The sequence below is a fragment of the Pseudomonas sp. LPB0260 genome, assembly GCF_013388395.1.
In genome coordinates, this window is sequence record NZ_CP058247.1 from 575,829 (window position 1) to 622,500 (window position 46,672).

General features: G+C 64.1%; 38 protein-coding genes, 2 rRNA genes and 2 pseudogenes (2 of these 42 only partly in view). 17 read left to right on the forward strand and 25 right to left on the reverse strand.

Annotated elements, in window-relative coordinates; translation table 11 throughout:
• From nirD to cobA, 3 genes are all read left to right on the forward strand, one after another.
• Positions 1-293: the 3' portion of a nitrite reductase small subunit NirD gene (gene nirD / locus LPB260_RS02445; protein ID WP_208707059.1), read on the forward strand. Its footprint begins 34 nt before the window's first position; 293 of the gene's 327 nt are visible here — the last part of the coding sequence; its start codon lies beyond the left edge, outside the window; the stop codon is at positions 291-293.
• Between the two features lie 95 nt (positions 294-388).
• The gene (locus LPB260_RS02450; protein ID WP_208707060.1) at positions 389-3,106 is read left to right on the forward strand and encodes a nitrate reductase; all 2,718 of its coding nucleotides are present in this window, start codon (positions 389-391) and stop codon (positions 3,104-3,106) included.
• A gap of 72 nt (positions 3,107-3,178) precedes the next feature.
• Positions 3,179-3,916: a uroporphyrinogen-III C-methyltransferase gene (gene cobA, locus LPB260_RS02455; RefSeq protein WP_208707061.1), complete on the forward strand. Its 738-nt coding sequence runs from the start codon at positions 3,179-3,181 to the stop codon at positions 3,914-3,916.
• A 105-nt stretch (positions 3,917-4,021) separates the two neighbouring features.
• On the opposite strand, the gene LPB260_RS02460 is transcribed toward cobA, so the two are convergent.
• The 9 genes from LPB260_RS02460 to ppsA form a co-directional block, all read right to left on the reverse strand.
• On the reverse strand, positions 4,022-5,002 hold the full coding sequence (locus LPB260_RS02460; protein ID WP_208707062.1) for an OmpA family protein: 981 nt from the start codon (positions 5,000-5,002) through the stop codon (positions 4,022-4,024).
• A gap of 110 nt (positions 5,003-5,112) precedes the next feature.
• Entirely contained in the window at positions 5,113-5,703 is a 591-nt protein-coding gene (gene sigX / locus LPB260_RS02465) for an RNA polymerase sigma factor SigX (RefSeq protein WP_208707063.1), read from the reverse strand.
• Positions 5,704-5,795: 92 nt separating this feature from the next.
• Complete coding sequence (locus LPB260_RS02470; RefSeq protein WP_208707064.1) at positions 5,796-6,620, reverse strand: mechanosensitive ion channel domain-containing protein; 825 nt, start codon at positions 6,618-6,620, stop codon at positions 5,796-5,798.
• A 1-nt stretch (position 6,621) separates the two neighbouring features.
• A complete protein-coding gene (locus LPB260_RS02475) occupies positions 6,622-6,867 on the reverse strand; it encodes a CrfX protein (RefSeq protein ID WP_208707065.1) in 246 nt (81 codons plus the stop codon).
• Between the two features lie 54 nt (positions 6,868-6,921).
• The gene (locus tag LPB260_RS02480) at positions 6,922-7,917 is read right to left on the reverse strand and encodes a zinc transporter ZntB (RefSeq protein WP_208707066.1); all 996 of its coding nucleotides are present in this window, start codon (positions 7,915-7,917) and stop codon (positions 6,922-6,924) included.
• A 31-nt stretch (positions 7,918-7,948) separates the two neighbouring features.
• The gene (gene rraA / locus LPB260_RS02485; protein ID WP_208707067.1) at positions 7,949-8,437 is read right to left on the reverse strand and encodes a ribonuclease E activity regulator RraA; all 489 of its coding nucleotides are present in this window, start codon (positions 8,435-8,437) and stop codon (positions 7,949-7,951) included.
• Between the two features lie 34 nt (positions 8,438-8,471).
• Positions 8,472-8,771: a Rieske (2Fe-2S) protein gene (locus LPB260_RS02490; RefSeq protein ID WP_208707068.1), complete on the reverse strand. Its 300-nt coding sequence runs from the start codon at positions 8,769-8,771 to the stop codon at positions 8,472-8,474.
• A 52-nt stretch (positions 8,772-8,823) separates the two neighbouring features.
• Positions 8,824-9,843, reverse strand: coding sequence for an alpha/beta fold hydrolase (locus LPB260_RS02495; protein WP_208707069.1), 1,020 nt, complete (start codon positions 9,841-9,843; stop codon positions 8,824-8,826).
• 138 nt (positions 9,844-9,981) lie between these two features.
• The gene (ppsA, locus tag LPB260_RS02500; RefSeq protein WP_208707070.1) at positions 9,982-12,354 is read right to left on the reverse strand and encodes a phosphoenolpyruvate synthase; all 2,373 of its coding nucleotides are present in this window, start codon (positions 12,352-12,354) and stop codon (positions 9,982-9,984) included.
• A 178-nt stretch (positions 12,355-12,532) separates the two neighbouring features.
• Between ppsA and LPB260_RS02505 the strand changes: the two genes are divergently transcribed.
• A complete protein-coding gene (locus LPB260_RS02505; protein ID WP_208707071.1) occupies positions 12,533-13,351 on the forward strand; it encodes a pyruvate, water dikinase regulatory protein in 819 nt (272 codons plus the stop codon).
• 60 nt (positions 13,352-13,411) lie between these two features.
• Here the strand turns inward: LPB260_RS02505 and prpD are convergent, their stop codons facing one another.
• From prpD to LPB260_RS02545, 8 genes are all read right to left on the reverse strand, one after another.
• Complete coding sequence (gene prpD, locus LPB260_RS02510; RefSeq protein ID WP_208707072.1) at positions 13,412-14,896, reverse strand: 2-methylcitrate dehydratase; 1,485 nt, start codon at positions 14,894-14,896, stop codon at positions 13,412-13,414.
• A 111-nt stretch (positions 14,897-15,007) separates the two neighbouring features.
• Positions 15,008-16,207, reverse strand: coding sequence for a 2-methylaconitate cis-trans isomerase PrpF (gene prpF, locus LPB260_RS02515; protein WP_208707073.1), 1,200 nt, complete (start codon positions 16,205-16,207; stop codon positions 15,008-15,010).
• Positions 16,208-16,345: 138 nt separating this feature from the next.
• Positions 16,346-18,955, reverse strand: coding sequence for a Fe/S-dependent 2-methylisocitrate dehydratase AcnD (gene acnD / locus LPB260_RS02520; protein ID WP_208707074.1), 2,610 nt, complete (start codon positions 18,953-18,955; stop codon positions 16,346-16,348).
• The gene (gene prpC, locus LPB260_RS02525; RefSeq protein WP_208707075.1) at positions 18,955-20,112 is read right to left on the reverse strand and encodes a 2-methylcitrate synthase; all 1,158 of its coding nucleotides are present in this window, start codon (positions 20,110-20,112) and stop codon (positions 18,955-18,957) included. The genes acnD and prpC overlap by 1 nt, the downstream gene beginning before the upstream one ends.
• A gap of 40 nt (positions 20,113-20,152) precedes the next feature.
• Positions 20,153-21,037: a methylisocitrate lyase gene (gene prpB / locus LPB260_RS02530; protein WP_208707076.1), complete on the reverse strand. Its 885-nt coding sequence runs from the start codon at positions 21,035-21,037 to the stop codon at positions 20,153-20,155.
• Positions 21,034-21,771 carry a GntR family transcriptional regulator gene (locus LPB260_RS02535; protein WP_208707077.1) on the reverse strand — a complete coding sequence of 246 codons (738 nt, stop codon included), beginning with the start codon at positions 21,769-21,771 and terminating at the stop codon, positions 21,034-21,036. The genes prpB and LPB260_RS02535 overlap by 4 nt, the downstream gene beginning before the upstream one ends.
• Before the next feature lie 238 nt (positions 21,772-22,009).
• Positions 22,010-22,510, reverse strand: a complete 501-nt coding sequence (locus LPB260_RS02540; RefSeq protein ID WP_208707078.1) for an HIT family protein — start codon at positions 22,508-22,510, stop codon at positions 22,010-22,012.
• A gap of 30 nt (positions 22,511-22,540) precedes the next feature.
• Entirely contained in the window at positions 22,541-23,041 is a 501-nt protein-coding gene (locus LPB260_RS02545) for a hypothetical protein (protein ID WP_208707079.1), read from the reverse strand.
• Between the two features lie 227 nt (positions 23,042-23,268).
• Between LPB260_RS02545 and LPB260_RS02550 the strand changes: the two genes are divergently transcribed.
• Genes LPB260_RS02550 through LPB260_RS02560 form a run of 3 tightly spaced genes read left to right on the forward strand, consistent with a single transcriptional unit; the run spans position 23,269 to position 26,327 of the window.
• Entirely contained in the window at positions 23,269-23,805 is a 537-nt protein-coding gene (locus tag LPB260_RS02550; protein ID WP_208707080.1) for an ATP-dependent zinc protease, read from the forward strand.
• Between the two features lie 5 nt (positions 23,806-23,810).
• Positions 23,811-25,337, forward strand: a complete 1,527-nt coding sequence (locus LPB260_RS02555) for an inactive transglutaminase family protein (protein ID WP_208707081.1) — start codon at positions 23,811-23,813, stop codon at positions 25,335-25,337.
• Positions 25,338-25,340: 3 nt separating this feature from the next.
• The gene (locus LPB260_RS02560; protein WP_208707082.1) at positions 25,341-26,327 is read left to right on the forward strand and encodes an alpha-L-glutamate ligase-like protein; all 987 of its coding nucleotides are present in this window, start codon (positions 25,341-25,343) and stop codon (positions 26,325-26,327) included.
• A 93-nt stretch (positions 26,328-26,420) separates the two neighbouring features.
• On the opposite strand, the gene LPB260_RS02565 is transcribed toward LPB260_RS02560, so the two are convergent.
• Positions 26,421-29,141 (reverse strand): LuxR C-terminal-related transcriptional regulator, encoded by a 2,721-nt coding sequence (locus LPB260_RS02565; protein WP_208707083.1) that lies wholly within the window; start codon positions 29,139-29,141, stop codon positions 26,421-26,423.
• The gene (locus tag LPB260_RS02570) at positions 29,138-31,852 is read right to left on the reverse strand and encodes a LuxR C-terminal-related transcriptional regulator (RefSeq protein WP_208707084.1); all 2,715 of its coding nucleotides are present in this window, start codon (positions 31,850-31,852) and stop codon (positions 29,138-29,140) included. Before LPB260_RS02570 ends, LPB260_RS02565 begins: the two co-directional genes overlap by 4 nt.
• Before the next feature lie 166 nt (positions 31,853-32,018).
• Between LPB260_RS02570 and pabB the strand changes: the two genes are divergently transcribed.
• On the forward strand, positions 32,019-33,368 hold the full coding sequence (gene pabB / locus LPB260_RS02575) for an aminodeoxychorismate synthase component I (RefSeq protein WP_208707085.1): 1,350 nt from the start codon (positions 32,019-32,021) through the stop codon (positions 33,366-33,368).
• Between the two features lie 43 nt (positions 33,369-33,411).
• Here pabB and thrH read toward each other — a convergent pair whose 3' ends face one another.
• Positions 33,412-34,029: a bifunctional phosphoserine phosphatase/homoserine phosphotransferase ThrH gene (gene thrH / locus LPB260_RS02580; RefSeq protein ID WP_208707086.1), complete on the reverse strand. Its 618-nt coding sequence runs from the start codon at positions 34,027-34,029 to the stop codon at positions 33,412-33,414.
• Positions 34,030-34,285: 256 nt separating this feature from the next.
• On the opposite strand from thrH, the gene LPB260_RS02585 reads away from it, so the two are divergent.
• The 3 genes from LPB260_RS02585 (at position 34,286) to LPB260_RS02595 (ending at position 36,543) form a co-directional block, all read left to right on the forward strand.
• Positions 34,286-35,020, forward strand: coding sequence for a phosphoadenylyl-sulfate reductase (locus LPB260_RS02585; RefSeq protein WP_208707087.1), 735 nt, complete (start codon positions 34,286-34,288; stop codon positions 35,018-35,020).
• 197 nt (positions 35,021-35,217) lie between these two features.
• Positions 35,218-36,027 carry an ammonia-dependent NAD(+) synthetase gene (gene nadE, locus LPB260_RS02590; protein ID WP_208707088.1) on the forward strand — a complete coding sequence of 270 codons (810 nt, stop codon included), beginning with the start codon at positions 35,218-35,220 and terminating at the stop codon, positions 36,025-36,027.
• Between the two features lie 162 nt (positions 36,028-36,189).
• A complete protein-coding gene (locus tag LPB260_RS02595) occupies positions 36,190-36,543 on the forward strand; it encodes an MmcQ/YjbR family DNA-binding protein (RefSeq protein ID WP_208707089.1) in 354 nt (117 codons plus the stop codon).
• 9 nt (positions 36,544-36,552) lie between these two features.
• Here LPB260_RS02595 and LPB260_RS02600 read toward each other — a convergent pair whose 3' ends face one another.
• On the reverse strand, positions 36,553-37,383 hold the full coding sequence (locus LPB260_RS02600) for an undecaprenyl-diphosphate phosphatase (RefSeq protein ID WP_208707090.1): 831 nt from the start codon (positions 37,381-37,383) through the stop codon (positions 36,553-36,555).
• 417 nt (positions 37,384-37,800) lie between these two features.
• Here LPB260_RS02600 and LPB260_RS29260 point away from each other — a divergent pair.
• The 3 genes and pseudogenes from LPB260_RS29260 to LPB260_RS02610 all read left to right on the forward strand — a co-directional run.
• Positions 37,801-38,487: pseudogene (locus LPB260_RS29260) on the forward strand (cache domain-containing protein); the annotation flags it as partial.
• Positions 38,488-38,610: 123 nt separating this feature from the next.
• On the forward strand, positions 38,611-39,345 hold the full coding sequence (locus LPB260_RS29265) for a methyl-accepting chemotaxis protein (protein WP_371926157.1): 735 nt from the start codon (positions 38,611-38,613) through the stop codon (positions 39,343-39,345).
• Between the two features lie 7 nt (positions 39,346-39,352).
• Complete coding sequence (locus LPB260_RS02610) at positions 39,353-39,967, forward strand: hypothetical protein (RefSeq protein ID WP_208707092.1); 615 nt, start codon at positions 39,353-39,355, stop codon at positions 39,965-39,967.
• 30 nt (positions 39,968-39,997) lie between these two features.
• Here the strand turns inward: LPB260_RS02610 and LPB260_RS02615 are convergent, their stop codons facing one another.
• The gene (locus LPB260_RS02615; protein WP_208707093.1) at positions 39,998-40,465 is read right to left on the reverse strand and encodes a DUF3429 domain-containing protein; all 468 of its coding nucleotides are present in this window, start codon (positions 40,463-40,465) and stop codon (positions 39,998-40,000) included.
• 284 nt (positions 40,466-40,749) lie between these two features.
• Here LPB260_RS02615 and LPB260_RS02620 point away from each other — a divergent pair, with 284 nt between their 5' ends.
• From LPB260_RS02620 to queD, 3 genes are all read left to right on the forward strand, one after another.
• Entirely contained in the window at positions 40,750-42,666 is a 1,917-nt protein-coding gene (locus LPB260_RS02620; protein WP_208707094.1) for a di-heme-cytochrome C peroxidase, read from the forward strand.
• 44 nt (positions 42,667-42,710) lie between these two features.
• Entirely contained in the window at positions 42,711-43,856 is a 1,146-nt protein-coding gene (locus tag LPB260_RS02625; RefSeq protein WP_208707095.1) for a catalase family protein, read from the forward strand.
• A 141-nt stretch (positions 43,857-43,997) separates the two neighbouring features.
• Entirely contained in the window at positions 43,998-44,354 is a 357-nt protein-coding gene (gene queD, locus LPB260_RS02630; protein WP_208707096.1) for a 6-carboxytetrahydropterin synthase QueD, read from the forward strand.
• 92 nt (positions 44,355-44,446) lie between these two features.
• Here the strand turns inward: queD and LPB260_RS02635 are convergent.
• From LPB260_RS02635 to LPB260_RS02645, 3 genes and pseudogenes are all read right to left on the reverse strand, one after another.
• Positions 44,447-44,545 (reverse strand): annotated as a pseudogene (locus LPB260_RS02635) (bifunctional biotin--[acetyl-CoA-carboxylase] synthetase/biotin operon repressor); the annotation flags it as partial.
• Positions 44,546-44,682: 137 nt separating this feature from the next.
• Positions 44,683-44,798 (reverse strand): 5S ribosomal RNA (rrf, locus tag LPB260_RS02640).
• Between the two features lie 140 nt (positions 44,799-44,938).
• Positions 44,939-46,672 (reverse strand): 23S ribosomal RNA (locus tag LPB260_RS02645) (it continues 1,157 nt past the right edge of the window).

Below are 46,672 nucleotides of genomic sequence, written 5' to 3' on the forward strand. Positions count from 1 at the left end.
TCAACGTGCTGGGCTCGCGCATCGTAAAAGGCCCGAAAGGCGACATCGCGCTGTTTCGTACGTCCGCAGATGAGGTCTTCGCCCTCGACGATCGCTGCCCGCACAAGGGCGGGCCGCTGTCCCAAGGCCTGATCTACGGCAAGCGCGTGGCCTGCCCGCTGCACAACTGGCAGATCGAACTGGCCAGCGGCGAGGCGGTGGCCCCGGATGTCGGCTGCGCCCACCGGCACCAGGCGAAAGTCGAGAACGGCCGAGTGCTGCTGGCCCTGAATGCCGCGAAAGAGTGCGCGTGAGCCGCAGGGTGGAGAACGCCGCGGGCGTTTCCACCGCCACCTACCGGTGGACCCGCACAGCGTCGTCCACCCCACGCCTGTAGGAGCCCCGAACCATGGCCAGCACCAACCAGATCACCGCCTCGACCTGCTGCTACTGCGGCGTCGGCTGTGGCGTGCTGATCGAACACGACGGCGAGAAGATCCTCGGCGTCGCCGGCGATCCCAGCCACCCGGCCAACTACGGCAAGCTGTGCAGCAAGGGCGCGACCCTGCACCTGACCGGCGACCTCGACGCCCGCGGCCTGTATCCCGAACTGCGCCTGGGCAAGGGCCTGGCGCGTAGCCGCACGGACTGGGACAGCGCCCTGGACCACGCCGCCAGCGTGTTCGCCGAGACCATCCGCGAGCACGGCCCGGACAGCGTGGCCTTCTACATCTCCGGCCAGCTGCTGACCGAGGACTACTACGCCTTCAACAAGCTGGCCCGGGCCCTGGTCGGCACCAACAACCTCGACTCCAACTCGCGCCTGTGCATGAGCTCGGCGGTCGTGGGCTACAAGCGCAGCCTCGGCGCCGACGCGCCGCCCTGCAGCTACGAGGACATCGAGCAGAGCGACTGCCTGCTGATCGCCGGCAGCAACATGGCCTACGCCCATCCGGTGCTGTTTCGCCGCCTGGAGGAAGCCAAGGCCAGGCGCCCGGAGATGAAGGTCATCGTCATCGACCCGCGGCGCACCGACACCTGCGAGCTGGCCGACCTGCACCTGGCCATCCTGCCGGGCACCGACGTGGCCCTGTTCCACGGCATCCTGCACATCCTGATGTGGGAAGGCTGGATCGACCGGCGCTTTATCGATGCCCACACCGAGGGCTTCGACGCCCTGAAGAAGCTGGTGCGCGACTACACCCCGGGCACGGTGGCGGAAATCTGCGGCATCTCCCTGGAGCAGCTGCAGGCCTGCGCCGAGCTGATCGGCAGCGCGCCGTCCTTCCTCTCGCTGTGGTGCATGGGCCTGAACCAATCCAGCGCAGGCTCGGCGAAGAACAGCGCGCTGATCAACCTGCACCTGGCCACCGGGCAGATCGGCAAGCCCGGCGCCGGTCCCTTCTCCCTGACCGGCCAGCCCAACGCCATGGGCGGTCGCGAGACCGGCAGCCTGTCCAACCTGCTGCCCGGCCACCGCGACGCGGCCAATCCCGAGCACCGCGCCGAGGTGGCCGGCTACTGGGGCGTCGACGGCCTGCCGCAAAGCACCGGGCTGACCGCCATCGAGCTGTTCGAGGCGGTGCGCGCCGGCAAGATCAAGGCCCTGTGGATCGCCTGCACCAACCCGGCGCAGTCGCTGCCGGACCAGAACAAGGTGCACGAGGCCCTGGCCGCCTGTCCTTTCGTGGTGGTCCAGGAGGCCTTCTTCACCACCGAGACCTGCGCCTACGCCGACCTCTTGCTGCCCGCCGCCAGTTGGGGCGAGAAGCACGGCAGCGTGACCAACTCCGAACGCCGCGTCAGCCACGTGCGCCCCGCCGTGCCGGCGCCGGGCCAGGCGCGGCCGGACTGGGCGATCACCTGCGACTTCGCCCGTCGCCTGGAACCATCCCTGCGCCCCGGCCTGCCCAGCCTGTTCGCCTTCGACGGCCCCGAGGCGCTGTTCGAGGAGTACAAGCAGCTGACCCAGGGACGCGACCTCGACCTCTCCGGACTGTCCTACGCGCTGATCGATGAGCTGGGTCCCCAGCAGTGGCCCTTCCCGGCCGGCGCCCGCCAGGGCACCGCACGGCTGTACGGCGACGGGCGCTTTGCCACCGACAACGGCCGCGCGCGCTTCCATGCCGACCCCTACCGCGCACCCAAGGAGAAGCGCGAGGCGCGCTTCCCGCTGACCCTCAACACCGGCCGCCTGCGCGACCAGTGGCATGGCATGAGCCGCACCGGCACCGCCGCCCGGCTGTTCGGCCATGTCGAGGAAGCCGTGCTCAGCCTGCACCCGGATGAGCTGCGTCGGCGCCGCCTGCAGGCCGGCGACCTGGTCAAGGTGCGCAGCCGCCGCGGCAGCCTGATCCTGCCGATCCAGGCCGACGACGCGGTGCGCTCCGGCCAGGCCTACCTGCCGATGCACTGGGGCAACCGCTTTCTCAACGGCCTGGGAGTCAACGTGCTGACCCTACCGGCCTTCGACCCGCTGTCCAAGCAGCCGGAACTCAAGCACGCCGGCATCGAGGTGGAACAGGCCGAACTGCCCTGGCAGCTGTTCGCCCTGGTCGAGGGCGACGTGCAGAAGCGCTTCGCCGCCCTGCGCCCGCTGTTCGACGGCTTCGCCTACGCCAGCCTGACCCTCACCGGCCGCGAGCGCCCGGCCCTGCTGATCCGCGCCGCCTGCGCAGTAGCACCCGAACCCGCGCTGCTGGCGCAGATCGATACGCTGCTGGATGTCGTCGAGGGGCCGGTACTGGCCTACGACGACCCGCGGCGCACCGTCGGCAAGCGCGTGCGCATCGAGGACGGGCGCATAGTCGCCATCCGCCTGGCCGGCGAAACCGCCGCCCGTGACTGGCTGCGCAACCTGTGGAACGAGGGCCAGGCCGATGCCGACCTGCGCCGCTGGCTGCTCGCCCCCCTGTCCACCCCGCCCGGTGGCGCCGGCACGCAGAAAGCCAGCAAGACCCTGTGCAACTGCCTGAACGTCAGCCAGGACAAGGTCTGCGCCGGCATCGCCCGCGGCCTCGACCTCAATGGCCTCAAGCAGGAACTGGGCTGCGGCACCAGCTGCGGCTCCTGCGTACCCGAGATCAAGCGTCTGCTGGCCACCCAGCCGGTTGCCGTCAATGCCTAACCGTAGGGTGCGCCATGCGCACCAACCCCCACTATTCGGTGCGCACGGCGCACCCTACGCGAGGAATGCCCCATGAGTGGAAAAGTCTGGCTGGTAGGCGCGGGCCCCGGCGACCCGGAACTGCTGACCCTCAAGGCGGTCAAGGCCCTCAATCAGGCCGAGGTCGTGATGATCGACGACCTGGTCAATCCGGCCGTGCTGGAGCACTGCCCCGGCGCTCGGGTGGTGCCGGTGGGCAAGCGAGGCGGCTGCCGTTCCACGCCCCAGGCCTTCATCCACCGGCTGATGCTGCGCTACGCCCGCCAGGGCAAGTGCGTGGTGCGCCTGAAGGGCGGCGATCCGTGCATCTTCGGCCGCGGCAGCGAAGAGGTCGACTGGTTGGCCGCTCACGGCGTCGAGGTGCAGATGGTCAACGGCATCACCGCCGGGCTGGCCGGCGCCACCCACTGCGGGATTCCCCTGACCCTGCGCGGCGTCGCCCGCGGCGTGACCCTGGTCACCGCCCACACCCAGGACGACAGCAGCCTCAACTGGCAGGCCCTGGCCCAGGGCGGCACCACCCTGGTGGTCTACATGGGCGTGGCCAAGCTGGCGGAGGTCCGCGAGAGCCTGCTGGCCGGCGGCATGCGCGCGGACATGCCAGTGGCGATGATCGAGAACGCCTCCCTGCCCCAGCAACGCGACTGCCGCAGCAGCCTGGCGACGATGCAGCGCGATGCCCTGGAGTTCCAGCTCAAGAGCCCGGCGATCCTGGTGATCGGCGAGGTCGCGACCGCCCAGCAGGCCCTGGCCCTGGCGGTGAGTGCCTAACCGCTTCGCTCCTGCGAAGTTGTTCTTGCCCGGTCCCGACCGGGCTTTTTTCTGGGCAAAGAAAAACCCGGCCGAGGCCGGGTTTTTCTCAAGGCTTGGGCTAGATCACTGCTTGATCTGAGCTTCCACTTCGGCTTCCACGCGACGGTTGATCGCACGGCCAGCGTCGCTGGCGTTGTCGGCAACCGGGCGGCTCTCGCCGTAGCCGACCGCGTTGACGCGCTCGCCGGATACACCGTACTGATTGACCAGCACCTGGCGAACGGCGTTGGCACGGCGCTCGGACAGCTTCTGGTTGTAGGCGTCGGTGCCGACGGAGTCGGTGTGGCCTTCAACGGTGGTGCGGGTCTGCGGGTACTGGTTCATGAAGTCAGCCAGGTTCTTGATGTCGCTGTAGCTTTCTTCCTTCACGCGATCCTTGTCGAAGTCGAACTTGACGTCCAGCTCGACGCGGACCATCTCCATCGGCTCCTCGGCCTGAACCGGCGCCGGAGTCGGCTCGACCATGGCGACCGGAGCCGGCGCAGGAGCCGGCTTGCTGCCACCGCCGAAGTTCATGCCGACACCCACGCCAGCAGCCCACTCGGCTTCGTTGGCGTCGATGTTGTACATGCCATCCACACCGGCGCGGGCGAACAGGTTCTCGGTGATGAAGTACTTCACACCGGTGCCCACGTTGGCGAAGGTCGAATGGTCACGACCGGTGCGCGCCGGCACGTTGCTGATGTTCTGGTGGGCGAAACCCGCCGATACGTAAGGACGCAGACCGACGCCCGGCTCACCGAAGTGGTAGGTGGCGTCCAGGCCAGCCATGTTGCCCTTGATGTTCTTGTTACCGGTGCCGTTTTCCGAACGAATATCGTGGTATTCGCCATACGACAGGCCCAGTTCGACGTCATCGGTCAGGTAGTAACCAACGGAACCACCGAACAGATTGCCGTTGGACAGGTCGCGAGAGCTGTCGGTCATGTAACGCTTGCCGAAAGCTTCCACCTCGACTGCGCCTTGGCCTTGAGCCAGCGCGCCCAGAGAGGAGGCGGCAACAAGAGAGCCAATGACTACGCCTAAGGTGTTTTTCAGTTTCATCCGTAAATCCCCACATGGTGATTGATTGAATTGCGTGCAGGTAGACACGCAAAACGGCGGCGAGTTTAACAGAACCGCTTGCTGCGCCAGAGATTTAAAGTTGCCCCGAACTAACTTTCGGTGTCGCCGGCAAACTTCTCACGCAAGCGGTCTAGCGCGCGTTTGTAGCGCATTTTCGTGGCGCTCAGGCCCATGTGCATGATGTCCGCGATCTCCTGGAACTCCAGCTCTGCGACAAAACGTAGCACCAGAATTTCCCGATCGATCGGGTTCACATGCACCAGCCAGCGATCCAATCCCCCGCGATCCTCGACCTTCGGCGTCTTTTCTTCCGACGCCTCTTCCAGAGGATCCAGACTCAGTGCATCCATCAGGCGGCGCTTGCGCCGCTCCTTGCGGTACTGGGTGATGCACTCGTTGTAAGTAATGCTGTACAGCCAGGTCTTGAACTTGGACTTGCCCTCGAAGTTCTTCAGACCGTAAAGAACCTTGAGCATGACCTCCTGACAGACATCGTCGGCGTCGCGATCGTTCCCCAGATAACGTGCGCACACGTTGAACAGGGTGCGCTGGTAACGACGCATGAGCTCTTCGTAGGCTCGGGTGACGTGAAACAACTCGCCATGCGCCCGCGCTACCAGCTCCTCGTCAGAGAGCTCGCGGGGGTCGTATCGCATGGGCAACGGTTGGGCTTTATTCAAAACGAGTCGGGCCGACAGTCGGAACACAAGCCGCCAACGCCCGATGGCTCAGGCGGCGGGTTTGGCGGCATACATTAACAGGGATTGGCGCGTTAGCGGCTGCTTACCCGTTGTTCGAGCAAGGTGCGATTGGCCACCGAGACCAGCTCCCCCGCGTCGGTTAACAGGATAGTCTTGACCGTGCCAATTTCCTCGATCTGCCCTTCGACCTCACCGACCTGCACTTGTTGCCCGACCTGATACAACTCCCTCACATAAATCCCCGCGAGGATCTGCCCGGCGATCTCGCGGCTGCCCAAGCCCAGCGCCAGGGCCACGGCCAGACCGACCGAGATCAGCACGATGGCGATGACATTGTTGAGCAGGTCGGTCTTGACCTCCAGCTGGCCGATGGCCACGGAGATGCTGATGATGATCACCAGGCCCTGGGCGATGCGCCCCAGGCCATGGGCATAGTCCAGCCCCACGCCTTCCGCGGCGCCGCGCACCAGGCCGCTGACCAGATGGGCCAGGAGCACGCCGGCGACCAGCACCAGGGCCGCGCCGAACACCTTCGGCAGGTATAGCGCCAGCACATCGAGGGTGCCGGAAACCCGCTGCAGACCCAGCGACTCGGCGGCCGAGACGAGGAAGATCAACAGGACGAACCAGTAGACGATCTTGCCGATCAGGGTCGACACCGGCGCCTGGATGCCACCGCGGCTGAGCAGCTTGGTCAGGCCGGTGCCGGCCATCAGGCGATCCAGGCCCAGCTTGCCGAGCAGCTTGGACAGCAGGGTGTCGAGCAGCTTGGCCACGACGAAGCCCAGCAGCACCAGGATCAATGCCACGAACAGGTTCGGAATAAAGCCAGCGACCTTGGTCCAGAGAGCGGTCATCGCGGCAATCAGGCTTTGAGTCCAGGGATCGAGTTCCATTTCAGTCAGCCTTATCAGTAGAACGGGTAGAAGAGTGACGACGGGAGACCGGCGCGACGTGCGCCGAACCGTTGTTCAAAGCGATCATCAGGGCGCCGAGCCAGTTGCCCATCAGGCTGAACAGATCGCCCACGCCGACCTGGCGATTGGCGGTCTTCAGCACGCGGTGCAGGCAGGCATCGTCGTCGTGCTCGGAGACGGACGATTTGAGCAAATCGCGCAGGGATTCTTCGAATGGATCGTGCATCAAGCACCTCACAGGACGTCTCGGCTAGACGAGACCAGCCGTCATCGGGTCACATCAGAGCCAGCGCCAGCGCCGGAACAACCACCATTGGCCGAGACCGATGGCCGTCATGATCAGGCAGGCGATGACGAAGCCAAACGGGCTCTCGGCCCCCGGCATGCCGCCCACGTTGATACCCAGCAGGCCGGTCAGGAAGCTCATGGGCAGAAACACCATGGTGATGATGCTGAAACGGTACATGATGCGGTTCATCCGCTCGTCCATGCGCCGATTCTCCGCATCCAGCACCAGGCTGACCCGCTCGCGGCTGAGCTCCAGCTCTTCCAGGTAGCGGGTCAGACGGTTGTTCAGCTCGTTCCAGTAATCGGTATCGTCGGCGACGAACCAGGGCTGCTGGTTGCGCGTGAGCTGGGCGAATATCTCCCGCTGCGGCGCCAGGAAGCGGCGCAGGCCGGCGGCGCGGCGGCGGATCTGCAGGAGCAGGTCATGGTCGGGCAGAACCCGCTCGTCGGCATCGATCTGCTCCTCCTGCTCGTCGACCTGCTCGGCCAGTTCGGCGACCAGGGCATCGACCTTGTCGGTCAGGTAGTCGGCCAGGCTGAGGATCAGTTCCGAGGAGGTCTTCGGCCCCTTGCCCGCCTGCAGGTCGCGAATCAGGTCTTCGCTGGCGCGCAGCGGCCGCAGGCGCAGGGATATGACCCGGCGGGCGGCGGCGAAGATGCGCACCGAGACCATGTCCTCGGGCTCCGCTCCCGGGTTGAGGTTGACCCCACGCAGGAACAGCAGCAACTCCTGATTCGGCAGCGTCAGCAGGCGCGGGCGGGTGTTTTCCTCCAGCAGCAGGTCGCAGGCGAACTCGCCCAATCCGCTGTCGCGGCGCAGCCAGGCCTGGGTCTGCGGGTGACTGCGATCCCAGTGCAGCCACAGGCTCTCGCCCTCCGCCAGTTCGAGGCCGGCCAGCCCGTCATGGGCGACCGCCCTCGCCCCGCCCCGGCCGTCGAGCACCAGCGCATGCACCAGGCCCCACTGGACGTTGTCTTCCACCTGCATCCACGCACTCCAGATCAATCGGCCAGGGCAATCACTCGGGCATCTTCAGGGCACTGGGCGACACGATAATGCCGTTGTTGTCGGCATACAGGTACTCGCCGGGGCGGAAGGTCACGCCGCCGAAGACCAGGGCCAGGTCGAGCTCGCCGACGCCACGCCGGGTGCTCTTCAGCGGATGGCTGGCCAGCGCCTGGATGCCGATCTCGGTCTGCGCCAGCACGTCGACGTCGCGCACGCAGCCGTAGACCACTATGCCTTCCCAGCCATTCTTCACCGCCTTTTCGGCGAGCATGTCGCCGAGCAGCGCACAGCGCATCGAGGCACCGCCATCGACCACCATCACCTTGCCCTTGCCGGGCTGCTCGACCAGTTCCTTGACCCGCGAGTTGTCCTCGAAGCACTTGACCGTGACGATCTCGCCGCCGAAGGAATCGCGGCCGCCGAAATTGCTGAACATCGGTTCGACCACCTGCACCAGCTCGGGGTAGGCGTCACACAGATCGGGGGTGATGTAATGCATGGCTAAGCTCCTTCTAACATTGGGGATTCAGGCTTCACAGGTCGATACCGACACGATCGCCGTCGTAGCTCAACGGCAGCTGTACCAGATTGCCACAGCTGGCGTTGAGCGCGCGCCCACTGGACAGGTCGAACTCGATGCCATGGCGCGCGCAGCGCAGCACCCGGCCGTTGACCGCCGCCGTGTGCAACGGCGCACCGCGGTGCGGGCAACTGTTTTCCAGCAACAGGCGGCGGCCCTCGACGACCAGCAGGAGCAACTCCCGCCCCTGCACCTGAAAAGTCCGGCGATAGCCCTCCTCAAGGTTGAGCAGGCGCTCCAGGGCAACGAACATCGAGCCTCCAGCTACCGCATAAAGTGACCAGGTGAGCGAATTGCGTCACATGTTAACCGGATAAAGGCTCCGTTGATACGCCTGCGCGCGGCTCAAGGGCGATGCTTTGCACGCCGGCGGCGCGCAACGAGCCGTTGTCCAGCCAGTGCTCGACCAGGGGCCACACCTCGGCCTGCGCCTGCCTGCTGACCAGCATCTGCACATGGTCGAAATCCGTGGAGAAGCCCTGCTGCCTGCCCAGGCAGAGGAACTCGCGTACCGCGCTGCCGCACTGCGCCAGCAGTTTGCGGCAGGCCCAGGCCGGGTCCTGCTTGTCGCCCACCGCCGCCACGGCCAGCAGCGGCACCCGCACATCGCGCAAGCCGGCCCACCAGTCGCGCTCGGCATCGCCGAAGCGGCCGAACAGGCCATGCCAGCGCAGGCTCTCCAGAGCCAGGCCGATCGGCTCGTCTTCCGGCCCGCGCTTCAAGCGCGAGCCGGACAACACCGAGAAGCGCCCCAACAGCAGCCGACTGCCCCACTCCACCGGCGGCAGTTTCAACGGCCAGTACACGCGACTGATCTGGCTGCCGAACAACGCGACCGAGGCCACTCGTGCTTCCTCCAGGTAGTGTCCGCCCAGCGCGCCGGCCAGGGTGATCCCACCCAGGGAGTGCCCCAGCCAGTGGGCGGCTTGCGGGTTCTGTTCATGGATGAAGTCAGCGATCGCCGGCAGGTCGTAGCGCACATAGTCGCTGACCCGATTGCGCGAATAGTTGCGATTGCGCGGCGACAGGCCATGGCCGCGCATTTCCGCGATCCACACATCGAAACCGGCGCGCGCCAGGTAGGGCCCCAGGCCGATGCCCTTGGGCGAATACCAGAAGCGGCGATTGGAAAAGCTGCCCGGCAACAGAATCACCGGCACGCCACGCTCGCCCTCGCGATCGAAACGGCCGAGCCGGGTCAGCGCCAGTTCGACACTGGGGTCGGGGCTGTTGCCGGGCTTGAGACGGTAGACATCCTCACTCAGGTCGCCACGGATTTCGGCGCTGATCAAGGCGACGGGAAAAAGCTGACTGCTGCTCTGCATCTACTTCGCTCTGGTACAAAAAATTGCCGGGGCAATTCTTCACGTCGACTGGCGACGGCCCGAAGGGTGGCCGCCAGGGATGGCAAGCCACAAAAAAGGGCGGGATAACCCGCCCTCGTTAACGTGGTTACCGGCAGATCAGGCTGGCTGGCCTTCGGCGAGGAAGAACCAGGTATCCAGTACCGAGTCTGGGTTCAGCGACACGCTCTCGATGCCCTGCTCCATCAGCCAGCGCGCCAGATCCGGATGATCCGAAGGCCCCTGACCGCAGATGCCGATGTACTTGCCGGCCTTGTTGCAGGCGGCAATGGCGTTGCCCAGCAGCTTCTTCACCGCCGGATTACGCTCATCGAACAGGTGGGCGACGATGCCCGAGTCGCGGTCCAGGCCCAGGGTCAGCTGGGTCAGGTCGTTGGAGCCGATGGAGAAGCCGTCGAAGTACTCGAGGAACTCCTCGGCGAGGATGGCGTTGGACGGCAGCTCGCACATCATGATGACCTTCAGGCCATCCTGACCGCGCGCCAGACCGTTGCTGGCCAGCAGCTCGACCACCTGGCTGGCTTCGCCGAGGGTGCGCACGAACGGCACCATGATCTCGACGTTGGTCAGGCCCATCTCGTTGCGCACCTTCTTCAGCGCGCGGCATTCCAGCTCGAAGCAGTCGCGGAACGACTCGCTGATGTAGCGCGAGGCGCCGCGGAAGCCGAGCATCGGGTTCTCTTCTTCCGGCTCGTAGAGCTTGCCGCCGATCAGGTTGGCGTATTCGTTGGACTTGAAGTCCGACAGGCGCACGATGACCTTCTTCGGCCAGAAGGCCGCGGCCAGGGTGCTGATGCCTTCCACCAGCTTCTCGACGTAGAAGCCCACCGGGTCGTCGTAACCGGCGATGCGCTTCTCCACGCTGTCCTTGATCTCCGGCGGCAGGCCGGCGAAGTTCAGCAGCGCCTTGGGGTGCACGCCGATCATGCGGTTGATGATGAACTCCAGGCGCGCCAGGCCAACGCCCTCGTTGGGCAGTTGGGCGAAGTCGAAGGCGCGGTCCGGGTTGCCGACGTTCATCATGATCTTGAACGGCAGCTCGGGCATGGCGTCGACCGAGTTCTTGCGAATATCGAAGCCCAGTTCGCCCTCGAAGATGAAGCCGGTGTCGCCCTCGGCGCAGGAAACCGTCACCCCCATGCCGTCTTTCAGCACCTGGGTGGCGTTGCCACAGCCGACTACCGCCGGAATACCCAGCTCGCGGGCGATGATCGCCGCGTGGCAGGTACGCCCGCCGCGGTTGGTGACGATGGCGCTGGCGCGCTTCATCACCGGCTCCCAGTCTGGGTCGGTCATGTCGGAGACCAGCACGTCACCGGGCTGCACCTTGTCCATCTCGGAAACGTCCTGGATGACGCGCACGCGGCCTGCACCGATCTTCTGGCCGATGGCGCGGCCCTCAACCAGCACGGTGCCGGTTTCCTTGAGCAGGTAGCGCTCCATCACGTTGGCGCTGGTGCGGCTCTTCACGGTCTCGGGACGGGCCTGGACGATGTACAGCTTGCCGTCGTCGCCGTCTTTGGCCCACTCGATGTCCATTGGTCGGCCGTAGTGCTTCTCGATGATCAGCGCCTGCTTGGCCAGTTCGCTGACCTCGGCGTCGGACAGGCAGAAGCGCGCGCGATCGGCGCGCTCGACGTCGACCACCTTGACCGACTTGCCGGCCTTGGCTTCGTCGCCGTAGATCATCTTGATCGCCTTGCTGCCCAGGTTGCGGCGCAGGATGGCCGGGCGGCCCGCTTCCAGGGTCTGCTTGTGCACGTAGAACTCGTCCGGGTTGACCGCACCCTGCACCACGGTCTCGCCCAGGCCGTAGGCGCCGGTGATGAACACCACGTCACGGAAGCCCGACTCGGTATCCAGGGTGAACATCACCCCGGCGGTACCGGTTTCCGAACGGACCATGCGCTGCACCCCGGCGGACAGGGCGACCAGCTTGTGGTCGAAGCCCTGGTGCACGCGGTAGGCGATGGCGCGGTCGTTGAACAGCGAGGCGAACACCTCTTTGGCGGCGCGGATCACGTTGTCCACGCCGCGGATGTTCAGGAAGGTTTCCTGCTGGCCGGCGAAGGAGGCGTCCGGCAGGTCTTCGGCGGTGGCCGAGGAGCGCACGGCGACGGCCATGTTGTCGTTGTCGCCGGCCATGGCGGCGAACGCCTGGCGGATCTGCTTGTCCAGCTCTGCGGGGAACGGCGCGTCCATCACCCACTGGCGAATCTGCGCGCCGGTCTTGGCCAAGGCGTTGACATCGTCGACATCCAGCGCATCGAGTGCGGCATGGATCTGCGCATTCAGCCCGCTTTCTTCGAGGAAGTCACGGTAGGCCTGGGCCGTAGTGGCGAAACCACCGGGAACCGACACACCAGCACCGGCAAGGTTGCTGATCATCTCGCCCAGGGAGGCGTTCTTGCCCCCTACATGCTCAACATCGTGGACGCCGAGCTTATCGAGGGAAACTACGTACTCTACCAAGGTGATCTCTCCACTTAGGTGTTGGAAAAGCTCAAGGGGCTGGGAAAGTTCGGCGGAGCGAATCCGCGCGATTGTGGCCTGGCCCTGGAAAATAAGTAACAATGCCGACCACTTCGGGCCTGCAAAAGCGGGCCTATCATAGCCAAGATTCGTCCTCAGCTTAAGGCCCATGGCGCAAATGAAACGAACCGCTTTTTTCATCTCCGATGGTACCGGCATCACCGCCGAAACCCTGGGTCAGAGTCTGTTGGCGCAGTTCGACACCACCAGCTTCACCAAACTCACGCGACCGTACATCGACAGCGTGGAAAAAGCGCGCGCCATGGTACAACAAATCAATAGTGCTGCCGAGAAAGACGGGGTGCGGCCGATCATCTTCGACACCATCGTCAACCAGGAGATTCGCGACGTGCTGGCCCAGTCCGAGGGCTTCATGATCGACATCTTCTCGACCTTCCTCGCCCCGCTGGAGCAGGAACTGAGCTCGCACTCCTCCTATTCGGTGGGCAAATCCCACTCGATCGGCCACAACTCCAACTACATGGAGCGCATCGAAGCGGTCAACTTCGCCCTGGACAACGACGACGGCGCCCGCACCCACTACTACGACAAGGCCGACCTGATCCTGGTCGGCGTGTCGCGCTGCGGCAAGACCCCGACCTGCCTGTATATGGCCATGCAATATGGCATCCGCGCCGCCAACTACCCGCTGACCGAGGAAGACATGGAGCGCCTGCAGCTGCCGGCGGCGCTGAAGAAATACAAGGACAAGCTGTTCGGCCTGACCATCGACCCCGATCGCCTCACCGCCATCCGCAACGAGCGCAAGCCCAACAGCCGCTACGCCAGCTTCGCCCAGTGCGAGTTCGAGGTGCGCGAGGTGGAGAACCTGTTCCGCCGCGAGAACATTCCCTTCATCAACTCCACGCATTTCTCGGTGGAGGAGATCTCGGCGAAGATCCTCGTGGAAAAAGGCGTCGAACGCCGCCTCAAGTAAGCCTCGCCGATATCGCAAAAAACCGGAGCCCACGCTCCGGCTTTTTTGTGGACGCTTGGTCTAGATCACCCACAAGTCCATGAATTGCTGCACCGGCGTGGACTCGAGCCGCGCCTGGTCCCGGCACAGGGCGACGATCTCGGCGCAGCGCTGGGCGGGAAAGCGGGTTGCCAGGCTGGCCTGGAACTTGGCCTCCAGCAGCGGAATACCCTCGGCCCGACGGCGGCGGTGGCCGACCGGGTACTCCACCTCGACCTTCTCGGTGCAGCTGCCATCGGCGAAGAACACCTGCACGGCATTGGCGATCGAACGCTTGTCGGCCTCCAGGTATTCGCGGCTGTAACGCGGCTCTTCGACCACCTCCATCTTGTCGCGCAGCTCGTCGATCAGCGGATTGGCCGCGTGGAAGCCGTCCTCGTAGTGCTCGGCCGACAGGCTGCCGAACAGCAGCGGCACGGCGGTCATGTACTGCAGGCAGTGATCGCGATCGGCCGGATTGGCCAGCGGCCCGGCCTTGGAGATGATGCGGATCGCCGATTCCTGGGTGCTGATGACGATCCTGGCGATGTCGCCCAGGCGATCCCTGACCTGTGGATGCAGTATCACCGCCGCCTCGCAGGCGGTCTGCGCGTGGAACTCGGCGGGGAAGCTGATCTTGAACAGCACGTTCTCCATCACATAGCTGGCGAAGCCCTGGGAGAAGCGAAAGCGACGCTGGTCCGCCGGCTTGCTCGCCAGGTCGCGGTTGCTGTGGCTGAACGACACGTCGTAGAAGCCCCACTGCGGCGCGCTGAGCACGCCCGGAATGCCCATCTCGCCGCGCAGGGCGATGTCGGCCAGGCGCACCCCGCGACTGCTGGCGTCGCCGGCCGCCCAGGACTTGCGCGAACCGGCATTCGGCGCGTGGCGGTAGGTGCGCAGCGCCTGGCCGTCGACCAGGGCATGGGATATGGCCGAGAGCAGCTGTTCGCGGCTGGCGCCCAGCAGCTTGGCGCTGACTGCGGTGGAGGCCAGCTTGACCAGGACCACATGGTCCAGGCCGACGCGATTGAAGGCGTTCTCCAGGGCGACTACCCCCTGAATCTCGTGGGCCATGACCATGGCCTCGAGCACCGCGCGCATGCTCAGCGGCGCCTCGCCACCGGCCACGCGCCGTTGCGACAGGTGATCGGCCAGCGCCAGGATGGCACCGAGGTTGTCGGAGGGGTGGCCCCATTCGGCCGCCAGCCAGGTGTCGTTGTAGTCCAGCCAGCGCACCAGGCAGCCGATGTCCCAGGCCGCCTTGACCGGGTCGAGGACCAAGCGGGTGCCCGGCACCCGCGCCCCCTGCGGCACCACTGTACCCTCGACGAGCGGCCCGAGCAGCTTGCAGCACTCGGGAAAGCGCAGGGCCAGCAGCGCGCAGCCGAGGCTGTCCATCAGGCAATGGCGGGCGGTGCTCAGGGCCAGCACCGAGTCGACCCGGTAGGTGAGCACGTAGTCGGCGATATCCTGAATCACCTGGTCATACTCGGGACGCTTGTTCTGCTCGACGTTGCCGCTCATTGCCCGCTCCGTTCGCCGGATACCCGGCGCTGTGGCTGCCTGGTGCGGGCCAGCCAGCCCGCAGAAACGACAAAGCCCGCTTGCGCGGGCTTTGCCTGAGTCTAGACCAGACTAGAAGGCATCCCCAGGCACACGCACCCAGCCCTCCATCAGCACCCGGGCGCTGCGACTCATGATCGCCTTGGTCACCGACCATTCGCCCGCGACCTGGGCGGCCTCGGCGCCGACCCGCAGGGTGCCCGAGGGGTGGCCGAAACGCACCGCGCTGCGCGCACCGCCGCCCGCCGCGAGGTTCACCAGGGTGCCCGGAATCGCCGCGGCGGTGCCGATGGCCACCGCGCAGGTACCCATCATGGCGTGGTGCAGCTTGCCCATGGACAGCGCGCGCACCAGCAGGTCGACCTCGCTCGCCGGCACTGTCTTGCCGCTGGACGCCCGATAGTCCTTGGGCGTCGTCACGAAGGCGATTTTCGGCGTGTGCTGGCGAGTGGCAGCCTCTTCCGGCGTCTTGATCAGGCCCATGCGCAACGCGCCAGCGATGCGGATGGCCTCGAAGCGCGCCAGCGCCTCGGGATTGCCATTGATGTCCTCGCGCAATTCGGTGCCCTGGTAACCGATATCCTCGGCGTTGACGAACACGGTCGGAATGCCGGCAGTGATCATGGTGGCCTTGAGCGTGCCGCCCTCTACAACATCAGCGGGAACCTCGAGATCGTCGACCAGATTGCCGGTCGGGAACATCGAGCCGCCCTCCTCGCCGTCGTCGGACGGATCGAGAAACTCCAGCACGATCTCGGCCGCCGGGAAGGTCACCCCGTCGAGCTCGAAACCGCCGGTCTCCTGCACCTGGCCATTGCTCACCGGCACATGGGCGATGATGGTTTTCTGGATATTGGCCTGCCAGATACGCACCACGCAGGTGCCGTTATCGGGGATGCGGGCCGGGTCGACCAGGCCGGCATGCAGGGCGAAAGCGCCGGCGGCGGTCGACAGGTTGCCGCAGTTGCCGCTCCAGTCGACGAACGCCTTGTCGATGGAAACCTGGCCGTAGAGGTAGTCGACGTCGTGGTCGGGCTGACTGCTTTTCGACAGGATCACGCATTTGCTGGTGCTGGACGTGGCGCCGCCCATGCCGTCGATATGCGCGGAATAGGGATCGGGGCTGCCGATCACGCGCATGAACAGCTTGTCACGGGCCGCGCCCGGCACCTGGCAGCGCTCGGGCAGGTCCTGCAGGCGGAAGAACACGCCCTTGCTGGTGCCGCCACGCATATAGGTGGCGGGAATCTTGATCTGCGGTTGGTAAGCCATGGTTTCGTCCTGGCCGAGTAATAAGAAGTCGCAAGGCGGATGGCGCTTTTTCATCCACCACGCAAGCCTCGCCATGGTGGATCGGTAAGGCGTGATCCACCCTACGAAGACCGGGGCGTTGCCGCCCCGGATGCTCGATCAGCCCTTGTTCGACTCGAGGAAGTCCTGAGCGAAGCGCTGCAGCACACCGCCGGCCTCGTAGATCAGCACCTCCTCGTTGCTGTCCAGACGGCAGGTCATCGGCACTTCGACGCGTTCGCCGTTACGGCGAGTGATGACCAGGGTCAGGTCCGCCCGCGGCTTGCGCTCACCGACCACGTCATAGGTCTCGCTGCCATTGATGCCGAGGGTCAGGCGGGTGGTGCCCGGCTTGAACTCCAACGGCAGCACGCCCATGCCGATCAGGTTGGTGCGATGGATGCGCTCGAAGCCTTCGGCCGCGATCACCTCGACACCGGCCAGACGCACGCCCTTGGCCGCCCAGTCGCGGGACGAACCCTGGCCGTAGTCGGCACCGGCGATGATGATCAGGTTCTGCTTGCGCTGCATGTAGGTCTCGATGGCTTCCCACATGCGCATGACCTTGCCTTCCGGCTCCACCCGGGCCAGCGAACCTTTCTTCACCTGACCGTCGACCACGGCCATCTCGTTGACCAGTTGCGGGTTGGCGAAGGTGGCGCGCTGCGCGGTCAGGTGGTCGCCGCGGTGGGTGGCGTAGGAGTTGAAGTCCTCTTCCGGCAGGCCCATCTTGGCTAGGTACTCGCCGGCGGCGCTGTCCCGCAGGATGGCGTTGGACGGCGACAGGTGGTCGGTGGTGATGTTGTCCGGCAGCACCGCCAGCGGGCGCATGCCCTTGAGCGTGCGTTCGCCGGCCAGCGCGCCTTCCCAGTACGGCGGGCGACGGATGTAGGTGGACATCGGACGCCAGTCATACAGCGGGCTCTCGGCTTCCTGCACCGCGCCCAGGTCGAACATCGGGATGTAGACCTGGCGGAACTGCTCCGGCTTGACCGAGGCGGCGACTATGGCGTCGATTTCCTCGTCGCTCGGCCACAGGTCCTTCAGGGTCACCGGGTTGCCGCCCTGGTCATGCCCCAGCACGTCCTGCTCGATATCGAAACGCACGGTTCCAGCGATGGCGTAGGCCACCACCAGCGGCGGCGAGGCCAGGAACGCCTGCTTGGCGTAGGGATGGATACGCCCGTCGAAGTTACGGTTACCGCTCAATACGGCGGTGGCATACAGGTCGCGGTCGATGATTTCCTGCTGGATCGCCGGATCCAGCGCGCCGGACATGCCGTTACAGGTGGTGCAGGCGTAGGCGACGATGCCGAAGCCGAGCTGTTCCAGCTCTGACAGCAGGCCCGCCTCCTCCAGATACAACTTGGCGACCTTGGAGCCAGGCGCGAAGGAGGTTTTTACCCAGGGCTTGCGCAGCAGGCCCAGGGCGTTGGCCTTCTTCGCCAGCAAGCCGGCCGCCACCACGTTGCGCGGGTTGGAGGTGTTGGTGCAGCTGGTGATGGCGGCGATGATCACCGCGCCATCCGGCAGCAGGCCTTCGGCCTCCTCGGCCTTGGCGGCCGCCAGCTTGGCTTCATCGGCAATGCCGCGCTCGTGCAGCGCCGAGGTCGGCAGACGCTTGTGCGGGTTGGACGGGCCGGCCATGTTGCGCACCACGGTCGACAGGTCGAAGCTCAGCACCCGTTCGTATTCGGCAGTGACCAGCGCATCGGCCCACAGGCCGGTGGTCCTGGCGTAGTTCTCCACCAGCGCCACCTGCTCCGGCTCGCGCCCGGTGAGCTTGAGGTAGTCGATGGTTTGCTGGTCGATGTAGAACATCGCCGCAGTAGCGCCGTACTCCGGGCACATGTTGGAAATGGTCGCGCGGTCGCCGATGGACAGGCTGTCCGCCCCCTCGCCGAAGAACTCGACCCAGGCGCCCACCACGCGTTCCTTGCGCAGGAACTCGGTCAAGGCCAGGACGATGTCGGTGGCGGTGATGCCCGGCTGGCGCTTGCCGGTCAGCTGGACACCAACGATGTCGGGCAGGCGCATCATCGAGGCGCGGCCAAGCATCACGGTTTCCGCTTCCAGGCCGCCAACGCCGACGGCGATCACGCCCAAGGCATCGACGTGGGGGGTGTGGCTGTCGGTGCCGACGCAGGTGTCCGGGAAGGCCACGCCGCCGCGCGCCTGGATCACCGGGCTCATCTTCTCCAGGTTGATCTGGTGCATGATGCCGTTGCCGGCCGGAATCACATCGACGTTCTTGAACGCGGTCTTGGTCCACTCGATGAAGTGGAAGCGGTCCTCGTTGCGCCGGTCTTCGATTGCCCGGTTCTTCTCGAAGGCCTCCGGATCGAAGCCGGCATGCTCGACGGCCAGGGAGTGGTCGACGATCAGCTGGGTCGGCACCACCGGGTTGACCTTGGCCGGGTCCCCGCCCTGCTCGGCAATGGCGTCACGCAAACCGGCCAGGTCGACCAGCGCGGTCTGGCCGAGGATGTCGTGGCAGACCACCCGCGCCGGGTACCAGGGAAAGTCCAGGTCGCGCTTGCGCTCGATCAGCTGCTTGAGCGAATCGGTCAGCGTGGCCGGATCGCAACGCCGCACCAACTGCTCGGCCAGCACGCGGGAGGTATACGGCAGCTTGGCGTAAGCGCCAGGCGCGATGGCGTCGATCGCCTCGCGGGTATCGAAATAGTCCAGCGCAGTACCGGCCAGGTGTTTGCGGTATTGAGTGTTCATCACTGGCGATCCTTGAGCGGCACGAACTTGAGGTCTTCGGGGCCGACGTAGTTGGCGCTCGGGCGGATGATCTTGCCGTCGATGCGCTGCTCGATCACATGGCTGGACCAGCCGGCGGTGCGGGCGATGACGAACAGCGGGGTGAACATGGCGGTGGGCACGCCCATCATGTGGTAGCTGACCGCGCTGAACCAGTCGAGGTTGGGGAACATCTTCTTGATCTCCCACATCACGCTTTCCAGGCGCTCGGCGATGTCGAACATCTTGCTGCTGCCCTGCTCGGCGGAAAGCTCGCGAGCCACTTCCTTGATCACCTTGTTGCGCGGATCGGCGACCGTGTAGACCGGATGACCGAAGCCGATCACCACTTCCTTCTTCTCGACCCGGGCACGGATATCGGCCTCGGCCTCGTCCGGGTTGTCGTAGCGCTTCTGGATCTCGAAGGCCACCTCGTTGGCGCCACCGTGCTTGGGGCCGCGCAACGCGCCGATACCGGCGGCGATGGCCGAGTACATGTCCGAACCGGTGCCGGCCACCACCCGCGAGGCGAAGGTGGAGGCGTTGAACTCGTGCTCGGCGTAGAGGATCAGGCTGGTGTGCATGGCGCGCACCCAGCTGTCCGCGGGCTTCTCGCCATGCAGCAGGTGGAGGAAGTGGCCGCCGATGGAGTCATCGTCGGTGTCCACCTCGATGCGCTTGCCGTTGTGGCTGAAGTGGTACCAGTACAGCAGCATCGAGCCCAGGGAGGCCATCAGCTTGTCGGCGATATCGCGGGCGCCGGGATGGTTGTGATCGTCCTTCTCCGGCGACAGGCAGCCGAGCACGGAGACGCCGGTGCGCATCACGTCCATCGGGTGGGCGCTCGGCGGCAGCTGTTCCAGGGCCGTCTTGAGGGCCGCGGGCAGGCCGCGCAGGGCCTTGAGCTTGGCCTTGTAGGCGGTCAGCTCGGCGACATTGGGCAGCTTGCCATGCACCAGCAGGTGGGCGATTTCCTCGAACTCGCAGGTGGTGGCGACATCGAGGATGTCATAGCCACGGTAGTGCAGGTCGTTGCCGCTGCGCCCGACGGTGCACAGCGCGGTGTTGCCGGCGGCAGTGCCGGAGAGGGCGACGGATTTCTTCGGCTTGAAGCCCGGGGTGGTTTCGGTGGCACTCATGCTTATCTCCTCGAATCCTTGTTGTTCTTGCCTGGCACTATCACTTCTTGGCGGCGAACAGCGCGTCGAGCTTCTGCTCGAAGGCGTGGTAGCCAATGCGGTCGTACAGTTCGGCGCGGGTCTGCATCAGCTCGATCACGTTCTTCTGGTGGCCTTCCTGGCGAATGGCGGTATAGACGCTTTCCGCGGCCTTGTTGGCGGCGCGGAAGGCCGACAGCGGGTAGAGCTGGATGGCCACACCGACCGAGGCCAGCTCGTCGCGGGTAAACAGCGGGGTCGCACCGAATTCGGTGATATTCGCCAGCACCGGCACGTTCAGCGCATCGACAAAGCGCTTGTAGGTCGGCAGGTCATAGGCGGCCTCGGCGAAGATGCCGTCGGCACCGGCCTCGACGTAGCGTTGGCAGCGCTCGATGGCGGCGTCGACGCCTTCAGCCTGGATGGCATCGGTACGGGCGATCAGGAAGAAGTCCGGGTCGCTCTTGGCATCGGCGGCGGCGCGCACACGGTCGACCATCTCCTCGCAGGAGACGATTTCCTTGCCCGGGCGGTGGCCGCAGCGTTTGGCGCCAACCTGATCCTCGATATGGGCGGCAGCGGCGCCGGCCTTGATCAGGTTCTTGATGGTGCGCTCGATATTGAAGGCGCTGGGGCCGAAGCCGGTGTCGATGTCCACCAGCAACGGCAGGTCGCAGACATCGGTGATGCGGCGCACGTCGGTCAACACGTCGTCCAGGGTGTTGATGCCCAGATCCGGCAGCCCCAGCGAACCGGCCGCGACACCGCCGCCGGACAGGTAGAGGGCCTTGAAGCCGGCACGTTTGGCCAGCAGCGCGTGGTTGGCGTTGATGGCGCCGATCACCTGCAGCGGCGACTCGATGGCGAGAGCCTGGCGAAAACGCTGGCCTGGGGAAAGCTGACTCATGACTCACCTCTGGGTTTGGCTGTCTTGGATTGCGCGTCCTGGCCCGTCTGGGCTTTGTAATGACGCTCGATATTGCGTTTGGAAGCGCCGATATGACGGCGCATCAGCAGCTCGGCCAACTCGCCGTCACGCTCGGCGATGGCATCGAGAATTCGGTGATGCTCGGCGAAGGCCTGGCGCGGTCGACTGGGCGTCGCGGAAAACTGCAGGCGGTACATGCGCACCAGCTGATACAGCTCGCCGCAGAGCATCTGGCTCAGGGTCTTGTTGCCGCTGCCCTGGATGATCCGGTAGTGGAAGTCGAAGTCGCCTTCCTGCTGGTAGTAGCCGACGCCGGCCTTGAAGGCGGCGTCCTGCTCATGCAGGTCGAGCACTCGGCGCAGCTCGTCGATCTCCACCTGGGTCATGCGCTCGGCGGCCAGGCGACAGGCCATGCCTTCCAGCGACTCGCGGATCTCGTACAACTCGATCAGCTCGTCATGGGACAGCGACACCACCCGCGCCCCGACATGGGGAATACGCACCAGCAGCTTCTGCCCTTCCAGGCGGTGAATGGCTTCGCGCAGCGGCCCACGACTGATGCCATAGGTACGCGCCAGCTCCGGCTCGGAGATCTTGCTGCCCGGGGCGATCTCGCCCTTGACGATGGCGGACTGAATCAGCCGAAAGACATGCTCGGAAAGCGTTTCGGAGTCGTCCTGAATGGTTCGGGGCAAGGCGAGATCGCTCGACATATTGTCAACACCAATATGATTAGACGGGTAAAAACTACGCTCGCACATCGTAAATGTCAAACACACAGCATGGACTGTCGACAATCCTTGCAATCGCAGGCAGCGACCTGAATATGCTTCAACGCAAAAAAATGCCGCACACCCTGGGCGGGAGGCGGCATTTTCAGGTTCGCGGCATGACGCCGAGGACATGAGCGGGCTACGACCCGACCATATAGATGGTCGGGTTGCGACCTACCTAATGGATTGACTCAAGCGGGGATGGCCGAGGCCGCTCGGCAGAAGGTTGCGCCGAGGGTTGCTCGAGCTGCGCGGCGATCGCGGCCGCCTGCGCCTGCAACAGGTCGAGACGGCTGCGCATGCCGAACAGGCCCGTGAAATGCAGGAACATGCGCCAGCCGAATCCCAGCGCATCGCCACGTTTGCGCGGCACCAGGTGCAGGTGCGCGTGGGGAATATGCTGATTGGTGGCTTTACCGTCGTTAACGATCAGGTGCGTGCCCTCGACGCCGAAACCGGCGCGCCGTTGCGCGGCGACCAACTGGTCGAATACACGGTAGAGGTGCTGCCGAGTGGCGGCCTGCAACTGCTCGAGCTTCTCGACGTGCTGAAGAGGAATCAGCAGAACGTGCCCCTGCCCCAGCGGATGTACATCCATAAAGGCAATGCACTGCTCGTCCCGGTAGACCTGGGCCGCAGGCAGTGCGCCATCGATGATGCTACAGAAAATGCAATCCATTCCGATCCCTCGATTGGACATTGATAGGACTCAAGTCGCGCACTGCGGCTCGGCGACTGCAGGCGCGGGATGAGTACGCATAAATAACCGGGCGAGCCACCAGCGATCCCGGGGTAGTACTTTGTTTTCCAGCACGTGGTGCAACTTGGGTAAGTTGCACCCCTCCGGATAGACCTGATGCTCGACGTGGTAGTCGATGTTGGCCCCGAACAGGCCGGTCACGGTGAAAGCGCGCCGCACCAGATCCTGCCTGTCGGCGCGCCCGGATGCGAGCATCGCCATCGGAAAATGCTCGTAGCCGCGTGATACCGGGTTGATCTCCAACGCCAGCAACAGTAGCGGAATCACGAAAGTACGCACGACCTCATACGCCATCCCCTGCCCGCCAAACCAGGCGCAAAAAGGCCTGCCAGCTCTAGCCGCGTGGAGCTGAAGCCGCGCAGCACCTTTGCTCGGGTCGCCCAGATAACGATGGCGACGCTCGTCGCAATCGGTGAAGAAAGAGATGCGAAACAGAACAACCCTGACCAAGCCCGTCGCGGTCCTGCGCGTTCAGCTCAACTATTGATGCATGCCCCCTGCAAAGCGCCTATTACGCGCCTGTCACAGCCGAAAACTCCCATGATAGAATGCCGCCGTTTTTAGCCCGGCCGGACAGGCACGTCATGCCTGCTAAACTCCAAGCCAGACGCACGGGGCCATAGCCCCACGCCCGCCGGTCTTTCCGCTCAGCTGTTGTGCCATATTCAATAGGACTTATGAGACTCGAGCCCTCTGCCCTGCTTTGCTGCCTGTTCCTTTCGCCAGGCCTGGGGCTCGCCGCGGAGAAGACCGTTTACGGCCTCAATGAGTACGCCAGGCTTTACGATCTCGATCTGGAGGTTGCCGCGAAACTGGATACCGGAGCCAAGACCGCTTCCCTGAGCGCACGCGAGATCAAGCGCTTCAAACGCGACGATGAAACCTGGGTCCGCTTCTACCTGGCCATCGACGAGGCCCACGAGCATCCGATCGAGCGGCCGCTGGCGCGGATCAGCAAAATCAAACGCCGCGCCGGGGACTATGACCCCGAAGAAGAAAAAACCTACACCGCACGCCCCGTAATCGAGATGACCCTGTGCATGGGCCAAGCCCTGCGCACCATCGAAGTGAACTTGACCGACCGCAGCGCCTTCCAATACCCGTTATTGATTGGTTCCGAAGCCCTCAAACGCTTCAGCGCGCTGGTCGACCCAAGCCTTAAATACGCAGCAGGCAAGCCTGGCTGCACCACCGACGCAAACCCTGGCGAGTAACTCCCATGCGCTCTCTTACCCTCCATCTGAAAGTCCTGATCACGCTCCTGGTGAGCCTGGGCATTCTGATTACGGCTTACCAGATCTTCATTCTCGGCATCCCGGTGACCGAGGACGAGACAGACGATCTGTGGAACATCGACGCCAAGGTCGAGTTCCAGGCCAACCCTCGCGAGCCGGTCAAGTTGCAGATGTTCGTGCCGCCGCTCAACCAGGACTACGTCAGCCTCAACGAGAGCTTCATCTCCAACAATTACGGGGTGAGCATCAGCCGCGCCGAAGGCAATCGCCGGGTGACCTGGTCCGCCCGGCGCGCCAGCGGCAAGCAGACCCTGTACTACCGCCTGGTGCTGACCAAGCGCTACAGCGGCGAGCAGGCCAAGGCCAAGGGCCCGATCTTCCGCGACAGCCTGCCGGTCGAAGGCCCCGAGAAGATCGCCGCCGAGGCCCTGCTGGCGCCGATCCGCCAGCATTCGGCAGACGTCGAAACCTTTATCAGCGAGACCATCAAGCGGGTCAACGACAGCACCGACGACAACGTCAAGTTGCTGCTTGGCGGCGATGCCTCCAGCGTCAACAAGGCCAATGCCATCGACCTGCTGCTGTCGATCGCCCATGTACCAATGGAGCGCGTGCACACCATTCGCCTGAATGCCGAAGGGCAACAGAGCCCGGAACTCTGGCTGCGCAGCTTCAACGGCGAGAAGTGGCTCTACTTCAGTCCGGAAACCGGCGAGCAGGGCCTGCCGGCCGATCGCCTGATCTGGTGGATCGGTGATGCCGAGCTGATCAAGCTCGAAGGGGGCAAGAAGGCCCAGGTCAGCTTCAGCCTGAACAAGAGCGAGATGAACGCCATTCGACTGGCCCAGCTGTCCGACGAAAGCACCGACGCCGGCTTCCTCGGCTACTCGATGTACGGCCTGCCGCTGTCCACTCAGCAGACTTTCCAGATCATGATGGTGATCCCGGTCGGCGTTCTGGTGATCCTGATCCTGCGCAATCTCGGCGGCCTGCAGACCCTGGGCACCTTCACCCCGGTGCTGATCGCCCTGGCCTTCCGCGAAACCCAGATCGGCTTCGGCATCGTGCTGTTCACCATCATCACCGCATTGGGCCTGTCGCTGCGCTCATATCTTGAGCACCTCAAGCTGCAGATGCTGCCGCGCCTGTCGGTGGTGCTGACGTTCGTGGTGGTACTGATCGCCGTGATCAGTCTGTTCAGCCACAAGCTGGGCCTGGAACGCGGCCTGTCGGTGGCCCTGTTCCCGATGGTGATCCTGACCATGACCATCGAACGCCTGTCGATCACCTGGGAAGAGCGCGGGGGCGGCCATGCCTTCAAGGTCGGTGTCGGCACCCTGATCGCCGCCAGCCTGTCGTTCATGGTGATGAGCATTCCGCAGTTGGTGTATTTCATCTTCACCTTCCCGGCCGTGTTGATGGTGCTGGTCGGCTTCATGCTGGCGATGGGTCGCTACCGCGGCTACCGCCTGACCGAGCTGTTCCGCTTCAAAGCCTTCCTGAAGGATTGAGCCATGCTAGGTCTCTGGAAAACCTGGAAGGCCCTCGAAGCCAAAGGCATCATGGGCATCAACCGGCGCAATGCGGACTACGTGCTTAAGTACAACAAACGGCACCTCTACCCCATCGTCGATGACAAGATCATCACCAAGGAACGCGCCATCGAGGCCGGCATTCACGTGCCGCAGATGTACGGAGTGATTTCCACCGAGAAGGAGATCGACAAGCTCCCGGAGATCATCGGCGGGCGCAACGACTTCGTCATCAAGCCGGCGCAGGGCGCCGGCGGGGACGGCATCACGGTGATCGCCGACCGCTTCGAGGAGCGTTACAAGACGGTCTCCGGGCGGATCATCAGCCACGAGGAGATCGAGCATCAGATCTCCAACATCCTCACCGGCCTCTATTCGCTCGGCGGCCATCGTGACCGGGCGCTGATCGAATACCGGGTGATTCCCGATCAGATCTTCAAGAGCATCAGCTACGAAGGCGTGCCGGACATCCGCATCATCGTCCTGATGGGCTATCCGGTTATGGCCATGCTGCGCCTGCCGACCCGCCAGTCCAACGGCAAGGCCAACCTGCACCAGGGCGCCATCGGCGTGGGTGTGGACCTGGCCACGGGCGTCACCCTGCGCGGCACCTGGCTGAACAACAAGATCAGCAAGCATCCGGACACCACCAATGCGGTGGACGGCGTGCAACTGCCGAACTGGAACGGCTTCATGAAACTGGCGGCCGGCTGCTACGAACTCTGCGGCCTGGGCTACATCGGCGTGGACATGGTCTTGGACCAGGAGAAAGGCCCGCTGATTCTGGAACTCAACGCCCGCCCCGGCCTGAACATCCAGATCGCCAACGACTGCGGCCTCACCCACCGCGCCCATGCGGTCGAGGATCGTCTGGTCGAGCTCAAGGCCAAGGGCATCCAGGAGAGCCCCGAGGAACGCATGCGTTTCTCCCAGGAGCTGTTCGGCCACGCGCCGATCGCCGAAATCTGACGGCACGCGTAGAACCAGCCCGGCCGATGCCGGGCTTTTTTCTGCCTGGCCGCCATCCCACACTCGCCGGCGCTGCAGCGAGCAGACGCGGTCTCAAGCCTCGCCCAGCAGCCCGCTGCTCCTGCCCCTGAGCACCGCCTGGGTGCGGCTACGCACCCCCAGCTTGGCGAACAGCTTGTGCAGGTGCCACTTGATGGTGGCTTCGGACAGGTGCAATGCCTGGGCGATATCGCGATTGGCCAGGCCGGCGGCGACCAGGCGCAGGATATCCAGCTCCCTGGGGCTCACCTGCTGATGGTCGTCCAACGCTTGGGGATCGACTGCCAGTCGACGGCACTGCTCGCGCAGCTGCCGATCCAGCGCCTGCCAGCTCCCCGCACCGCCCACCTGGCTCGCCGACCAGGCATCCCAGAGCGGCAGCAACCACAGTGCATCATCCAGGAACAGGCGCCGATACCCCCTGTGCCAGGCATCCTGCAGGGTCGCCTGAAACAAGGCGAAAGCCCTCTCGGCGCCATTCGTGCGCCAGCACGCCACGGCGAGCAGCAACGACAGGCGCAAGCGCCGTTCGTGCTGGTGCTCGGCCGTCTGCACGGCCAGGCAGGCCTCCAGCAGCGCCAGCGCGCGCGGCGCCCGACGCTCGGCCAATGCCAGTCGCGCCTGGCACAGCACCAGCGTCACGGCGGCATCGCCGTTGCCCCCTACCGGCAACTCCGCCAGCTGTCGCTGCAACTGCAGGCAGATCCGCTCGGCCTCATGGGGACGGCGCAACCACAGGAGAAACTGCACCCGACAACCCATGGCCTGCGCGTAAACCCGCTCGTAGCCTGGCCCTTGCAGCCCCGTCAGCCACTCATCGAGCTGTTCCAGGGCCGGCTCGCACTCGCCGGCGTAGAAGCGCGCGCGCACCATCACCAGCTGACCGCGACTGACCAGCTCGACCGGCGTGGCGAGATCGCGGCGACTGGTGGCCAAGGGCAGTTCGGCGAGGATCGCGGCGTGCCGGTCCTGCTCATACAGCAGGTCGGCATAGGCCAGGGCCAGCACACCCCCCACCCGGCTGTGCCTGCCGAAGGCCCGCTCGACCCGGGCGCGAGCGACCTCCGCCAGGGTGCGCCCGCGCTCGAGGCGCGCCTGCTCCTTGCACAGCAGCGCCTCGATCAGTCTGAGCACCACACGCAAGTACTCGCTAGCGGTGCGCCGCAGGCTCTCGCGTGCCAGGCCGAGCGACCGCGACGCCTCGCCGTAGTCACCAAGCAGGGCGTGAGCGGCCGCCTGCACGCACGCCAGGCTGGCGCGAATCTCCGGCTGATCGAGCGGCACCCGACCGAGCCAGTGCCGACTGATGGCGAGACAGTCCTGCAGTCGGTCCTGATAGAGCTGGACCAGGGCCTTGATCAACTGAGCCACGGCGAGCAGCTCGTGGGGCCTGTCGTGCAGCGCCTGCCCCTGCTGCAGCAGGCGCGCGCTGATGTCCTCGATCAGCGCCTCGGCATCGAGGTATTTCTGCTCGAAGGCCAGCTGCCAGGCGTAGAAGACCTGGAACACCGGGTACTCGCGAATCACCTGCGCCGGCAACGCCGCCACGCTGGAGAGAATGCCGTAGAGCTGGTTGTCGGCGAGCAGGCGCGCACCCTGACGCGCCAGCAATCCGGCGGCGAAGGCATACTCACCGGCAGCCAGGGCATAGTTGACCGCCCTGTCCAGCAGGCTCCGCTGCTCGCACCAGCGCGCGGCCGCCAGCTGCAACCGCCGCCCATCGCCGCGCCTGAGCAGGCGCCCGCGCAGGCATTCGGCGAACAGCTGATGGTAGCTGAACCACTCGCCTTGCTCGTCCAGGGCGGTGATGAACAGTTGCTCGTTCTGCAGCCGTCGCAGGATTGCCCCGGCATCTTCCCGGCCGGTGAGCGCATTGCACAGATCGGCACTGAACTGCTCGAGCACGGACGTCTGCTCGAGGAACAGCCGCAGGTCCGGCGCCAGCCGAGCCAGTACATCCTCGTTGAGGTAGTCGGCGATATGACGCTCGCTACCGGAGAATTCCGCGATGAAAGCAGCGGGATCAGGGTGCCGAGCCAGGGACAGGGCGATCAACTGCAGCGCACCGATCCATCCCTCGCTCCGCCGGTGCAGCCGCTCGACCTGCTCACTGCTCAGGCGCAGTTGCTGGAGCTCGAGGAGATAGGTCGCGGTTTCCTCGGCGCTCACACGCAGGTCCTCGGCGCGCAGCCAGGCTGTATCGTCGCCATGTAATGGCCGTCCTTCGCCTGAGCGCGGCCTGGAGCGCGTGCCGGCGATCAGCCGGACATGCGCCGGCAGCCCCTCGATCAGGCCCTGCACCAGGGGTCTGAGGGCGGGATGGCGGATACTGTGAAAGTCATCGAGGATCAGGTACAGCTCACCCTCGACCTGCCTGAGTTCGCTCAGGAAGGCAGCGAGCAAGGCTTGGGCCGGCTGACTCGCCCCCCCCTGCGCGCCTTCCAGGATGGAGCCGCCGAAGCCCGGCAACTGTGTGTCGATGGCCGCGAGCAGATAGTGCAGCAGGCGCAGCGGCTCGCTGTCCGCCTCGTCGCAGGACAGCCAGGCCACCCGCGCCCCGGACGCCTGCAGGCGCTGGCGCAACTGGCCGAGCAAGGTGCTTTTGCCGTAGCCCGCTGGCGCACAGAGGATGACCAGGCGCCGCTCACGGGCCTCGATCAGCCGCTGGAGCAACGCCCTGCGTATCAGCTGCGGACGAGCGCCGACCACGCCGGGCGCCAGCTTGGTACGCAGCAGCGACAGGGAGGGCGGCAGCGACAAGCCCTCGAGGCTCATGGCGCGACCAATCCCAGTTCCTGGGCGCGGCGGATCGCCTGGGTCCGATTGCGTACCCCGAGCTTCTCGTAGATGTTGTGCAGGTGCCATTTGACGGTCCCCAGGGCCAACGCCAGGCGCTGGCCGATGGAGTCGTTGGCCAGTCCCTGTGCCGCCAGTTGGATCACTTCGGCCTCGCGCTCGGTCAAGCCTTCGGCCAGCGGCACCTCGGCCTGCAGGGCGTCCTGACCCGGCCAGATCGCCAGAATCGAGCGAATGAACGCCTGCAGGGCCGGATAGCGCTCGCCCGCCTCGAGCTGCGACAAGAGCCGACGAACCGGAGCCCCCTCCTCGATGAACAGGCTGCGCAGTGCGTCGTGTTCCGCGCGCGACAGACACTGCACCAGCAGGCTCTGCGCGCGCTCCTGATAGCCCAGGTGCTGGTGGCTGAGCGCCGCCAGAAGGTCCAGGCGCAAGCGCTGTAGCCCATGCCAGTCGTCCTGCAGCGGTCCGCGCAGCTGGGCAATCTCGTGCAGCGCCTCGCTATGATGATCGCGCGCCTGCAGCAGGCGGATGCGCGTCAGCCCCCGAACCCAGAGCACTGGATTGCAGGCCAGGTGCCGGTAGTGCCCGGCCAGACCGGGCCAGTCGACGTCGTTGAGGCGCTGCTCGGCGCGCGTGAGCCGCTCGGCGCCCGGCTCCTGGAGCAGCTGCGTCACCTCGTCGCCGAGCGCCTGGGCCTGGAAGCGCCATGCGCGGTTGCCGGCGGCCAGTTGCTGCATGCGCAGCAAGGTGGCCCGGGCTTCTTTCGGCTTGCCCAGGGCACGCTGGACCTGAGCCAGGCACAGCATGCCCTGGGCATACAGGTCGACCGGGTTGATCACATCGACCGTGGCCAGGGCCCAGCGCAGGCGCTCCTCGACACCCTCGAGGCGGCCCTGATGGTAGTCGATCAACGCCCCGCTGATGGTCGGCAACGCCAGGGCGCGGGCATTCGTGGCGAAGCATGGCGCGGTGCGTGCGCGCAATTGCGCGAACAGCTGCCCGGCCCGTTTGATCTGCCCCTGCTGCAGGCACAGCAACACCTCCACATTGGCCAGCTGCATGCCCAGGTAGTGCCCCTCCAAAAAGTGATTGCGCTGCTGCGCCAGCGCCAGCAGGCGTCGCGCCGACTCGCCCTCCCCGAGCACCACGTTGGCCAGGGCACCGACGATCAGCATGGCCATCTCGAGAAACGCGGTGTGCCCCCCCAGCTGCAGCTCGACCCTGCGCGCGAGGGCGACGCAGCCGGGCAGATCGTCCTTCTGCAGGGCGATAAGCGCTTTGATCGTCAGGGTCGCCAGCACGCTGTCCTCGAGGTCGGCCGCCGCCTCGGCCATCCGCCAACGGTGCAACTGCTCGTCGAGCATACGGTTGGCCTCGGCCAGATCCAGCTCCGCCGCACGGCTCCAGACGTCGGCCAGCACCAGCATCGGATAGTCCTGGGCAATCTCGTCCGGCACATGCTGGCGCCACTTGTAGATCAAGTGCAGTTGACCGCGATTGATCAGCTCCAGACCACAGCCGTCGACCAGGGCGGCGAGCATCCGTGGGTCTTCGGCCAGGCAGGCGTGCTCGATCGCCAGATTCTGCATGCGGTGCGTGGCAAACCACAGGCTGGCCTTGAAATGCAGCTGCTTGAATCGCTCGGGGTCGCGCCCCTGCAGGCGCCGGCGCAGGAACTCGGCGAACAGGTTATGGAAGCGGTACCAGTGCCGCTGGCGATCGAGCGGCAGCAGGAACAACTGCATGGCTTCCAACGCCTCCAGCATTTGCTGGCCATCCTGCCGGCCGGCCAGGGTATTGGCCAGGTCGCCACACAGCTGCTGGGCGATCCCCAAGGCCTCCAGCAGCTGCTGCTGATCGGCCGGCAACTGCTCGAACACAGTGCGCAGCAGGTAATCGCCGACGGTCGCTGGACTCGTTCCCAGGTCGGCCAGCTGTTGCCAGGCCTGGGGTTGCTGACGCAACCAGAGGCTGGCCAGGTGCACGCCCACCACCCAGCCTTCGGTGTGGCGGTACAGCGCCGCCAATGCCGGGGCTTCCAGCTGCAGGCCATGGCGCGCCAGATAGTCGCCGGTCTCGGCCTGGCTCAAGCGCAACTCGCCCTCGCCGATCTCCAGCAGCAGCCCCTTGGCGCGCAGGGTGGCCAGTTTCAGCGCCGGTTGCGAGCGGCTGGCCAGGGCCAGGACGAAGCCCGCGGGTGCATAACGGATCAAGCGCTCCAGCGCCGCCAGCAGCTCGGTATTCTGAATCAGGTGCAGGTCGTCGAGGACCAGCAGAAGCGGCGCCTGCACCTGCGCCAGGTCCGCCAGCAGCGTCTCCGTCACCGCGGCGACGGGCACCCCCATGGTGTTCTGCAGGTAGCCACGGGCTGCCAGGCCGAGGCCCGGGACCAGGCTTTCAAGCGCCTCGATCAAGTGCAGGAAGAAGCGCGCCGGCTCGTCGTCATCGGCATCCAGTGACAGCCAGGCCACCGCGTAGCCGGCAGACGCCTTCTGCTGCGCCAGGGCGCTGAGGGTCCAGGTCTTGCCGAAACCGGCCGGCGCGGAGAACAGCAGCACGCGCGCATGGGGCTGGGTCGACAGCGCCGCCTCGATCCGCGGCCTGGGCAGTGCTTCGATGGACGCCTCGGGCGGGCCGAACTTCCAGTGCAGCGGGCTCCCGGCGGCAGGACCCAACGTCTCATCCATGGCCTCGATCCCCTGACTGGTTACGAACTGGCACTATCGTGCAGCATTATTTTCCGGCCGGTCATACTAATCAGCCGCTGCCCGCCGCGCAAACCTACGCGCAAACCCTAGGATGAATGGTGACGGCGTTCTACAATCGGCGTCCGCGCTCGTCCGAATACCTCGAATGTCTACTTGTCTCGTTCACCCTCTGCCCTATCGCGCCGACCCTGCCGAGTTTTTCGCTGCCGTACGCCAGGCCCCGGGAGCGGTCCTGCTGGACGCCGGGCGCCCGGCGGCGCAGCGCGGACGCTACGACCTGATCAGCGCCTGGCCCATGGCGGAGTTCGTTCCCGCGCCCGACGAAGCGGGCGAGGCTTTTCTGCAGCGCCTGCGCGACGGCCTGAGCGCCCTCGGCCCGGCAGAGCCGCCCGGCGACCGCCCCCTGCCGTTTGCCGGCGGACTGATCGGCTACCTGGGCTACGACTTCGGTCGGCGCCTGGAAAAACTGCCAGCGCAGGCGGTCGACGACCTCGGGCTGAGCGATGCGCGCTTCGGCCTGTATGCCTGGGCGCTGATCAGCGATCACCAGCTGGGGACCAGTCAGCTGCTGTTTCATCCGCGCCTGGCGAGCGAAGAGCGCGAGCGTCTGATTACCCTGTTCGAGAGGGTTGCCACCGACCCGCCACCCTCCTTCACCCTGCTCGGCGCCTTCGAGGCCGATCTCGACGAAGCCGGGTATCGCCAGGCCATCGAGCGCATCCAGGCCTATATCCAGGCCGGCGACTGCTACCAGGTAAACTTCGCCCAGCGTTTTCGCAGCCATTACCAGGGTGATCCCTGGGCTGCCTACCAGGCTCTGCGCAGCGCCTGCCCGACGCCCTTCGCCGGCTACCAGAGCCTGCCGGACGGGGCGATCATCAGCCTGTCGCCGGAACGCTTCATGCGGGTCAGCCAGGGCCTCGTCGAGACCCGCCCCATCAAGGGCACGCGGCCGCGCGAGGCGGACCCACAGCAGGACGCCGCCCAGGCCCACGCGCTGATGACCAGCCTGAAGGATCGCGCCGAAAACCTGATGATCGTCGACCTTCTGCGCAACGACCTGGGCCGCAGTTGCCGCACCGGCTCGGTGCGGGTCCCGGAGCTGTTCGCCCTCGAGAGCTATCCCAACGTCCACCACCTGGTCAGCGCGGTGACCGGCGAGCTGGCCGCCGGCAAGGACGCCCTGGACCTGATCGCCGGCAGCTTCCCCGGCGGCTCGATCACCGGCGCCCCGAAGATTCGCGCCATGCAGATCATCGACGAGCTGGAGCCGACCCGGCGCGCGCTCTATTGCGGCTCGTTGCTCTATCTGGATGTGCGCGGCGAGATGGACAGTTCGATCGCCATCCGCAGCCTGCTGGCCAAGGACGGGCAGATCAGCTGCTGGGGCGGTGGCGGGATAGTCGCGGACTCGGCCTGGCAGGCGGAGTATCAGGAGTCGATCACCAAGGTGAAGGTGCTTCTGCAGACCCTGGAGCAGTTCTGCGACTCATAAGAAAGGCCCGCGACAGCGGGCCTCGTTCTTTCTCACGTCGCGACTACAGGCTCAATGAGCGAGTGGACGCCTTGAGGAACTCATGCTTGAGGTCTTCGTAGCTGTGCACCGCCGGAAACTGCGGGAACTCGCGGATCACGTTGTCCGGCGCATGGAACAGGATGCCGGCATGGGCCTCGCTGAGCATGGTGGTGTCGTTGTACGAATCGCCCGCGGCGATCACCCGGTAGTACAGGCTCTTGAAGGCGATTACCGACTGGCGCTTGGGGTCCCTCTGGCGCAGCTGATAGTTCACCACTCGGCCACTGTCGTCGGTGATCAGCTTGTGGCACAGCAGGGTCGGAAAGCCCAACTGGCGCATCAGCGGCTGGGAGAATTCGTAGAAGGTGTCGGAGAGGATCACCACCTGAAAGCGCTCGCGCAACCAGTCGACGAACTCCACCGCACCGTCCAGCGGCTTGAGGGTGGCGATCACCTCCTGGATGTCGGCCAGCTTCAGGCCATGCTCGTCGAGGATGCGCAGACGCTGCTGCATCAGCACGTCATAGTCGGGAATGTCCCGGGTGGTCGCCTTCAGCGCATCGATACCGGTTTTTTCCGCGAAGGCGATCCAGATTTCCGGAACCAATACGCCTTCCAGGTCGAGACAAGCGATTTCCATGGGACACTCCTAGCTTGGGCCTGAATGAAGGCGGCACTCTAGCGGCTCGCCCAAAGCCGCGCAACGCGGGCCCTTATACCCAAACACCTTGGTCGACATGGGATTTGATTATTTAGCCGCATAAAGCCTTTTTGCTACCATCCCCGGCACAGCGCGCCAGCGGGCGCGGGCAGCCCTGGCGAGCGGCAGGCTTTATCGCCACACCCGGCCGGTTGTCCATGCCCCTGCAAGCGACCATAACCAGGAATCTAGCCCGATGAGCCATCCCTTCGATGTAGCCGAACTGGCCGCGACCTATGCAAACAAGTCGCCCCAGGACATTCTCAAACTCGCTTTCGAGCATTTCGGCGATGAGCTGTGGATTTCCTTCAGCGGTGCCGAAGACGTGGTACTGGTGGACATGGCCTGGAAGCTCAATAAACAGGTCAAGGTCTTCAGCCTCGATACCGGCCGCTTGCACCCGGAGACCTATCGTTTCATCGACCAGGTACGCGAACACTACGGCATCGCCATCGAGGTGCTGTCGCCCGACGCCACGGCACTCGAAGCCATGGTCAAGGCCAAGGGCCTGTTCAGCTTCTACAAGGACGGCCACGAAGAGTGCTGCGGCATCCGCAAGATCGCTCCGCTGCGCAAGAAGCTGGCCACGGTGAAGGCCTGGGCCACCGGCCAGCGCCGTGACCAGAGCCCCGGCACCCGTAGCCAGGTCGCCGCGGTGGAGATCGATGGGGCCTTTTCCACTGCCGACAAGCCGCTGTACAAGTTCAATCCCCTGGCGCAGATGAGCAGCGAGGACATCTGGGCCTATATCCGCATGCTCGAGCTGCCCTACAACAGCCTGCACGAGCGCGGCTTCATCAGCATCGGCTGCGAGCCCTGCACCCGCCCGGTCCTGCCCAACCAGCACGAACGCGAGGGGCGCTGGTGGTGGGAAGAAGCCACGCAGAAGGAGTGCGGCCTGCACGCCGGCAACCTGATCGCCAAGCAATAACCGCGGCGAAGCCTGGCCCAGAACTCTGCAGTCGAGCCATGCATAATGCCCCTATCGGCCGATCGGGGCATTTTTCGTTGGGCGACCGACAGTGACGCCGACGGGCGTTGTGAGCGAACCGCAGCCCCTGCAACAATCCCCCCATTCCTCGGCCTGACGACACGGCTTGGCAAATCGACGAACAAGGAGCTCTTGGCATGAACCTGCAGCAATCCATCGGCAACGCTCTGGGCGTGCGCGCACTCGACACCCCGGCGGAGCTCGCCAGCGAAGTGCAGCGGCGTCTGGCATTCATCAAGGAGCGGCTCGGACAATCCGGCTGCAGCACCCTGGTGCTGGGCATCAGCGGCGGCGTGGACTCCCTGACGGCCGGGCTGCTCTGTCAGAAGGCGGCCGCCGAACTGCGTGCCGAAGGCCGGCAGGCGGAATTCATCGCCGTACGCTTGCCCTACCGTGACCAGCAGGATGAGGCCGATGCCCAGTGGTCGCTGCGCGTGATCAATCCTGATCGCATCGAAACGGTCAACATCGCTGCCTGCGTCGACGGCTTGATGTCGGCCCTGCAACCGGCAGACAACGCCGCCAGGAACGACTTCGTCAAAGGCAACATCAAGGCGCGCGCGCGCATGGTGGCGCAGTATGCCCTGGCCAACTACAACAACGGCCTGGTAGTCGGCACCGATCATGCGGCCGAAGCGGTCATGGGCTTCTTCACCAAGTTCGGCGACGGTGCCTGCGACCTGGCCCCTCTGACCGGCCTGGTCAAGGGGCAGGTCCGACAGATCGCCACGCTACTGGGCGCACCGGAGGCACTGGTGTACAAGACGCCCACCGCCGATCTGGAGGAGCTCGAGCCCGGCAAGCCGGACGAAAAGGCCTATGGTTGCACCTATGAACAGATCGATGACTTCCTGCTCGGGCGCGCCGTGGCGAAAGAGGCCGAAGAGCGCATCATCCAGACCTACCGCAGGACCGAGCACAAGCGCAGCCTGCCCTATACCCCCTGATCGACTCGCTCGCGGCGGCAGGCAATGCGCGATGCGGCTGGACCGGCAATCCGCCGCTTCCTCCGTCATGCGAGCGCTCGAACAGCGCAGGCTTGCATCTGATCGCCGCCACTGCGGCGACCTGCTAGCGTTGCTGAAGATCCGGCCACTGCGTGAGGCGCCATGACCCAGGAAGAAATAGCCCGCTATTGCCTGCAGCTGCCCGGCGCACGCGAAGACTTCAAATGGGGCAACAACCAGGTGTTTTCCGTGGCCGGCAACAAGATGTTCGCGGTACTGAACTTCCTCGGCCACGATCTGGCCTGCAAAGTCGACAGCGACCTGTTCCTTGGCTATGTCGACCGACCCGGCATCCGCCCGGCGCCCTACCTGGCAAGGGCCCACTGGATCAGCATGAGCTGCACGCACCTGCCCCTGGGCGACGCCGAGCTGTGCCAGCTGCTGACTCGCGCCCACCAGCTGGTGGTGCGCCGGCTACCCAAATGCCGGCAGGTCGGCCTGCTGCTGGACGACTGAGGCCGAGGCTCAGCCTGCGGCGGTGCTCCAGTCGATCAGGCCTATCTGCCAGGTGGCCAGGATCAGCAGGCCGAACACAATCCGATACCAGGCGAAAGCGGTATAGCCGTGATTGCCGATGAAGCGCAACAGCGCACGCACGGCGATCATGGCAAAGATGAACGAGGTGACGAAGCCGATGGCGAACACCGGCAGATCGGCCGGCAGGAACAGCTCGCGATACTTGTAGCCGGAGTACACCGCGGCACCGACCATGGTGGGTATCGCCAGAAAGAACGAGAACTCGGTCGCCGCCTTGCGCGACAGGCCGAACAGCAGCCCGCCGATGATGGTGGCGCCGGAGCGGGAGGTCCCCGGGATCATCGCCAGGCACTGGGCGCAACCGATCTTCAGCGCCTGCTGCCAGCTCATGTCATCGACCCTTTCGGCCAGCACCTGATGGGTCCGTTGTTCGGCCCAGAGCATGGCCACACCCCCTACCACCAGCGCGCTGGCGACCGTGATCGGGTTGAACAGAAACTCGTGGATCAGGTCGGCAAAGGTCACCCCCAGCAGCACCGCGGGAATGAAGGCGATCAGCAGGTTGCCGGTGAAGCGCTGGGCCACGCGCTCTTTCGGCAGCCCCAGCACAACATCGAAGAGTTTCTGCCGGTACTCCCAGACCACGGCAAGAATGGCGCCCAATTGGATGATGATATTGAACGCCATCTCTCGCTCACCGGAAAAGTCGATGAGATCCGCGACTATGATCTGGTGACCCGTACTGGAAATCGGCAGGAACTCGGTAATACCTTCGACAATACCTAGAATCAAGGCCTGTACGGCCAACCACAGTTCCATCAAAACTCCCGGGGCGCACGGCAGCGGCCGCGCAAATAACATGTCATTGAAGTAATCGAGTGCTAGAGAACGGGTCTGGGACCCATGTTTCGCCGTGAGGTTCCCACGCGTTGCCAATAAACCTCAGATAACTTAGGTTTTCCGCGCGAGGGCCGAAATGCTATCAGAGAAAGCGGCACTATCGCCGTATCTGTGCAAAGTCTTGCGCAGCTAATCTGGCCCCGCCAAGGCGAGCCTGAAATAATTCTGTCAGCCGAGCTGGCCATATAACCTAGTGGTGCAATCCCACTCCCCGATTTCAATTACAACAACAGGGAGCCCCTTACGATGAATAGCCTCCGAAACCTGCCCATCAGCCGCCGCCTGTGGCTGATCTCGGCCGTCGCCATCGTCATGCTGTGCGTTCAGGGCGGATTGATGCTGCAGCAACTGCACAGCGGCCTGTATGCCGCCAAAGGCGAGAAGACCAAGCATGTGGTGCAGGGCGCAATGGGCATCCTCCGCCACTACCAGGGGCTGGAAAGCAGCGGCGCCCTGAGCCGTGAGCAGGCCCAGCAACAGGCGATGGATATGATCCGCGGCCTGCGCTATGCAGGCCAGGAGTACTTCTGGATCAACGACCAGACGCCGACCATGATCATGCACCCGACCAATCCCAAGCTGGAAGGACAGAACCTTTCGGGCTTCAAGGATCCGGACGGCAAGGCCCTGTTCAACGAAATGGTGCGCATCAGCAAGGCCGAAGGCGCCGGCCAAGTTGACTACCGCTGGCCGAAACCGGGCTCGAGCGAGCCGGTCCCCAAAGTCTCCTACGTCGAATTGTTCCAGCCGTGGGGCTGGATCATCGGCTCCGGCGTATACGTCGATGATGTCGAGGCCGAGTTCAGGACCCAGGCGCTGGGCGCACTAGGGGTGGGCCTGATCATCACCCTGCTGATGGCCGCGCTGGTGATGCTCATCGCACGCAGCATCGCCCGGCCGCTACGCGACGCGGTGGAGGCCATGGCCAATATCGCCAGCGGCGAAGGCGATCTGACCCGCACCCTGGATACCGCCGGGCGCGACGAGCTGGCGGCGCTGGCCGGACACTTCAACGCCTTCACCGGCAAGGTTCGCCAGGTGATTCGCCAATCGCTCGAGTCCGCCGGCACCCTCGATCAGGCCGCCCGTTCGCTCGGCGGGATTGCCGAGAACGCGCAACAACACAGCCAGCAGCAATCGCAGCAAATGGAGCTGGTGGCAACAGCGGTCAGCCAGGTGACCTACGGCGTGCAGGATGTGGCGAAGAACGCCGAACACGCCTCCAGCGAGGTACGTAGCGCCGAAGAGCAGGCCCTGCAAGGTCAACAGAATATCGACGCCAGCTTGCGCCAGATCAGCCAGCTGTCCGCCACCATCGACCAGGCGGTGGCCGTGATGCACGCCCTGGCCGAGGAAAGCACGCAGATCGGTAGCGTCCTGGAGGTGATTCGCTCGATCGCCGAACAGACCAACCTGCTCGCCCTCAACGCCGCCATCGAAGCGGCCCGCGCCGGAGAACAGGGTCGCGGCTTTGCCGTGGTGGCCGACGAGGTGCGTTTGCTCGCGCAGCGCACACAACAATCGACCGCCGAGATTCAGGGCATGATCGAGCGCCTGCAGGGCAACTCCGAGGCCGCGGTGAAGGTCATCAACGAGAGCAGTCAAGCCTCTCAGCTGACCGTCGAGCAGGCCAGCCAGGCCGGCGAGAGCCTGGCCCTGATCGCCCAGTCATTGCGCAACCTGACCGGCTTGAATGCTTCCATCGCCAGCGCCACACTGCAACAATCGCAGGTGGTCGAAGACATCAACCAGAACGTCACCCAGGTGGCGGGGTTGGCACATGACAATGCCCATGCGGCCGAGCAGTCCAGCGAGGCTGGACAGCGCCTGGTGCAGATGGCCGAGCAGCTCAACGGACTCTTGAGGCAGTTTCGCGTATGAGGCAAACATGAGCGGCATGGAGCATCAGGAAGTCGACCTCAGCAGGCCGCAGAACCAGGACCTGATCTGGGATCTGGACAGCATCGCTCGGCGGGAGCTCGCCGAGCGTTTCATCAAACTGTTCGAGAACCGCCTGTGCGTGTACTCGGAGTCCGTGCGCCAGCTCTATACCAACTACGACCTGCACTTTCCCAGCGACCTAGGCCGTAAGATGGTGGTGCTGCCCAACCCCTACGCCTTCCATGACACCCTGCACGGCATCGAGTCACTGGCCGTGCGCAAGACCGGCCTCTGCGTGCTGCCCGGTGCCTTGCTGGGCAAGCCCGGCCTGCTCCTGGCCACCCAGATCAAGGAAGGCGGGCCGGCCCCCAAGACCATGCCGTTCAAGCCGGCCCTGGCGCAGATCATCAGCAATCAGAAGAAGATGGGCGACCTGTTCCTGCCGATCATGATGAAAGGCGACTTGCGCGAGTTCGATCAGCAAATGCCCTACATCCACCTGCATCGCCTGCAGATCAGTCGCCTCAGCCGCCTGTCCACCTTCGAGCGCGATGACATCCAGCAGACCATCACCCGCAAACTGCTGATGCTCTATCGCCAGGCCGACAGCCTGGTCTGCTAGGTCGTGGCCCGGCCAGCTCAGCGTTTTTGACTACAGGCGCAGCAGACTGATCCAGGCCAGCAGCAGGCTGATCGTCACCACTATGGTCAAGGGCCGCCGCAAGGCCGGATACCACTTGGGCGCCAAGCCCAGCTTGACTGCGCGCAAGTCGGCAAAGTAGAGCAGCACGAAGGCCAGCAGAAACACCGGCAGGGCGAAGCCAAAAGGCAGGCCGCTGGCTATCGCGACCCATCCCAGCATCGGCGGGATCACCGACAGGCCGAGCTGCAGCTTGGCGCGCTCATCGCTCGCCTCGGCGCGCATCGCCAGCCCCCAATGAATCGCCCCCATGAATGCCAGGATTACCGCCGCGTAGTCCAGCAGCGCAGACATGACATAGGGGCGCCAGGCAAACGGGGTGATCCAGATGCCCAGAGCCCCGCTAACGAAAGGAATCAGGCCGGCGTAGCCGAGGTGCATGGCCAGTTGCTGGGGATGCTTGGCTTCGAAGGGATGCATCGCGAACTCCTGTCAGATGTGCGCTCAGGGTAGCCAGACATTGGTCTCCCCTGCAAACCAGCGGGACTCGAATCGCTCAGCTCCGGCCGGCGCTTCCGCAGTCGTCCCCGGAGCCCCATCAGACCCAGCTCCATCGCAGCGGGCGCAACGCCAGACGCCAGCATGTGCAGGAGCATTTTCCCCCAGGTTGGCAGAGGGCAGAATCCCGGGAGAACTCATGGCCGCTTGCCATTAACCGGCGCACTTGGCATAAAGTCAGGCCAATATCGACAAGGAAGTGCCCGATGCGAACGCTCCGTCGCGCCCTAGTGAGTCTCCTGCTGTTGCTGGGTCTTGGCCTCGGCATCGGCCTGTATTTCATTGCCAATCCCAACCTGCCCGTCTATCAGGAGCCGACACGCCTCCACTATCTGGACCAGTGGAGCGAAGAACAACGCCAGACCTACTATTACACCCCCCAGGGCACCCGAGTTAAGGGTTTGCGCTACGACTGGTTCGGCGCCCTCGAACTGCCCCTGAGCACGCGCAAGTTCGCCACCCCAGATTACCTCGCACGCTTCGGCTTTCTGGTCGACCCCAATCAGAGCGCCAGTGAACGCAATCCGGCGAACCTCCCGGTCGGTTTCGCTCGCCATGAAGACAGCGCGAACGGCATCCAGTACCTGGACATCAGTTGCGCGGCCTGCCACACCGGCGAGCTGCGCTATCAGGGCGAAGCCGTGCGCATCGACGGTGGGCCGGCCCTGCATTCGCTCGCCTCGACCGTACCCACACTCAAAGGCGGCGGATTCGGCCAGGCCCTCGGCATGAGCATGGCGTTCACCTACTACAACCCCCTCAAGTTCAGACGCTTCGCCAAGGAGGTCCTCGGCGAGCAATACCCTGAAGGGCGTGATCAGCTGCGCCGCGACTTCAAGGACGTGCTCGATCGCCTGCTCGATACCGCCTACAACGACTGGCATCGCGGACTCTATCCGACCGAGGAAGGCTTCGGCCGCACCGATGCCTTCGGACGCATCGCAAACAGCGTATTTGGCGACGCGATCGATCCGGCCAACTATCGCATCGCCAACGCGCCGGTGAGCTATCCCCATGTCTGGGATATCTGGAAGTTCGACTGGGTGCAGTGGAACGGTTCGGCCATGCAGCCGATGGCACGCAATATCGGCGAAGCCCTTGGCGTCGGGGCGACCCTGCACCTGCTCGACGACCGCGGACAGTCCGTTACAGAAGACGAACGCTATGCCTCCAGCGTGCGTCTGCGCGATCTGTACACCCTAGAGGAAACCCTGCAAGAGTTACAGCCGCCAGCCTGGCCCGAAGCCGTCTTCGGTCCGATCGACCGTCCGCTGGCGAGCCAGGGCCGGGCTCTTTTCCAGGAGAACTGCGCCTATTGCCACGCCCCGAACCCCAAGCCCCGAGACAAACGCTTTGCCCCAGCACGCGACCCGGAATGGCACATGCGCGTCGTGCCCATCGAGATAGTCGGCACTGACCCTACCGCGGCTGACAACATTGCCGACCACCGTTTCGATATCAGTCGACTGGGTTGGTCCAAAGAGCAGCTGGGCAAGCTGGACGTTCGCCTGTTCGGTGCCACCCTGGATGCCGTGGACTTCAAGAACATCTCCAGCGCCAAGGGGCTGGCCTACATCACCGCGTATGTGGCGAACCGCGCCTACCAAGACGCGGGGATACAGCCCAGGGAGCGCTGGCGCATGGACGGCTTCGGCCTACCGATCGGCGTCCAGGAAAAGCGCGGCTACAAGGCCCGCCCGCTGGACGGCATCTGGGCCACCCCGCCCTTCCTGCACAACGGATCGGTACCCACGCTGTTCCAGTTGCTCTCGCCGCTGACGGAGCGGCAGGCGCAGTTCTGGGTCGGCAGCTTCGAGTTCGACCCACAAAAGGTCGGTTTCGCCAGCCAGGAGTTTCCAGGCGGTTTTCTTTACGACACCCGCATCACCGGCAACAGCAACCGCGGCCACGAATTCCGCGATGGCTGCCGCCAGGGCGGAGTGATCGGGCGCGCCCTGCAGCCCGAAGAGCGCCTGGCGCTGATCGAGTACCTCAAGGTTCTGGGTAACACCGAGCTCGAAAAACAGCTGCAGCCCATCAAGGCCAAACCCTGGAGTCCGGGGCCCGAATGCCAGCCCTCAGACAGCTCGCCCGCGCGCAAAGGCCAGTCGGAGCACACTTGAGCCTGGCCACCAGACATGACCACGACGGATAAGGGAAACAATCCATGCTGAAACAAACCTGGCTCTGGCTCGGACGCCAGTTAGGCAGAATGCTGCTCCTGCTGCTGGCCCTCGGTCTGGGCGGCTGGGCGGCTGGCACGCTTTATTACAAGGAGAAGCACTCCGGTCCGGTATCCAGCGAGGAGCAGATACCGCCCGGTGAAGCAGCCCTCACCCAAGCCATCATCGAAGATGCCATACGCATTGTCGAACAGCACCGCGACAACACCCGGGTACTGCGCGACGCCCACGCCAAAGCCCATGGCTGCGTTAAGGCCGAAGTGACCGTGCTTAGCGATCTAGATCCAAGCCTGCGCCATGGCGTGCTTAGCGAGCCGGGGAAAAGCTGGCAGGCCTGGATGCGCCTGTCCAATGGCAATGCCTATCCGCAGTTCGACCGTACTCGCGATGCCCGCGGCATGGCCATCAAGCTTCTGGGCGTACCCGGCGAGAAGCTAATGGAGGGCGCTAGGCATGATGACGAACAGGACTTCGTGATGTTCAACCATCCGGTATTCTTCGTCCGCGACGTGGCCGAATACCGCAGCAACTTCGCCGCCCAGGCTGATGGCAAGAAAGCCCTGGCCTTCTTCCCCAGCTGGGATCCGCGCACCTGGGAAATACGCCATCTCATCATTGCACTGAAGACCCTGGCACCCGCGCCGCAGAGCCCGGTCGCGACCACCTATAATTCCATCGCCCCGTTCAAGCTTGGCCCCCACAACATCAAGTATCGCGTCATACCTGCTCCAGAGAACTGTCCGCAGTATCGCCTGCCGGAGCCCAACACCGACCTGCCCAACTTCCTGCGCAGCGCGCTTTACCAACAGCTTTCACTGGACCGCGTACCCGCCTGCTTCGCCCTGCAGGTCCAGCGACAGAACCCTTCTTACTACATGCCGATCGAAGATCCGAGCGTCGAGTGGGATGAAGCCGTATCGCCCTATGAAACCGTCGCCAACATCCAGGTGCCCGCCCAGGATTTCGATAGCACAGAGCAGAACCGTTTTTGCGACAACCTGTCCTTCAACCCCTGGCACTCGCTTCCCGAGCACCGGCCGATTGGCGGCCTCAACCGCCTGAGGAAGGCCGTGTATGAAGCCGTAAGCGTCTATCGCCACGAAAGAAACGGCGAGACGCCGAACAACTAAATTTCCACCGCGGCTGACACCTACGGCCTTAGGCGAGCATCCCGCTGCCCGCAGCATTGGGTAAAGCACAGGCCTAGCTGGTAAGATCAGCCTTTATCAGAGCGGAGCTTGCAGCCGCGCATCCTAGAGAGACATGCAGTAGTGGAACTGTTCAAAGAGTTTGTTTTCGAGGCCGCTCACCGCCTACCCCACGTCCCCGCTGGACACAAGTGTGGGCGGTTGCACGGCCACTCCTTTCGCGTCGCCGTCTACATCGAAGGCGAGGTCGACCCCTATACCGGCTGGATCCGCGACTTCGCAGAGATCAAGGAGATCTTCAAGCCGCTCTACGAGCAACTGGATCACAACTACCTCAACGATATTCCCGGCCTGGAAAACCCCACCAGCGAAGTCATCGCCAAATGGCTCTGGCAGCAACTCAAGCCGCTCCTGCCGGAACTGTCCCGCATCCGCATCCACGAAACCTGTACCAGTGGTTGCGAGTACCGCGGCGACTGAATTCAGTCCATAAAGAAGCCACCCCTCGGGGTGGCTTCTTTATGGGCGTCAATGATCTACACATTGCGTCCAGCCCGGGCATGAAATCAAGATTGCTTCCAGACTGCGGCGCGGCTGATGCCCAGCGCCGCCCCGAGCGCCTCGCCGGAATGGAAGCGGCCATCTTGGAGAAGCCTTAGTAATGGCAGCATGCTGCCTCCCCTCGGAGCAATAAGGCACGCATGATAACGATGCCCCTGCCACTTGCCTACAAACGTAAAGAGGCGTTTTCCAGCGCGCAAAAGCAAACCCCCGACCCGCTTTCGCGTGTCGGGGGTTTGGGATAGGTGCTTGACGATGACCTACTCTCACATGGGGAAACCCCACACTACCATCGGCGATGCATCGTTTCACTACTGAGTTCGGGATGGGATCAGGTGGTTCCAACGCTCTATGGTCGTCAAGCAATTCAGCTGGGGAGTCGCGGTTAAGGCGCTTCCCCGAATTGGGTATGTGATGTCTGGTATTGCGTGTTCTGGCAAATTTTCGGTTTGTTGTCGACTTCAACCGTCTGGCACACAAACAGCAAATTGTTTGGGTGTTATATGGTCAAGCCTCACGGGCAATTAGTATGGGTTAGCTCAACGCCTCACAGCGCTTACACACCCCACCTATCAACGTCGTAGTCTTCGACGGCCCTTTAGGGAGCTCGAGGCTCCAGTGAGATCTCATCTTGAGGCAAGTTTCCCGCTTAGATGCTTTCAGCGGTTATCTTTTCCGAACATAGCTACCCGGCAATGCCACTGGCGTGACAACCGGAACACCAGAGGTTCGTCCACTCCGGTCCTCTCGTACTAGGAGCAGCCCCTCTCAAATCTCAAACGTCCACGGCAGATAGGGACCGAACTGTCTCACGACGTTCTAAACCCAGCTCGCGTACCACTTTAAATGGCGAACAGCCATACCCTTGGGACCGGCTTCAGCCCCAGGATGTGATGAGCCGACATCGAGGTGCCAAACACCGCCGTCGATATGAACTCTTGGGCGGTATCAGCCTGTTATCCCCGGAGTACCTTTTATCCGTTGAGCGATGGCCCTTCCATACAGAACCACCGGATCACTAAGACCTACTTTCGTACCTGCTCGACGTGTCTGTCTCGCAGTCAAGCGCGCTTTTGCCTTTATACTCTACGACCGATTTCCGACCGGTCTGAGCGCACCTTCGTACTCCTCCGTTACTCTTTAGGAGGAGACCGCCCCAGTCAAACTACCCACCATACACTGTCCTCGATCCGGATAACGGACCAGAGTTAGAACCTCAAGGTTACCAGGGTGGTATTTCAAGGATGGCTCCACGCGAACTGGCGTCCACGCTTCAAAGCCTCCCACCTATCCTACACAAGTAAACTCAAAGTCCAGTGCAAAGCTATAGTAAAGGTTCACGGGGTCTTTCCGTCTAGCCGCGGATACACTGCATCTTCACAGCGATTTCAATTTCACTGAGTCTCGGGTGGAGACAGCGCCGCCATCGTTACGCCATTCGTGCAGGTCGGAACTTACCCGACAAGGAATTTCGCTACCTTAGGACCGTTATAGTTACGGCCGCCGTTTACCGGGGCTTCGATCAAGAGCTTCGCTTTCGCTAACCCCATCAATTAACCTTCCGGCACCGGGCAGGCGTCACACCCTATACGTCCACTTTCGTGTTTGCAGAGTGCTGTGTTTTTAATAAACAGTCGCAGCGGCCTGGTATCTTCGACCGGCATGAGCTTACGCAGTAAATGCTTCACCCTCACCGGCGCACCTTCTCCCGAAGTTACGGTGCCATTTTGCCTAGTTCCTTCACCCGAGTTCTCTCAAGCGCCTTGGTATTCTCTACCTAACCACCTGTGTCGGTTTGGGGTACGGTTCCTAGTTACCTGAAGCTTAGAAGCTTTTCCTGGAAGCATGGCATCAACCACTTCGCATTCTAAAAGAACGCTCGTCATCAGCTCTCGGCATTAAGCGCCCGGATTTACCTAAGCACTCTGCCTACCACCTTAAACACGGACAACCAACGCCGTGCTGGCCTAGCCTTCTCCGTCCCTCCATCGCAGTAACTAGAAGTACGGGAATATTAACCCGTTTCCCATCGACTACGCATTTCTGCCTCGCCTTAGGGGCCGACTCACCCTGCGTCGATTAACGTTGCGCAGGAAACCTTGGTCTTTCGGCGTGCGAGTTTTTCACTCGCATTGTCGTTACTCATGTCAGCATTCGCACTTCTGATACCTCCAGCAAGCTTCTCAACTCACCTTCACAGGCTTACAGAACGCTCCTCTACCGCTCATCCTAAGATG

What these genes read in the sequence shown, in the direction of transcription:
- LPB260_RS02450 (WP_208707060.1), top strand. Translation starts at nt 389, where the DNA reads ATGGCCAGCACCAACCAGATCACCGCCTCGACCTGCTGCTACTGCGGC.
- prpD (WP_208707072.1), bottom strand. Translation starts at nt 14,896, where the DNA reads ATGAGCGGCAACGTCGAGCAGAACAAGCGTCCCGAGTATGACCAGGTG.
- LPB260_RS02600 (WP_208707090.1), bottom strand. Translation starts at nt 37,383, where the DNA reads ATGGAACTGTGGTTGGCCGTACAGGCCTTGATTCTAGGTATTGTCGAA.
- nadE (WP_208707088.1), top strand. Translation starts at nt 35,218, where the DNA reads ATGAACCTGCAGCAATCCATCGGCAACGCTCTGGGCGTGCGCGCACTC.
- cobA (WP_208707061.1), top strand. Translation starts at nt 3,179, where the DNA reads ATGAGTGGAAAAGTCTGGCTGGTAGGCGCGGGCCCCGGCGACCCGGAA.
- LPB260_RS29265 (WP_371926157.1), top strand. Translation starts at nt 38,611, where the DNA reads ATGGAGCTGGTGGCAACAGCGGTCAGCCAGGTGACCTACGGCGTGCAG.
- LPB260_RS02495 (WP_208707069.1), bottom strand. Translation starts at nt 9,843, where the DNA reads ATGCAGAGCAGCAGTCAGCTTTTTCCCGTCGCCTTGATCAGCGCCGAA.
- thrH (WP_208707086.1), bottom strand. Translation starts at nt 34,029, where the DNA reads ATGGAAATCGCTTGTCTCGACCTGGAAGGCGTATTGGTTCCGGAAATC.
- LPB260_RS02480 (WP_208707066.1), bottom strand. Translation starts at nt 7,917, where the DNA reads ATGCAGGTGGAAGACAACGTCCAGTGGGGCCTGGTGCATGCGCTGGTG.
- LPB260_RS02625 (WP_208707095.1), top strand. Translation starts at nt 42,711, where the DNA reads ATGCTGAAACAAACCTGGCTCTGGCTCGGACGCCAGTTAGGCAGAATG.
- LPB260_RS02615 (WP_208707093.1), bottom strand. Translation starts at nt 40,465, where the DNA reads ATGCATCCCTTCGAAGCCAAGCATCCCCAGCAACTGGCCATGCACCTC.
- LPB260_RS02570 (WP_208707084.1), bottom strand. Translation starts at nt 31,852, where the DNA reads ATGGATGAGACGTTGGGTCCTGCCGCCGGGAGCCCGCTGCACTGGAAG.
- pabB (WP_208707085.1), top strand. Translation starts at nt 32,019, where the DNA reads ATGTCTACTTGTCTCGTTCACCCTCTGCCCTATCGCGCCGACCCTGCC.
- LPB260_RS02505 (WP_208707071.1), top strand. Translation starts at nt 12,533, where the DNA reads ATGAAACGAACCGCTTTTTTCATCTCCGATGGTACCGGCATCACCGCC.
- LPB260_RS02555 (WP_208707081.1), top strand. Translation starts at nt 23,811, where the DNA reads ATGCGCTCTCTTACCCTCCATCTGAAAGTCCTGATCACGCTCCTGGTG.
- LPB260_RS02460 (WP_208707062.1), bottom strand. Translation starts at nt 5,002, where the DNA reads ATGAAACTGAAAAACACCTTAGGCGTAGTCATTGGCTCTCTTGTTGCC.
- LPB260_RS02595 (WP_208707089.1), top strand. Translation starts at nt 36,190, where the DNA reads ATGACCCAGGAAGAAATAGCCCGCTATTGCCTGCAGCTGCCCGGCGCA.
- LPB260_RS02585 (WP_208707087.1), top strand. Translation starts at nt 34,286, where the DNA reads ATGAGCCATCCCTTCGATGTAGCCGAACTGGCCGCGACCTATGCAAAC.
- LPB260_RS02490 (WP_208707068.1), bottom strand. Translation starts at nt 8,771, where the DNA reads ATGTTCGTTGCCCTGGAGCGCCTGCTCAACCTTGAGGAGGGCTATCGC.
- LPB260_RS02540 (WP_208707078.1), bottom strand. Translation starts at nt 22,510, where the DNA reads ATGGATTGCATTTTCTGTAGCATCATCGATGGCGCACTGCCTGCGGCC.
- LPB260_RS02620 (WP_208707094.1), top strand. Translation starts at nt 40,750, where the DNA reads ATGCGAACGCTCCGTCGCGCCCTAGTGAGTCTCCTGCTGTTGCTGGGT.
- prpB (WP_208707076.1), bottom strand. Translation starts at nt 21,037, where the DNA reads ATGAGTCAGCTTTCCCCAGGCCAGCGTTTTCGCCAGGCTCTCGCCATC.
- LPB260_RS02535 (WP_208707077.1), bottom strand. Translation starts at nt 21,771, where the DNA reads ATGTCGAGCGATCTCGCCTTGCCCCGAACCATTCAGGACGACTCCGAA.
- prpF (WP_208707073.1), bottom strand. Translation starts at nt 16,207, where the DNA reads ATGGCTTACCAACCGCAGATCAAGATTCCCGCCACCTATATGCGTGGC.
- prpC (WP_208707075.1), bottom strand. Translation starts at nt 20,112, where the DNA reads ATGAGTGCCACCGAAACCACCCCGGGCTTCAAGCCGAAGAAATCCGTC.
- LPB260_RS02610 (WP_208707092.1), top strand. Translation starts at nt 39,353, where the DNA reads ATGAGCGGCATGGAGCATCAGGAAGTCGACCTCAGCAGGCCGCAGAAC.
- LPB260_RS02475 (WP_208707065.1), bottom strand. Translation starts at nt 6,867, where the DNA reads ATGCACGATCCATTCGAAGAATCCCTGCGCGATTTGCTCAAATCGTCC.
- LPB260_RS02470 (WP_208707064.1), bottom strand. Translation starts at nt 6,620, where the DNA reads ATGGAACTCGATCCCTGGACTCAAAGCCTGATTGCCGCGATGACCGCT.
- LPB260_RS02560 (WP_208707082.1), top strand. Translation starts at nt 25,341, where the DNA reads ATGCTAGGTCTCTGGAAAACCTGGAAGGCCCTCGAAGCCAAAGGCATC.
- LPB260_RS02565 (WP_208707083.1), bottom strand. Translation starts at nt 29,141, where the DNA reads ATGAGCCTCGAGGGCTTGTCGCTGCCGCCCTCCCTGTCGCTGCTGCGT.
- acnD (WP_208707074.1), bottom strand. Translation starts at nt 18,955, where the DNA reads ATGAACACTCAATACCGCAAACACCTGGCCGGTACTGCGCTGGACTAT.
- rraA (WP_208707067.1), bottom strand. Translation starts at nt 8,437, where the DNA reads ATGCATTACATCACCCCCGATCTGTGTGACGCCTACCCCGAGCTGGTG.
- LPB260_RS02550 (WP_208707080.1), top strand. Translation starts at nt 23,269, where the DNA reads ATGAGACTCGAGCCCTCTGCCCTGCTTTGCTGCCTGTTCCTTTCGCCA.